We start from the raw sequence: 57,671 nt of genomic DNA, 5'->3' as shown, positions 1-57,671 counted from the left end.
GTGGATCGGCTTTAAGCACTTGCTCTAGGCTGGCATTATTTTGCATGGCTTTTAGCATTACGTCTTTCGCGCTTTGAACAAGTTTACCATACGCTATGAGTCCTGAACGGTTACTTACCTTACCGTGCCCTGGTATTACTTTAGTGTTGTCGTCAATTTGTTTAACTACATCGTCTACTGCCGCTAAAATACCATTAACGCTACCGCCGCTATCTACATCAACAAACGGTAAGCTACCAAAATTAAAGTAAATGTCGCCCATGTGTACTATGTTGTCATTACTAAAAAAGATAACTGAATCGCCATCGGTATGTGCATGCTCATAATGCACCACATGGGCGTGTTCGTTATTAAAATGCAGTTTTAAATCGTGACCAAAACTAATGCGCGATAAAAAGTCTGACCCTTCTCCATGCTGCTCTTCTAAACGTTTATGTACATTGTCGTGTGCTATAACGTGCGCACCCGCTTTAGCAAAATTTTCGTTGCCGCCGGTGTGATCGCCATGATGATGCGTATTAATAACAAACTCTGCGCTGCCTGGTTTTAAATCGCTAATCGTTTTTTTAATATCATCTGATAACTTGGCAAACTGATCATCAATAATATAAATGCCATCATCGCCTACACTTGCTGCAATATTACCGCCTTGCCCAAATAGTACGTATACATGGTCACTTAATTTTTGTGCTGTTACTGGGCCTTCATCGGCTTGCGCTGTAGTGCTTAGTAATAAACCTGTTATTAATGCGGGTAGTATTTTTTTCATTTTAGTTCTCTGTTGTTTTATTAGTGATTATATAGAACGTGTTTAGGTATACTTTAGTTCATCGCGTAGGCTCTATTACTATTTGATGTATTAATTCTTGAGGTAATAAAGGCGTATGTTTGCCCTCTACATAGTCACTAAAACCCGCTCTATAAAATTCAGATAACGGATGCCCCGATTGCCCTCCCGGAATAGCTAAAATTGCACGTTTTAAATGACCTGGTTGAGCAATAAAGCGCTGCGATGCGCCAAAACTACGCCCTTGTACAGCGGGCATGTAACTATCGCCAAAACCTTGTGCTGTAGGCATATTTAAAAACTTAGCAAGTAAGGGGATTTGCTTTGCAAACGGATGCTCTATTACTAGCTCGTTTACCTTGCCCCACTGCCAACTTTGTACGTTATTACCAAATTGCTCGGTAAGCTTAGTAACAGTTTGGCTAAATGCACCGAGTAATTGCGCATCCCAACTTTTAAATTGTGGGTTTAACCATGTGTCGGGTTTGTTGTTAATAAGCTGCCAAACTGCGGGCTCTAAATCTCGTTTTACGTATTTAAGTGTGCCTTGCTGTTTATTTAATTGGCTTTCAATATTACTAAATAAAATATTAATGACTTCATCGCGGTAGCGCTTAACTAAGGTATACCCTATGGAGGTTGAACATGCACATTGCTGCCAATTTTCGAGCGCGGTTATATATTGCTGATTTTTGGTTTGATCGGTTTTTAACTGCTTTAATAGCAAAGCATGCCAAGGCATTAAAAAGCGAGCTTGGTTATCAAGCTGTAGTGCGTAAAAGTCGCTCTCTGCAAATGTTTGTTTTTCAAATAATCTATCGCGTATTTGGCTTGAGCGCGCGCCCAGTGCATAGCCACCATTACCAAAACGGGTATTATCTTCAGCCGACACCACGCGAGAATTACCAGTCCATAATCGCCCGCTTTGTGGGTTTTTAACAAACGGGCGTTGTAACTCGCTTTGCTGCCAAAGCGCTGAGTAGTCATCGGCATTTACACCAAGTTCGCTAGGCGTTTTACGCGCTGGTATACCGCCCATATGCTTCCACGCTGCGCTGCCTTGGCTGTCGACCACCATTAGATTTTGCACCGGTATTCCCACATCGCTTGCGACAGCAAGTGCATCATCTACTGTTTTGGCTTGCTCTAATTTTAATAACTGCATATTAACGGCATAAGGCTGGTGTGCCGCCCAGCTAAGTGCATAAGGTTTTTCGTTAATGTATTTTACAGGTCCGTATTCGCTGAGTATTAATGAGTAGTTTTCGACCTCCCCATCGGGTAATGCAATAGGTTCATCAACTTGCCATGTTTTACTGTTATCGTTTAATGCAATCCAATCGGCGGTATCTAAATAACCGTTAGTAAACCCCCATGCAATATTATTGTTAGTACCCACCACAATTGCGGGCGCTCCGGGCAGCGATACACCGGTTACCTGAGCAGGCTCTCCATTTTTTATATAATTTAACTGCGCTCTGTACCAAATTACAGGCACTGCCATCGATAAGTGCATATCATCCGACACCATACCCGCACCTGTTTTAGTAAGCGCCCCCGTAACTGCCCAGTTATTACTGCCGCGCTCTTGGTTAGCGTCAATGCTTTTAACTGTCTGTTTTATTTGAGTTGGAAAAGTAGGTATGCCGTCACTATATGGCGCTAATTTAGTGCCATCAAGTGCGGCTTGGTATTTGCTCGGTTGCGTTAAAAAATCAACCATTTGCTTACCATACGCTTGCTCAATTTGAATAAGTGCTTGGTCACGCTTAAATGTGGCACTTTGCAAATCAAGGTACATGCTAAATATAACTAATAGGCTGTCTTCACTTTGCCATGGATTTTGTGCTGCACCCGTTAGTAAATATTCAAAGCTTGAATACCCTACTTGCGCTAAGCCTTCGTTTACACCTTGAGCGTAACTTTTAAGTAATTGCTTATCTGCATCAGGCAGCGTTCGTAAAATAATTTGGCTGCGTTTGCGTAATTGATGAAAACGCATTTTTTTGTCGAGCCCCAGCGCTGCTTTACCAAATAATTCACTTAGCTCGCCTGCGGCATTACGCCTTAATAAATCCATTTGAAAAAATCGGTCTTGCCCATGCGCATAACCTAAACCATAGGCGGCGTCGTTTCGGCTATTTGCGTTTATTACTGCTTGCCCTAGTGCATCGCGCGAAATTTTTACAGGCTCTACTACTGCGTTACTACGTCCGTTTCCATCAAGGGCGGGTAAACTTAAAGTAAGTACACCATAAACAACGGCGGTACTTGCCAGTCCTAAAATCACAATTAATAACAACAAGCGTTTGATTACTTTAAACATCAACCTTTCCTTTGCACGTTTTTGACCAAGCGTTAAGGGCATATAATAACCATAGTTTTATTAAATAATAATGTTCTTGCTCGCAAAGGGTGAAATAAACATCAAAATCCACGATAATGTCGGCTCCACACATCGTGCAGAACTAGTTGAGTAAAATATGACTGAAAAAACATTTATCAAAGGTAAAGACCGCGACCTAGAATCGTCAATCTCTACCATGCAAAACAAGCTTAAAGCCCTAAACATTAATGTTGAAGAAGCGCTTTGGCTTAACCCTGTAGCTAACTGTTATTCGGTTCATATAAAAGACAGTGATTGCGGTGTTATGTTTACCAATGGTAAAGGCGCAACCGACAAAGCCTCTATTGCCTCAGCGCTAGGTGAATACTTTGAGCGTTTAAGCTGTAACTACTTTTTTGCAGACTTTTATTTAGGTGAAGAATTTGCCAATGGCGAGTTTACTCATTACCCAACCGAAAAATGGTTTAAAGTTGAAGGCGATGAAGTACCACAAGGTATTATGGATGAAAGCTTATGGGATTACTTTGACCCAGAGCGCGAACTTACCGCATCACACCTTTTTGATTTTAACTCAGGCAATATTGACCGTGGCATTTGTACCCTGCCGTACACGCGTCAACGCGATAACCAAGACGTATACATTCCAGTAAATGTAATTGGTAATATTTTTGTATCTAACGGTATGAGCGCAGGTAACACAAAATTTGAAGCTCGCGTACAAGGTTTATCAGAAGTATTTGAACGCGCTATTAAAAACCGCATCATCGCCGAAGGTATTTGTTTACCAATCGTGCCTGAAGATGTTGTTAAGCAATACCCTAAAATTCACGAAGCGTGTGAAGAACTTCGCAGCCATGGCTTTCATTTACGTATTGCCGATGCATCACTTGGTGGCAAATACCCTGTAATGAGCGTAACGCTTATTAACCCAACAGATGGTTCAGTATTTGCCTCTTTTGGTGCTCACCCATCATTTGAAGTTGCACTTGAACGTACCGTGACTGAGTTACTACAAGGCCGTCGTCTTGATCAGCTAGATGTATTCCAACCTGCAACATTTGATAACGATGAAGTAGCAACACCAGAGAACATTGAACTGCACTTTATTGATTCAAGTGGTTTGATTTCACATGATTTTTTCCGTGCAAAACCTGACTTTGAATTTGTACACTGGGACTTTAGCGGCACAACAGAGCAAGAATATAATTTCTGTACTGACCTAATTCACAGCATGGATCATGATATCTACATCATGGATTACACGCACCTAAACGTATATGCATGTCGTATTTTAGTACCGGGCATGTCAGACATTTACCCTGTTGATGAACTAATTTGGCGTAATAACAATGAAGGCGCTAAATTCCGCGAAACATTCCTATCGCTTGATCAATACGATGCCGAGCAATGGATGGAGATTTACGACAGCTTAGAAGAAGCCGGTCACAGCGATATTATTCGCGCCGCAGAATTTATTGGTTTAGCAACTGATGCCGACACGCCATGGCACACACTACGTATAGGTGAGCTTAAAGCGCACCTTTGCTTAGCTGCAGGCAGTGAAGAGGCAATCGATTGGGTAGATTGGATACTTCATACAGGCCAAGTAAATGAAGATGCAATGCGTCATTTTCGCTGCTTAAAAGCTATTTTAGAAATAAAATACGATGACGAGCGCCAATACGCTGATTACCAGGATGCGTTAGGCTTAATGTTTGGCGCTAATAACGTAACACTCGCTATTGAAATTGCCGAAGGTGAAAAACAATTTAACGGTTTAACTTTCCCTGGTTTATCGCTTGAAGGCTTTAAAAAGCATGCGGCACTACTTGATGGTTACCGCAAGCTACATGTAGCAAAGCAAAATCATTGGGCGCGTGAAGTTAGCGATAGCTAAACTACTAATTATAAAAATAAAACGGCGCATTTGTTAATGCGCCGTTTTCATTTATGTCATAAATTAGCTATAGTTAATTTGCCTAAATTAACGCCACGATGTAGCTAATGCCACCGTCTACTAATAACAAAACAAATGTTCATAACTTTAAGCTGACCTTTTGGTTATCGCTTACGCTAACTGTACTAGTTGGTGTTGTTCTTGATCGTATTAACTATAATCGTGTAAAAGATGCACATAGGTTACAGATACTCTCTGAAGTAAGTACCTATCGTGCTCAATTAGAATCTATTTTAGTTTCTAATATCCAACTAGTTCGAGGCTTAGGGGTTGCCGTCGCAGCACAGCCTAATTTACAGCAAAAACAATTTGAACAAATTGCTCAACCGCTATTTAAAACCTCAAATGAGCTTCGTAATATTGGTGGCGCTCCCGATATGGTAATTCGCATGACTTACCCCTTAAAAGGTAATGAAAAAGCACTCGGTTTAAACTTCTTAGAAGAAAAAAACCAACGCGCTGATGCAATTAGAGCCCGCGATACAAATACCATAGTTATGGCTGGTCCATTAAAATTAATTCAAGGTGACATTGCACTTATTGCCCGAGTTCCTGTTTACGTACCTCCAGAGAATCGCTTTTGGGGATTACTCTCAGTTGTTCTTAATATTGATAAAGTCTACAAAAATTCGGGTATTTATGAGCTCGAAAAAGAGTATAACGTCGCTTTACAAGGCAGACATGGGCTAGGCAAAAAAGGGGAGTTTTTTTATGGTGATCAAAATATAACAGATCAAGACCCCCTTGAGTTTACATTAAGCTTTCAAGGTGGGAATTGGCAACTTTATGTTGCACCTAAAATAGGTTGGAGCCCTCCAAACTCAGCTGTATGGCCACTTCGGTTATCGATTATTATTATTTGCGGGTTATTAATTTGGGCCTTTTTATTCTTTTTAAAAATGCTTAATCGCCAGCAACAAAATGAAAAAATGCTTGAAGCAATGAGTGACTTAGCTCAAATTGGGGCTTGGTCATTTAATTTAGAAAACAAGCAAGTTTATTGGTCAGACATGACCAAAAAAATATTTAAATACTCACTTGATACACAACCTGAATGGCCAAGTGATTTAGGCTATTTTAAAGAAGGTGAAAGCCGAAAAAAAATAGCCGGGTTAATTGAACGTGCTATAAAGTTTGGTGAAAGTTACGAAGTTGAACTTGAAGTTATTAACGCTGAAAATAAAACTATATGGGTACTCGCGCACGGCGAAGTTGAGCGAAAGAATGGCCGTAGCATTCGTATCTTTGGATCATTGCAAAATATTGATACCCGTAAAAAAATTGAATTAGAAAGCAATAAAGTTGCACTGCATAATGAAATACTCGCGTCGCTAACCGTTAATAAACTCATATTAAACGGACAACTAAGCCAATCTAAAGACATAATCACACAATCGATTTGCCAAGCATTTGACGTTAAACGTGCCAGCATTTGGTTTTTTAATGAAGATAAGAGTCAACTAAATCCGTTTGCAGTTCACAGCAATCAATTATCAAGCGACACCTTAGACCCTATTTGGCTAAGAAGAAATACTAAAGACTTTTTTAATACCATTGATCACCAAGCTGTATTTAATGCTCCAGATGCACTAAATCACCCAGTTTTGATGCCTCTAAAAGAACACTATTTAAACCCTTTAGAAATTCAAGCCATGTTATGCGTGGTTATCCCAGCCGGTAGTGGAGCTTTGGGTGTTGTATGCGCAGAGCAATGTCAGTCACCTAGAAATTGGTCTCGTAACGAAGAGAGCTTTTTAATTGCCGTCGCAGCACTTATTGGCAGTTTGCATTCAAGCCAAAAACGTATTGAAACCGAGCAACAACTCGTTACCGCTAAAGAAGCAGCAGAGCAAGCTGTTGAAGCTAAAAGTGAATTTTTGGCTAGTATGAGCCACGAAATTCGTACCCCAATGAACGGTGTTTTAGGTATGCTTAATATAATTAAGCAAACTCAATTAGATCTTCAGCAAAAGCACCATATTGAACTTGCTCAATCATCAGCTCAATCTTTGCTTAATATAATTAATGACATATTAGACTTTTCTAAAATTGAAGCAGGTAAACTCGATATTGAAAACGTGCAATTTAATTTACCTCGGTTATTAGGTGAAGTGGTTGAATCCTTTGCTTTAAAGGTAGAACAAAACAATACAAAACTTATTCTAGATGCCACTCAAATTACAGTTAGCGAAATAATTAGTGATCCTAACCGCTTGCGCCAAATTTTAAATAACTTAATTGGCAACGCGGTTAAATTTACTATTGATGGCGAAGTGCTTATTACCGCCAGAGTAGACTACACAACGGATGGCTCGTTCCTACAATGTTCGATTATTGATACGGGCATTGGTATTGACCCTAAAAAACAAGTATCGTTATTTGACTCATTCACACAAGCCGATGCTTCAACAACACGCCAATTTGGTGGTACAGGGCTTGGACTTGCCATAGTAAAACAACTGTGTGAACTGATGAACGGTGAAGTAAGCGTAAACAGCATGCAAGGTGAAGGAAGTACATTTTCTTTCACAATACAAATACAGCCTCGCTTAAGTAAAGAACAAGATTTACCGAGTCATTTAATTAAAAACAAACATATTTTAATTATTGATGAGTGCTCATTAAATGCAAATACAGCCAGCAAACAACTCAAGGTATGGGGTGCAAAGGTTAATTGCATACAAGACTATCTTGAGGTTGATGATTATTTAAATAATGTAACCACCCATCCTGAAGCCATTTTAGTTGATTACTACTTTTTTGAAAAAGCGCCGCAAACGGACATAACCGCGCTTAAAAACTTTATAAATATGCACAGTTGCAAGTTAGTTATTATGGCGCCAATGAGTTATTCACCTGAGGAGTCTAAAGTAGGTATGGAAGTCGACTGTATGATTTTCAAACCACTGACCCCTTCTGACTTGTTTGACTCACTCACGAACGATAAATACATTGAGCAACAGCTGCAACAAGCACAGCTGCAAAACAAGCTAACTAAAGCACCGGTACTTGATTCATCAGAGCCACAACTACTGCTCGTTGAAGATAATAAAATAAACCAAGTAGTTGCCTCGGCGTTATTAAAACAAGCTGGTGTGACTTTTGATATTGCTGAAAATGGGCTTGAGGCAATTGTAAAACTTAATGCAAAACAAGGTAAGCCATATAAGCTTATTTTAATGGATTGCCAAATGCCTGAAATGGACGGCTACCAAGCCACTAAAGCCATTAGAGAAGGTGATGCGGGCAAAGGTAATGAAAACATTACTATTATTGCACTTACAGCCAATGCCATGCAGGGTGATAAAGAAAAATGCCTAGCTGCAGGCATGAACGACTATTTAAGTAAGCCACTCGATTTAGCCGCCCTAAAACCTAAACTTCAACAATGGCTTGGCACTCAATAAAGGTGTAAGCTAATAAAATACGCTTACTAATTTGAGATTATTTATGCAGTTATCAGCAAATCAACAACGTATTCTTGGTTGCTTATTAGAAAAACAAAGCACAACCCCAGAGCACTATCCGCTATCGTTAAATGGGTTAGTGAATGCCTGTAACCAAAAGTCTAATCGCGATCCTGTGTTAAACCTTACAGATGAAGACGTGAAAAATGCACTCGATGAACTAATAGAAATGCGTTTGGTTACCATAGATGAAGGCCTTTCTGGTCGCGTAAATAAATACGACCACCGCTTTTGCAACACTGAGTTTAGTAATCTGCAATTTTCTGCTCAGCAACGTGCCATTGTTTGTTTATTACTTTTACGTGGCGCCCAAACCCCAGGTGAATTAAGAACCCGCAGTGCTAGGCTTGCTGATTTTAATAACGTAAATGAAGTAGAAACAGCACTCAATAAACTGATTGAAAGCGATTACGCCCGTAAATTAGAACGAGAAGCAGGTAAACGCGACAGCCGATACATTCATTTATTTGGCGAACAACAAAATAATCCCGCCGATGCCTTTGTTGCTCTACCAAGCGAAGTAATTAAAGATAAAGAGCTGAGTGATTTATTGGCAGAAGTAGAAGAATTAAAAGCAGAGCTTCTCAAAATAAAAGCTCATTTAAAACTTTAATTAATTAAGACTAAATCACATAATAAGTTTATTGCGTATCACATATTAAATTTTATAAGGAGCTGGCAATGCGCGCCGAAATTATGGCTGAAATGAAAGTACAGCCAACGATTGATGTAAATGCTGAGATAACTCGTCGGGTTGCTTTTATTAAAGCACGTTTAGTAGCAGCTCATTCGCGATCCCTAATACTGGGTATTAGCGGTGGTGTTGACTCATCAACTTGCGGCCGCTTATGTCAACTTGCCGTAAACGAGCTAAATAAAGAACACGATACTGACAAATACCAATTTATTGCTGTGCGCCTACCTTATGGCGTACAAGCTGATGAAGACGAAGCACAAATGGCCGTTGATTTTATTCAACCAAGTAAACGTATGACCGTTAACGTACAACCTGCCGCTGATGCACTGCATGAGCAAGCAATAGCTGCGGTAGTTGGCTGCGGTGAGGCTCTGCCTGAGCAAGCTCAAATAGACTTTATTAAAGGTAATGTTAAAGCGCGACAACGTATGGTTGCTCAATACGAAATTGCAGGTTTTTGCCAAGGTTTAGTAGTAGGTACCGATCATAGTGCTGAAAATATTACTGGTTTTTATACTAAATTTGGTGACGGCGCGTGCGATTTAGCTCCGCTATTTGGTTTATCAAAACGTCAAGTTCGTGCTCTTGCTACTGCACTAGGTGCCCCAGCTTTGTTAGTAGAAAAAGCACCTACAGCTGATTTAGAAAGTGACCGCCCAGGCTTAACAGATGAAGAAGCACTTGGTTTGAGCTATGAGCAGATTGATGACTTTTTAGAAGGTAAATCTGTGTCTGGCGATGTTGAACAAAAGCTTGTAAGCATTTACACGCGTACACAACATAAGCGCCAACCCATTCCGACAATTTACGATTAATGTTTTAGTAAATAAAATAAAGCAATTAACGCCTTTGAGGATTAATTGCTTTTTTGATCGACAGATCAAGAGACTGCGTATATTTTACTAAATTAACACGCTAATATTTATTAATGACCCGCCAAAGAGAACACTGCCCTATATGACATCGCCCATTTTAATTACCGGCGCAGGCCAACGCATTGGTTTAGCACTTGCTCAGCACTATATAGCTCAAGGGCAGGCTGTTGTTATTACGTATCGTACTCGCCACGACGCTGTTGATGCATTAGAGCAACAAGGCGCTATGTGTATTTATGCCGACTTTAGTACCGACGACGGTATAAGTGCATTTATAAATACGCTTAAAGAGCACACAACATCGCTGCGCGCTATTGTTCACAATGCATCAAGCTGGGACTGCGAAGCTAACAATCCTGACTTTGCAGTACTGTTTGATAACATGATGCGTATACATGCTAAAACACCGTATTTAATTAATTTAATGTGCGCTGAGCTGCTTTTAAACTATCAACAAAGTGTCAATGCACCTGCTGATATAATTCATCTTACCGATTATGTAGTTGAAACAGGTAGCCCTAAACACTTAGCTTATGCAGCAAGTAAAGCGGCACTCGATAACTTAACTAAATCGTTCAGCGCTAAATATGCACCAAACATAAAGGTAAACTCGGTTGCTCCATCACTCATTATTTTTAATGAGCATGATGATGAGCAATATCGAGCTAAAACCCTTAAAAAATCATTAATGGGCATTGAACCCGGATGCCAAGAAATTATCAATAGCATTGATTTACTATTACAGAGCCACTACATCACAGGGCGCTCCTTGCCTGTTGATGGCGGACGCCATTTAAAGTAGAACACACTAGACTGAGAAACTTATGCATGACGAATTAAAAGAAAGTTACCAAAAAATAATTACTGCTGTAGGTGAAGATGCTAACCGCGAAGGTTTACTTGATACGCCAAAACGTGCCGCAAAAGCAATGGAATATTTAACGCAAGGGTATCGCCAAACGCTTGATGAGATAACCAACAAAGCGGTATTTACGTCTGATGCTGACGATATGGTTTTAGTGCAAGACATAGAGCTTTACTCTATGTGTGAGCACCATTTGCTGCCATTTATTGGTCGCTGCCACATTGCTTACATTCCAAATGGTAAAGTATTGGGTTTATCTAAATTTGCACGTATTGTTGATATGTTTTCACGCCGCTTTCAAATTCAAGAACAGTTAACGCATCAAATCGCTAAAGCGGTTGAGGAAGTTACTGGCGCTAAAGGTGTGGGTGTTATTGTTGAAGCAAAACACATGTGTATGATGATGCGTGGTGTAGAAAAACAAAATTCAAGCATGCGTACATCAGTAATGTTAGGTAATTTTAGAAGCGATCCTAAAACACGTAACGAATTTTTGCAGCTTATTAAGGGTTAACCTATGGCTAATGCAATTATTAACGTTACTAATTTGCGCTTGCGTACGTTTATTGGCTTTAACCCCGATGAGCGTGAAAAAAAGCAAGATGTAGTGATCAATCTAGAGATACATTACCCTGCTGACGATGCCTGTAAAACGGATGAAGTAGACCAAGCACTTAACTACAAAGTGATCACTAAAGAAGTAATTAGCTTAGTAGAGCAAGGGCACTTTTTATTGCTCGAAAAATTAGTGGCTGAAATTCTTGCCGTTTGTCATTCACACCCGAGTGTTCATTACGCTAAAGCACGTGTTGATAAACCGCATGCACTGCGTTTTGCCGACTCGGTGTCGTTAACGCTTGATTGGGCTAAATAAGGTCTTAAAAACTTATTTAAAAAAGCTTTTCGAATCCTACGGCAAGGGCGATAACCGCTAAATAGCGCCCGCCTTTGCCTAGTGTTACTAACAGTAAAAAGGTACTAAATCGCACTTTAAATATGCCTCCAATCACCGTTAATGGGTCCCCCACAACCGGTAACCAAGCAAATAACAAACTATACACTCCATATTTATTAAATTGCTTTTGTGCGTTATCAAGCCCTTTTTGCGATACAGGGAACCATTTTTTATCTTTAAAACGCAGTACTTGTGTACCCAACCAGTAATTAACACAGCTTCCTAACACATTTCCAAGCGTTGCTACGCACCACATAAGCCATAAATTAACTTTACCTTGTGCAATCATTCCCACCATTATCACCTCAGAAGAGCTGGGCAGTAATGTGGCAGATATAAATGCGCTAATGAATAACGTGAGGTAAAGCATAATGCCCTTATGGCTAAACGTAAAAACCCAGCCTATAGCTGGGTTTATAATATCAATTTTATTAAAAACATGATCATTCTAGCGTATTAAATAACTCACTAACGACGTTAAAAATTATTTATATAGAACAACTATGTATCATAATTTTAGCCTTGTTATTGAGCTGTTTTCTTATTGCTATAATAGATCACTAATTTAATGCAATTGGTATAAAAATAACTGTGTGTTTATTTTATCAAATTTAAACTAAACGGGTAATTAAACTCTTTACCTTCGTTAGCTTTAATACTCGCCATTACAACCATTACAAACCCAAAAATTGCCACTAAAGGCAGTAATATTAAACCTATCACTGCAAATATTAGTACAAAACAAACAAGGTAAGTAATTGCCATCGTTATTTGAAAATTAAGGGCTTTTTTGCCATGTACGTCAACAATTGGCATTTCATCTTTTTTAATTAACCACACAATTAATGGCCCAATTATTGAGCCAAACGGCACAACAAACCCAGCAAGCGCACTTAAATGGCATAACATAGCCCACGTACGGTCATCTTTATTAGCTGGTTCAACCTGTTGATTTTCTTCCATAACACACTCCTTTTTGTTTTGTGTATGTTGCCTCTTAACTAAACAAATGTCTACTAATCAACCAACGTATTTACCTTTAAAAATCACAGCGTGAAATCTTGTGATAAAAAAGTGATAAGTTTGTGAGAGTTTCTGGAGACGATTATTCAATACTTAGCTCGAATCATCACTTACAGGAAATAATAATGAAAACTTCTACATTAACAATCGCAATTCTTTTAGCGGCAGCTAGCCAATCGACTATGGCCGCAGAGTTAGACTTAAAGGTTACTAACCTAACCAAGGGTATTCACTTTACTCCACTATTAATTACAGCACACAACAGCGAAGACACATTATTTGAAGTAGCAACGCAAGCCTCTACAGCATTACAAACAATGGCTGAGGGCGGAAATATTGCAGAGCTAGTTGCACAAGCAACTGCTGCAGGCAGTGATATGGCTGCAAATCCAGCTGAGGGCTTACTTGCACCAGCAGCATCTACAACGGCAACACTGACAACTACTGACGGTAACGAGTACCTATCTTTAACTGCAATGATGCTACCAACTAATGATGGCTTTGTAGGCTTAAACAGTTGGAAAATCCCAACAGAAGCGGGTACTTACACAATTAATTTAAATGCTTACGATGCAGGCACTGAACAAAACAATGAGCTTGTAGTTGAAGGGTCTGGCGCACCAGGTACTCCAGGCATTCCAGCAGCTCCAGGTGGCGACGCTGGCACTGGCGGTACAGGCATATTAAGTAGTGATACAAATACAAGCATCCATATTCACCCAGGTAGCTTAGGCGATGACGATTTAGAAGCCGGTAATAGCGATTTAAGCAATACAGTACACAGATGGTTAAACCCAGTAGCTCAATTAACCGTTACAGTTAAGTAGGAGCATGATTATGTCATCTACTAACAACCTCAAAAAAAGTCTACTAGTGCTTGCACTTGCAACCACACTTGCAGCGTGTAGCGATAATGATAACGACCCAGTGGTTGAAGAGCCGGTCGTTGTTGAACCTATTGTTGTAGAACCTGTAATCAATGAGTTTACTATTACTTTTAGTAACTTAACTGCAGGACAGCCTTTGTCACCACTCTCTGTCATTGCTTTTGAAGATGAAGCACCTTGGACATTCGGCACAACCGCTTCTGTTGGTTTAGAAATGCTTGCAGAAAGCGGCGCAAATGAAGAATACCTAAGTTACGAAAGTGCACTTGCTGCTGTTTCAGCTGAAGGAGGCATTGGCCCTGGTGAAACCACCACAGTAATCATTACTGTTGAAGAGCAAGAAACGCTTAATTTGTCATTTGCTGCCATGCTTGGGAATACAAATGATGCTTTTACCGGTCTTAGTTCTTTAGATGTATCAACATTAGAAGTTGGCGGTTCGTTATCACGCACTACAACTGCTTATGATGCTGGTACGGAAGCAAATACAGAAACAGCTGAAACTGTGCCAGGTCCTGCCGCTAGCGGTGAAGGGTTTAACGAAATACGTGACGATACAGCCGATATAATAACAATGCATCCAGGCATTGTTTCAAATCAAGATGGATTATCAACATCAGTACTTGGTGTTGAGCATAAGTTTGATAATCCGGTATCGAAAATAGTAATTATGCGCACGCAGTAACGTTCCAGCTTGTAATGGGGAAGTAAGGGAGCACGGATGCCCCCCTTTTTACGAGGTAATACATGCGTCACGAAAAAATATTAGTAGTAGAAGATGACAGAGAAATAGGTAAGTTAATTACCACACAGCTAACGTCGCTTAACTTACATGTTGATCATGTTGTAAGCGCAGAACTAGCCTTAAAAAAAATAGCTAAGCATCCCTACGGACTTATTTTACTCGATATAAACTTACCCCAAATGGATGGTTTAAGCTTATGCCGAAAAATAAAAGAGCATTACCCTACTACCTCCGTTATTTTACTCACCGCGCTTAGTAGCGATATGGACAGAGTTATTGGCCTTGAAATGGGCGCCGACGATTATATTTGTAAACCTTTTTTTGCACGCGAATTACAAGCCAGAGTAAAAACCCAATTACGCCACAGAGCACAGCTACTCGCTAGCCAAAATAACGACAACTCCTCCGTTGATAGCGAACAAACACTCAATGTAGGCTCACTCAATATAGAATTTAGTTCGCACCAAGTGTACTTAGGTAAACAAGCACTTAACCTTACCGCCACCGAATTTGATTTACTCGTTTACTTTGCACGCCACCCTAACCATGTATTTAGTCGCCAACAGTTACTCGATAAAGTATGGGGTTATCAACACAGTGGTTACGAGCACACGGTTAATTCACATATAAACCGCTTACGCGCCAAACTAGAAGAACACCAACAAGCGCCTATTATCGAAACCGTTTGGGGTGTTGGTTACAAACTAAACCCTAGCCAACTAAATTAAGACACCTATTATGAAATTATCTTTGTATCAAAAATTAGCGATATCGCTAGTGGTGATTTTTTGTTTTATTTGCGCACTTGTTTATGGCTGGAGCAAGCAATTAGAACTGACTTCAAAGCACCATGCAGAACAAAATCTGCACTTAGCGTTAGCTGAGCATTTAGTACAAGATAACCCATTAATAAAAGAAGGTGTTTACGACTATAAAGCGCTTGAAAACCTATTTCATACCTTAATGTTATTAGGCCCGGCGTTTGAATTTTATTTTGTAGACGAAACCGGAAAAATTCTTACTTACTCAGCAAAGCCGGGTAAAGTTAAACGCACGCATATTAGTTTAACACCTTTAAAAAGGCTGATTAACGACCCAAGCGCTGCACCTATTTATGGTGATAATCCTCGTAATAAAGAGCAACAAAAAATATTTTCAGCCGCGCCAGTATTTAATCACGATCAGTTACAAGGTTATTTATATGTAATTATTGGTGGCGAGGCTTACGACACCTCACTAAGCACTGTAAAAAATAATGATAAGTTATGGCTAGCCGCTTTATGGCTTGGCTCTGCACTCGCATTTTTATTTATTGCGATGCTTATTTTGCTACGCTTTTTTACCAACCCAATTCAGCGCTTAGCACGCGATGTTAGTAATATTGAAGCCGCAAACTACAGCCTTACCGACACAAAGCTAAGTAACTACTCAACGCAAAAAAGTAACGAAGTGCATAGTTTAGGGCGAAGTATTCAAGCCATGTTAACGCGTATTAACGAGCAGTTTAAAGCGCTTGAGCAAGGCGATAAACAACGCAAAGAGTTGCTAACTCATCTCTCGCACGACCTACGTACACCACTTGCCTCCTTGCAGGGGTTTTTAGAAGTATTAAATCAGTCGGGTGAACAGTTAAGCAAACAAGAACAACAAGAATACTTACAAGTCTCGCTTAATAATTGCGGGCAATTAAAGCTACTCATAGAGCAAATATTTGAGCTTGCTCACTTAGAAAACGGCGAAATAAGTATAAATAAAGAAACCTTTAATTTAGGTGAACTCATTTACGATTGCATGGCTAAATTTAGTTTAACCGTAGATAAAAAAGGTATTAGTTTGTCGGTAGAGCCCGCAATTTGTGACTTTCCCGTTGTTGCCGATATAGCTAAATTAGAGCGCGTGTTAAGCAACTTAATTGATAACGCAATTAGGCATACCCCTCGCGGTGGCAGCATTGCCGTACATGTAAAACGCAGTGACAATAATCAACTATTTGTGCATGTATCCGATACAGGTGTAGGTATAAAAGAAGATGAGCTGAATGCTATTTTTGACCCACACTACCAAGCAAGTAACTCCAATAAAGAAGGGCGTCAACAAGGTGGGTTAGGGCTGGCTATTTGCAGAGGATTATTAAAGCTGATGGATAGCGAAATTTACGTACAAAGTGAAATTGGTAAAGGCACTATGTTTAGCTTTAACTTGCCACAAAAAAAGGTGCTTTCTTAAAAGCACCTTACATTTTTGTTTATTTTAAATATACAAATTAACTACTTTTTAATACCCGCTAAATCAAGCATAAATGCATAGTTTAGCGCGGTATCTTCTAAGCGTTTAAAGCGACCCGATGCGCCGCCATGCCCTGCTTCCATATCTATTTTAAACAATAACTTATTGTCATCAGTTTTATAGTCACGCAGCTTAGCAACCCATTTTGCAGGTTCAAAGTATTGAACTTGTGAGTCGTGCAGGCCCGTCGTTACTAGCATATTAGGATACGCTTGCTTAGATACTTGATCGTATGGTGAGTAAGACAACATATAATCGTAGTATTGCTTTTCGTTCGGGTTACCCCATTCGCCGTATTCATTTGTTGTAAGTGGAATACTCGCATCAAGCATCGTTGTTACTACGTCAACAAATGGTACCGCTGCAACCATCCCTTTATAAAGCTCAGGTGCTTGGTTTGCTACTGCGCCCATTAATAAGCCACCAGCACTGCCACCTAACGCAAATATCTCATCTTTTGCGCCATATTTTTGAGACACCAATGCCTTAGTTACATCAACAAAATCGTTAAACGTGTTCTTTTTAGTTAGTAACTTACCGTCTTCGTACCAAGGGCGGCCTAACATTTGCGAGCCACGTACATGGGCAATAGCAAATACAAAACCACGGTCTAACAAGCTCAAACGTGAGCTTGAGAACGTTGGATCCATTGTCGCGCCATAAGAGCCATAACCATATTGAAGTAATGGGTTAGTGCCATCTTTTTTAAACGCATCTTTACGGTAAACTAAGCTTACCGGTACTTTTATGCCATCGCGTGCTGTTACAAAAATACGCTCTGAAGCGTAATTGTCAGCATCAAAATCACCTAACACAACCTGTTGCTTAAGAAGTGTTTTATCTCCGGTCGCTAAATCTACATCGTACGATGAGCTTGGCGTAGTCATGCTTGTGTAGTAAACACGTAACGTGCTGCTATCTATATCGTTATTGCCATAAGTACCAATTGTATAAGCGCTATCGTTAAAGCTCAGTGGTAACTCTTTGCCTGTTTTTAAATTACGCGCAATCAACTTTGATTGGCCCATTTCACGTTCTTGGTAAACTAAGTAGTCATTAAATAAATCAATGCCTTCGAGTTTAATATCATCGCGCGCTGGGATCACACTTTGCCAATTAGCTTTGTCGCCTGCTTTATCAATATCAACTTTCATCAGCTGAAAATTTACAGCATCTAAGTTAGTGACAATGTAGTAAGTATTCCCTAGTTTAGAAATTTCATATTCAAGCCCTGCTTCGCGCTCAATTAAACGCTTAGGCATTGCTTTAGCATCATCAGCACTTAATACCGATACACCTGATGCAGCCGTGCTGCTGTGCCAAATATAAATCTCTGACTCGTCTTTACTCTTACTCATACCCATGTAATAGCTGGTATCAGTTTCTTCGTAAATTAGCTCATCATCAGCTTGCGGTGTACCTAACGTATGACGGTAAACTTGGTAACCTAACAAGGTTTGTAAATCTTTTTTAATGTAGTAAACCGTTTTATTATCGCTTGCCCACACAATGCCACCGTTGGTGCCTTCAAGTGTGTCTTCGAGTAATTTACCGGTAGTTAAATCTTTTATTTTTACGCTATAAATACGACGACTAACAGTATCTTCGCCATAAGCCATTAAATTGCCATTCGGGCTTACATCTAAACCACTTACTGCATAATAATCATGGCCTTTAGCAAGCTCATTTACATCTAAAATAACTTGCTGATCGGTACCTGCAAAATCGCTGCTGCGTAAGTAAGTAGTGTACTCGTTATCGCCACGTGTTTGTGTTGAGTAAAAATAATCACCGTTTTTAACTGGGACTGAATCATCGTCTTTTTGAATGCGCCCTTTTAGCTCTTCAAACAACTCACTTTGCAACGTTTTAGTGTGTGCAAGCATGGCATCAGTGTATGTATTTTCAGCTTCTAAATAATTAATTACCGCTGGCGCTTTACGCTCATCATCACGTAGCCAATAGTAATCATCTATACGTGTGTCACCATGAATAGTCATTTCGTGCGGCACTTTTTTAGCAACCGGTGCAATAGCTTGTGCAACTTGAGTTGTTTTAACTTGCGTATTATTTTTTTGAGTTTCTTCAGGGGCTTGATTACAGCCACTTAAAATAGCGAGCGATAGTGCAGCAAGTGCAAATGGGGTACGTTTCATCAGTCAAAGTCCTTGTTGTTTTTTATTTTTTATTTTTTATTAAGTAGTTAAATATACCTATAAATGGCCTTTATTGTGATTTAGTTTGTGAAGCTATGTAAAAAGGGAGCCGAAGCTCCCTTTATATAACTAATTAGTTATAAAATTACTTTTGTTTACGACGACGCATAAATGCAAACGGCGCTACTAACAATGTAAGCCAAGCTAGTGAACCAGACGAACCATTGCTTTCAGGCTCTGTTGGTGTCACTGGCTGAGGATCTGCAATTGTATCGTTAACCACTATTGATACTGTTGTTTCTTCAGCGCTTGTACCTGATGCTTCACGCACTGTATATGTAAAGCTATCTTCACCTGAGAACTGTGCATTTGGCGTGTAGTCGATAGTGCCATCTTCATTGATAGTTGTTGAACCATTTGCAGGTGCAGTTACAACCTCAATAGTTGATGTCACAAGGCTACCATTTACTTTAACACCTTTATGCGCAGAGAATTCCGCATTTTCTGTATTTGATGAGGTAACTGCATCAAATACAAAGCGAGATTCAGCCATATCGTTAGCTAACACATTAATATTAACAGTTTGCTCTTCATCAACTTCCACTGAGTCTGCAGTCGTGTAATGGCTACGATCCTTTGCAAAAGCTTGATATTCAATTGCAACACTACCACCTTCAACTCGGTTAACTAAATACCCTTTACCCAAAGCTGTGCCTGTTGTAAGCGTATCTAACGTTATACCTACTTTACCATCAGCAGACTCAACACCTGCCGAGTAAGGCGCAGGTAATACAGGCACATCGATATAGTTAAATCGAATTTCATCGCTGCCTTCTTTAATAATTACTTGGAACGTATATTCTTCACCTGTTCCTGCGTAAATTTGAGCGTCATGCCATTCAACAACATAGTAAGTATCATCGCCTCCAGTCAATACACCAATGTATAACTCACCACCACCGGTAGATCCACCTGCCAGATCAAAATCAGCCCACAAAGGAGCGATAACACCATTTGGCGCAGTTAGATTTGGCATTATTTGCGGACTCCAACCATCCGAAGTGCTCACCGAGTCACCTACCGCAATAAAACCATTATCAGAGACAGTAAATGCAGAGTATTCTTTACCATCAAATATAAAGTCTGCATTAACTGAAACACTAAACTCATCACATTCATTACTACATGCGAATGCCTCAACCCCTAAATCTGGTAATGACAGAGTTCCTAAGAAGTCTTCATCATCAATTGTAAAGCCATTACGTGCTACTTGGCCTTTCCAGTTAATCTCTTTGCGATCTTCACTTAACGTAATTGTTCCTGCGCCGTTTGTTTCTGTTGCAACAGGAGTTGAACCTTTAAGTAGCTCTGCATTTTCATCAAGCTGAATATTAATTTCAAACTCATCACTGTAAACAGTATTTTCAAAGTTAACGTCAACTTTAGCTGGAGTTGAGCTATTTAATGAGTCTGCATCTACAGATACGTTTAACACGCTTGCATTTGTTGTTTCATCATCATGAATAGCGAATGGTAAATGTGCTACTTGGCCTGTTTCGGTGTTGGTCCATACAACATGACCAAAGTTCCAGCCTTTAACATCATTAAACGTTGAATCAATATCAAGGTTAAACTCAGCTACATCAGTACTTGTTTCTGTACCTTCTGCATCTGCTGAAGTAGAACCATGTGCGCCAAGCATAACGGTGCTAGGAGAAACGGTAATTTCAGCACCTTGCATATCGGTTACTACTTTTGCAGTCCACTCGCCAGCAACATCAGTCATATTTTGAACTGTGTTAGAAAAACTACAAACGCTTAAACAGCTAGGGTCAGCGTAAGAGCCATGGCCAAATGTAAGTGCAGCATCTAATGCGCTTGGCATATCTAGTCGGCCAGCACCTACATCAAATGCATCTGCTTTCGTTATAAGATCTTCTTTGTGTAAGCCATCCATTTTTGATGAGCTCATTAAAGCTGTTTTAATTTGAATTGCATTCCATTCAGGGTGTGCCTGTTTCATAAGCGCAGCAGCACCAGCTACATGTGGGCTTGCCATACTCGTACCAGTAATCGCGTTAAATGTAATACCATTACCTTCGTCAGGAGAATATGCTGATAAAATATCTGTACCAGGAGCTGCAATATCAGGTTTTAAGAAGCTAGGCTCGCCGTTAGGACCACGAGAGCTTGAGGAGTTCACTGCATCTGTAAACTTCTCTTGAATTGTACGCTTAACACTTGGATCTAATAATGCAATGACAGACTCTTCAGCCTCAGTTAATAACTCTACTAAACCTAAACCATCTTCTTGGCTAATTGATGATGCTGGAATAGTCGCATCATCCATAGACATGCCCATTGCACCGCCTGCAACATTGTTGTGGATAATTACCGCTGTTGCACCTGCTTTCTCAGCATTTGCAGCTTTGGCTGAAAATGCACAGCTACCACGAGAGATTAATGCTACAGAGTCAGCAAATGATACGCCTTCAGCAAACTCTTCACACCCTTCAAAGTTATCCGGAGCAATCACTTGCGCAGAAATAATAGGTAATGAAGTAGGGTCTGTTAATAAACCATTACTACCTTCAATACTCATGAAGGTTTCACCGGCAACCTCAATCGACTGTGAGAAAAAACGGCCCGTTTGCGTATTCGCAACCGTTAAACCAGATTCAATACAACCTGGGCAACCAATAGTTTGTGCACCGTTACCATCGTTACCCGCAGCAGTTACAACTACCACACCCGCTTCTTCAGCGGCAGTAAACAAATCACTGTATGCACTAGTCGATGGGTTACCACCGGCACCGCCGCCCCAAGAGTTATTGATAACATCAGCACCATCTTTAATCGCAGCTTCTAAAGCAGACATCAACGCAACAGTTGTACCGCTACCATTTCCATCAGCCGTATGCCACAGCGCTTTATAAGCCATTAGCTGTGCAGCAGGAGCTACACCTGAGATAGATACGTTGTTATCTTTGTACGTAATTTCAATAGGATTACCAACTGCAGTACCCGCTACATGAGTACCGTGCCCGTCATAGCCTAAAGGAGATCCAATATATTCATCTGGGTGCAGACCACTAGGTGTTGGGCCAAAAGCACGCGCCACTATTAATTTGTTATTACAAAAATCAGCTTCGCCGCCGTCTACACGACAGAAGTCTGGGTTTTCAGCAATGTAAGCAGCTTCTTCTTCACTAAACTCTGCTGCTGCAAAACCAACATCTGAAAACATAGGGTTTTCTGGACGAATACCAGAGTCAATAATAGCAACTTTAATGCCCTTACCTGCTTCAGATTGGCCGCCTAAAGACTGCCATGCTTCTACACCTTTGATCACATCGATAGATGCATCCATTAAGGTGTGGTACTCGGTATCTAAAAACACTTTTTTAACGCCTGAAAGCTGCGCCAGCATTTCTTGTTGACCTTGCTCGCCTTCGATTACGATACCGTTAAATAATGTGCTAAATGAATGTGATACAGAGCCACCAGTCACTGATGCTGCATTTTGTGCTACGCTTTTTTGTTTTGCTTTTAAGTAGCTGCTATATTTTAAAGCGGGTGCTGAAGATAGCTTAACTTTACTATCGCCGGTTACAGCTGCTGACGTTGCTTCAAGCCCTACAATACCACCTTTGTAAGTTGCTAGCGGCTCGTCTTCAAGTTGAACAATATAACGCGCTTTATTAGAAATTGTTTTATTTTGAGAGTACGTTTTAACGCTTGAAGTTTCAGGTGCATACCCTTTAGAAAAATCAGGTGCTGCAGCTACACCGTATGACATCATAGCTAAACCAATAGCAGTCGATATAGCTGTTTTTCTCATTATTATCTTTGACATTATTTCCCCTGAGGTGAGTTTTATATTATTGTACTTATTACCAATCGTAATTGGCCTATAATTAGAATATAAAACTTTACACCCATCCTGAGCAACACCTTGATTACAAACAAATTACAATCTGTGTATAAAAAGGTCACATAAAAAATAAGTTACTGATTTTTAAAGGATATATTTTATTTTTACTTTGTAAATGAGTGTAAACACATTTAACCCTTTTGAGAAAAATATGAATAGCGAAGTAATTAACATTTTAACTATGGCAAAAGTAATTCAAACGGCCGTTGCCCCCGTATTTTTAATCACAGGTATAGCAGCAACTTTAGGTGTTTTATCTAATCGCTTAGCACGAATTACCGACAGAGCGCGCTTATTGGAGCGAAGATTAAAAGTAAATACAGATGACGATTTTAATAAGTCGCTAGCAACAGAATTGCGCGCTTTATTAAAAAGATCGCGTTTTATACATATTGCTTTTAGTTTAAGTGTATTAAGTGCCTTACTTGTATGTGCTGTGGTTATGTTTTTATTCTTGTCGCACATTCAATCGATTAACTTAAGCGTGACCATTGCTTGTTGTTTTGTAGCTGCCATGGCGTTACTCATTTGTGCATTTATTTCGTTATTAGGTGAAGTGTTTTTAGCAACCCGCAGCATGCGACGAGGCATGATATTTGCCGATATAGGCATTAATGATTAACTTTTCATTAAATCTATCGTATTCGCTTGAATAAAAATGACGTTACATACAAGATATTAAATTAGGAATAATACTCAACAGGGGCAAACTATGAAATTTAAAAAAATATTAGCAGGTATAGCATTAGCTACATGTGCACTTAGCGTATCGGCAAATTCTGCATTTAAAGAACCAAGTGATGCAATTGAATACCGCCAAGCAGCGTTTTCAATGATCTCAGTGCAAATTGGTGACATGGGCGCAATGCTAAAAGGTAAAGTACCTTTTGATGCAGAACAATTTAAAATGCGTGCTAACAACGCTGCTGCACTTTCAAAAATGCCATGGGAAGCGTTTTACGAAGGAACAGATAAAGGCGACACAGCTGCACTTGCTGCTGTCTGGGCCGAAAATGCAACCTTTGTTGAAAAAGCGAATGCTTTTGCAGAAAATGCAGATAAGCTAGCGTTAGCTGCTCAATCGGGCGATAAAGCCATAATTGGTAAAGCTTTTGGCGCATGGGCTAAAGGCTGTAAAGATTGCCATAAGCAATTTAAAGATTAATTATTGCTGTAGCTAACCTAGCAACAATAAATAGATAATAAAAAGCACTGAGCGTTAATAACCGTCAGTGCTTTTTTTATGCTTTATATTTATACCAATTCGCTTAATTAAGTGATCTATTTTGAGGCTGGAAAAACGTGTTGATAGCTAGGCAAAAAATTCGCTATTTAGTTGTTCTCGGCAATTGCTCCTGCATTGCTCTACCTTCTGCATCCATGCAGTCGTAAATGAGAATTTTTTAACGCAGGTAGCGACACGTTTAGCCCCGTAAAATGATTAAGTATTACTGCGAATTGGTATTATTACGAGACCTTAACAGCTCGGCCTTTAAATGGGCGCTTAAACACCGCACCAATATCACCTAAAATAATATATAGGCATGGCACTAATATAAGCGTTATTAACGTTGCAAACATAACAGCAAAGCCAAGTGCTACTGCCATAGGTATTACAAACTTAGCCTGCAAGCTTGTTTCAAACATAATGGGTAATACACCAGCAAAGGTTGTTATCGACGTTAATAGTATTGCTCTAAAGCGAGCACAACCGGCCTCTATTACTGCATTTTTAACGCTAACACCTTCGCGGCGAACTTGGTTAACGTAATCGGTCATTACAAGTGAGTCATTTATAACAACACCTGCGGCGGCAATTAAGCCAAAGCCCGACATTAAGCTCATGTCTAAATCAAACCAGTAATGACCCCAAATAGCCCCGGTTAAACTAAACGGAATAACCGACATTACAATAAGCGGCTGCGAATAACTTTTAAGTGGTACAGCCAGTAATATGTATACTAAAATCATTCCGCCAATAAAAAACATTATTTGCTCATTAGCTTGAGCTTGCTGCTCTTCTATTGCACCGCCAAGTTCTGATTTAACACTTGGGAATTCTTCTATTAGCTGTGGCAGTAAGTTTTCTTTTACTTGCTTAACTACTTCACCTGGCTCAATTTGCTCTTCATCAATATTGCCATAAACATACACGGTACGATAACCGCCTTCGCGACGTATATAGCTAATACCTGGCGTTTCTGTTAGCTCTACTACATCGCCAAGTAACACTTCTCGACCTTGCGGGGTGGTAACAACGGTGTGTTTAAGCGATGAAAATGCTTCGCGAGTTAGTTTAGGGTAACGTACCATTACACGTACTTCTTCGCCGTTTCGGATTACGCGCTGCGCTTCGCCACCATAAAAACTGGCACCCACTTGGTTTGCAATATCTGCCAAATCTAAGCCTAAATCGTATGCAACTGGTTTAAGGCTCATTTGCACTTCTTTGCTTGCAGGGTCGATGGTTGAACTAATATCAAACAACCCTTTTTGCTGTTGAAGTAATTGAATAAAACGACGACCTGCTTCATTTAAGGTATCTATGTCTGAGCCATACAATAAATAGCCAAACTCGCCGCCGCCATTACCACCGCCGCCACCAACATCGTCTTGAATAGTTAACGACTTAATGCCAGCAATAGTCGGCATTGCTTCACGCCAGCGACGTGAAAGTTCAAATGCATTGTATGGACGTGAATCTTCGTCAACCAATGGCGCAAGTAATTGCGACTCAGTTCTGCCTTGGTTAAATACCAATACATCACGAATAATTTTTTGACCAAACTCACGTTCAGTCTCTTCATCCACTCTAAGTACCATAGCTTCTATTTCGCGAATAGCTGCAATGGTTTGTAAGTCAGAAACGTTGTCGTTCATTTCTACTTGTATTTGCGGAAAGTCGTGCGGTACTTTAGGAGTAGGTACGGTGCGCACTTTGTTCGAGGTAATAAGCGAAATACTTATTATAAACATAGCAATAAAGGCAAACAAAACGGTCCAGCGCCAATCTACACATTTAGCAATAAAGCGTTTATACGGGCCATTTACGAAACCAAAAAAGCGCGTATTGAAGCGATCGCGCCAGCCACCTTTTTTAATTGGCGAAAAGTGTGTATGCGCAATATGTGCAGGTAAAATTAGTTTTGATTCCACGAGACTAAACGCCAAGCACAGCATAACCACAACGGCTATACCATAAAAGAAGGCACTTTCTGGCCCGCTCGACATTGTGAATGGGGCAAATACAGCAATTGTTGTTAATACCCCGAAGGTCGCAGGTGTTGCAACGCGGTTTGCTCCGCGCACGACGTTTTCAACGCCACCACCGCTTTTTTCAACTTCGGTATAGGCGGCTTCCCCTATCACTATGGCATCATCCACCACTATGCCGAGCACCATAATAAACGCAAATAACGAAATAATATTAATACTAATGCCAAATAACGGCATCATCATCATGGCCCCTAAAAAACACACCGGTAAGCCAATCATTACCCAAAGCGCGAGTTTAAAGCGCAAGAACAACGACAACATAATTGCTACTAAAATTGCACCTTGAAACAAGTTAGCCTTCATCATATCAAGGCGAGCATTTAGGTAGTAAGTCATGTCCATTAGTGGCTCTAACCTAATACCTGGCGGTAGCTGCTTATTTTTTTGATCAATAAATGCCTTAACCGAATCGGCCACAGGAATTATATTTTGCTCTTGCGTTGCTTTAACCGACATATAAACGGCATTTTCACCGTTAAACTTAAAGTAGCGCTCGCCTTCGGTAAATTGATCTTTAATAACGGCAATATCTTGCAGTAAAACTTTAGCGCCATACTCACCAATTTTTACCGGAATTTGTCTAAATTCATCACCTGAGTAAAACTGGTTTTCTACTCGAACAGAAATAACACCTGCATCTGTTTTTAACTGCCCAGCCGAGAAGTTAGCTGAGTAACGACGCACCGCATTCATAACATCACTAAGGGTTAAATTATATTGGCGAAGCGTATCGGGTTCTATTTCAATTGCTATTTCATCAAGAGGAACATCGTTTACAACCAAAGATACGTTAGATAGCTGTAATAGCTCATCTTCAATCTGATTAGCAATCGGCTTAAGCTCCGTAAGCGGCAAATCAGCAACCAGTGTCATGCCTATTACATCTTGTCTAAACTCAACCTGACTTATGGTGACCGGTTCCATACCCGCTGGAAAAGTCGCAATGCCATCTATACGTAACTTTACTTTATCAAGTACGTCGGTAAGTTCTGCATCGGTGTTTATTTCTAGGCTTGCTGTACCGCCATTTCTAAATGCCCGATACACGCCTTTTTTAATTTCTGTTATATCTTTAAGTGACTCTTCAACTTTTATAAGAATACTTTCTTCTATTTCCTGAGGAGAGGCTCCTGGGTAATTAGCCTCAATATTAATGTAGTTAATCTCTATATTAGGAAACATTTGGCGCTGAATCGTAAAGTAGCTTATAGCCCCCATAACCATGATAAAAAACATCATTAAATTAGCGGCTACTGAATTATTAGCAAAATAGGCAATTAACCCTGTTTGTTTTTGTTGTATTGATTCGCTCATAACTATTACACCCTACAGCTGTTGCGTGTTTGAAGTGCTCGTTTCTGAGCTTTCTGGTTTTGCAGCTACACCTGCAATTTTAACCTGCATTCCTTTTTGCGGGTATTCAGGTAGAGTAATAACGAGTTTGTCATCGGCATTTAAACCGCTGCTAATGTAAAAATACTCACCTTCTTCACGAATAACAGTTACTTTGCGTGGCTCTAGCTCTTGGTTCTCGTTCACTACCCACACAGTTTGGTTATTTACTAAAGCTTGCGGTAAACGGTAAATGTTATTAAGCATTGCTCCTGCAAAATTTACCTGTACATAACTGCCAAACTTAATAGCAGGCTGTTTTGTTTTTAAGCCGTATGGGTCTTCAATTCGCACCACTAAACTACTCATACGCGTAGCGTTATCAACAATCCCTAGGTCGCGGTCAATTACACCTTCACGGGTAAAGCTGTTTAGCCCTTTTTGAATAATCGTTGCCGTAATACCTTTAATACGCTCTGGTAAAAAAACGCTGTCAAATCCTGCGATAGGAATAATAACTTCAGCAGTTTCAATATTATTGAGCTCAGCAACTTGCGAACCCATAGTGACAAACTGGCCAACACCTACGTTACGGCTAATCACTAATGCATCGTAAGGAGCGGTTACTTCACAATTATCTAAGTCACGCTGTGCACGTTTTAATGCTGCTTGCGCCGATTTAACAGATGCCTGCGCGCTGAGCACTTGAGGTTTACGTAGGAATAAGTCGGTACGCGCTTTATCAGGAAAACGCTTTGCTTCATCTGCGGCTACTTGGGCTTGGGCTTGTTCTTCAATTAAGCCAGCTTGTGCGCGAGCAATTTCGGCCTCAGCAACTAGTACTGCAGCTTCATAGTTATCTTTTTCGATAGTAAATAACGTCTCACCGCGAGCAACGATGCCACCGGCTACAAAATTAGGATGCCAACTTAACACTTCACCCGACACCTGCGCCGAGAGCTGTGTATTTTCAAGTGGCTTTACTTCACCATAGCTATTAATAATAACTTGATGATCGTTAGCAGCCACAGGCTCAACTTGCACTGTTGGACGAGTATCAATAACTTCTTTTTTTTCTGGTTCTTGTGCAATGGCATTTATTCCCATAAAGCCAACAATACCAACAGCTAGCGCTACAAATGGAAAAACCCATCTAAGTGAATTTGTTTGCATATCCTATTATCCCCAAAATTCTATTAGCATCATAATACCAGAGCCTTATGAAACATTAAGGTGACATTTGTAAGCAACTGTTGCAAAAACTTATAAGCCAATACTTTTTGAGGGTTATAAAAAGTAAGTATCCCTGTAATTCATCTCATTCGTTATATTTTGTTACAAACTTTTACTTATAAATATCAACCAGATAGGATTTAATCATCATATTTCATCGCGAAGATGTGCGAAATAAAATTAATTTACGTACAGTCCAATTAAATTAACAAATATTAAAAGTCTCAAAATGAAATTAACGACCATCACCCTTGCACTAAGCTTAGCGTTTGGCGGCCATGCATTTGCAGCCGATAAAAAAGACGAAAAAGAGCCAAAAACACTTAGCGAGATGATTAAAGGACAAACCGAATTTGCCGGTATATTTAGCCTTTATCAAGATGAAAAAACCGGTGACCATTTAATGGTGATTAACGAATCTCAACTTAATACACCATTTGTATATTTTGCGCATACTGTCGATGGCGTTACAGATGCGGGTCATTATCGTGGATCGTACCGCGAAACTAAGTTAATTGAATTTAGAAAATACTTTGACCGTATCGATATTATTAGCAAAACTCCTCGTTACAAGTTTGATGAGAACAGTGCGATTTCAAAGGCAAGCGATGCCAATATTAGTGAAGCGGTACTTGCGAGTATTAAAATAGAAAAAGAAGAAGACGGAAAAATAGCATTCAATGTAAATAAGCTATTTTTAAGCGAAGCGCTTCATAAAGTATCGCCTACACCAAACCCTGCCGATAAAAATGCTAAAAAACGCTTTAAAGTCGGTAAGTTAGACGATAAAAAATCACGCATTATTAAACAGCGTCCATATCCTAATAACTTAGATGTGGTTGTTGATTATGTATTTACTAACCCAAGCCCAACTGTACGCGGCTCAAATGCAGTAAGCGACCCGCGTAGTGTATCGGTAAAAGTACAACACTCGTTTGTTGCACTCCCAGACAATAACTACGTGCCACGTATGGATGATGCGCGCATTGGTTATTTCACAAATCAATTTGATCAAATGACGTCGACCGACTGGGCTCCTTATGAAGATGTTATAAAGCGCTGGGATCTACAAAAGAAAGACCCGAGTGCAGCACTTTCAGAGCCAGTAAAACCAATTACTTGGTGGATAGAAAACACCACACCAATTGAGTGGCGCGATACTATTCGTGATGCTGTTTTAACGTGGAATACTTCTTTTGAAAAAGCCGGTTTTAAAAATGCGTTAGAAGTAAAAGTACAACCAGACGATGCAGATTGGGATGCGGGCGATATTAATTACAACGTGCTACGTTGGACTTCGTCGCCTAAACCTCCATTTGGCGGATACGGACCTGCACTTGCTAACCCATTAACTGGCGAAATACTGGGCTCAGACATTATGCTTGAGTTTGTATTTATGAAAAACCGCTGGATTTACGACACACTTTTCACGCAAGGAACAATGAGCCACGGTGAAGCAACAAATACCGGCGAGTTAAATTGCTCATTAGGGCATGAAATTCAACAAAACCTAATGCTTGCCAAAGGCCTCGCAAGCGGCGACAAAATTGAAGATAAAGAAATGCTTCGTCAAGGTTTAACCCAATTAGTACTTCACGAAGTTGGCCATACTTTAGGCCTTAACCACAATATGAAATCATCTATTTTGTGGGATGAAAAAGAAGTACACGATAAAAATAAAACCCAAGGCATAGTAACCGGTTCTGTAATGGATTATGCACCCGCTAACATTGCCCCAATAGGTGTGCAGCAAGGTGATATTTTTCAAACGAAACCAGGTCCTTATGATGACTGGGCAATTAATTATGGCTACAGCGTAGCACTTACCGATGAAGCCGCTGAGCAAGCTCGACTTGACAAGATTCTTGCTCGTTCAAGTGAACATGCCCTTGCCTTTGGTAACGATGCAGACGATATGCGCGCACCAGGTCGTCATATTGATCCACGTGTAATGATTGGCGATTTGTCGTCAAATCCTGCGGCCTATGGCGCAGATCGTATGGCACTTATTAATAAACTATTTACTGAACTAAAAGATAAAGCAACGGTTAAAGGCGAGTCTTACCAACAGCTTGTTACCTCTGCTAATAGCTTATTTGGCCAGTACCGAGCTCAAGCAGGTGTTGTCTCTCGTCAAATTGGTGGTGTGTATGTTGAGCGTGCAGTAGTAGGTGACGTAAACGCAGATAAACCATTTACACCGGTATCACTTGAGCGTCAAACACAAGCGATGGATATATTAGCCAAGTTTGTATTTGCACCAGACGTACTACAAAACATGCAGCCTCTATACAGCTACTTACAACTGCAACGCCGTGGCTTTAATCACTTTGGTAAAAATGAAGACCCTAAAGCACACCAAATGATTTTAGGTATGCAAAAGTCTGTACTTGCACAGCTATTACACCCAGCGGTATTACTACGTATTTCTGACACCGCCTTGTACGGTAATGAATATAGCCTAACTCAGTTTATGGAAAATTTAACTGCTAACATTTTTGTGAAAAGCAAAGACGCAAACTCTATTAGCCACAACTTACAAATTGAGTACGTTAACCAGCTAATTGCAATTGCAGGACTTGGCAAAGCGAGCAAATACGATAACTTAGCTAAAACAGCCGCGCTATATCAGCTAACTCAAATAGCCGATACCAGTGTTGCTTGGGGATCTGATACAGCAACTAAAGCGCATAAAAAATATATTGATCGCTTAATTGAAAAAGCGCTAGAAGCATAAAAATTAAGTCGTACTTTTAATATTTAACCTAATTAATAAAAGTACGGCCTTTTCCATAACACCACGTTACTGGTATTTATTGTAAATAAAACTAAGGGCAGTTTACTCTTTGTTTTCTACATGGATGCAGTTAAGAGTCATAAGCTTTGCTCAGCGTTTGCTTTACCCATCTCAGGAAAAGCGTACAGGCGATGACTTTATCGCTAAATATGCTATCAGTTTTAACTCGACTTCACCGAAACGCTGATCACTGACCTCAAATCAATTTAACCTGAGTTCTGGTTATTTACTGAACTTAGATCCACAACCGTTATTCAAAACCGAACACCGACGTGTTCGATATCGAACATCTATTTATTTTAAAGCACTATAAAAAAATCAACACTCTGAAATATAAGAGAATTTAAATTTGGCATCAAACTTTCATTAACAACTACATCAATCAAAATGATGAGTAGATAATGAATATTAATATTGACCAAAAAACAAAACCGAACAAATTAAAAATGATGCTGACTATTGCAACACTTTTAGCTGTCATATGTATCGGTTATTTCACAATAAAACCCACCATACCCAAGCTCAGTGCTAGCACACTCAATACAGTTACTGTGCAACAAGGTGATATTGATATTATGACGCCAGTGTATGGTCAATATGCATCACGCTATGAACGCCTGATCAGCGCGCCAGCAGCAGGCCAAGTGGGTGAAATTTATCTACGGGCAGGTGCTGATGTAAAAGCAAGTACTGTTATCGCAAGGTTAGTTAATCCTGATTTGCAGCAACAACTGTTCGAATCACAAGCAAAACTTGAACGGATGAACTCTGAATTTGCAGCATTTAAGTTTCAAAAACAAAATGAACAACTCACTTTTCAAGCCGAACTCGCTGATATTGATAGTCAGATACAAGGCGCTAAACTAGATGTAGATGTTAACCAGCGCCTATCAGACCAGGGCATAGCTGCAAAAATAGATTTAGAACGCGCTATTCTTAAATATAACCAGCTCAAAAAGCGCCTAGAGTTTGCAAAGTATCGTTTTGAAAAGCAAAAAGAAATGCACAAGCTAGAACTTGAGCAACAGAAAATTTTATTAACTCAACAACAAAAACAGGTCGCTTTAGTCAACAACAAAGTTGCGGCATTAACTATCACAGCAGGAATAACAGGCACGCTACAGCGTTTAGATATTGAGCTTGGAGAGCGGGTAAACCAAGGACAACCAATGGCGCGCATTGGTTCAAAAACACAGTTGATGGCAAAACTAAATATCCCACAACGTATTGCTGAGCGTATACAACTTGGCGCGGCAGTTGAGTTAAAGCACCCAGCAGGCAAGCTAAAAGGTCATGTTAAACAATTAGCGTCGGTGGTTGAAAACGGCTTTATCGTCGCCGAAGTGCACCTAAGCGAGCCTCTACCTGCAAACTTACGCCCAGCACAACCTGTCAATGCATTCGTATTTGTCGAACGCAAAGAAAATGCACTTTATGTGAGCCAACAGCCCGGATTAAAACCACTAGGCGCGCAACTACTTTATAAACACATTCCTAACCAAGCACTATTACAACAACAGCAAATAACCTTTGGTGAACTAACAGGCACCAACTTACTCATCACCAACGGCGCCATTGCGGGTGAAAAAATTATCACAAATGATTTAAGCCAGTGGCATACTTACAACCACTTGGCCCTAGATACAACTAACCTTTAAGGAAAAATCCCCATGACTACACTAGTAACAATTAATAATATCAATAAAGTGTACAGCAAAGGCCAAGTGAAAACGCATGCCCTACAAGATGTATCTTTAACTATAAATAAAGGCGAGTTTATCGCGATTTCAGGGGCATCGGGTTGCGGTAAATCGACCTTGCTCAGTATTTTAGGCCTATTAGACACCCCAACGAATGGCAATTATCAATTAGCTAATATCGATACTCATAGTCTTAAAGTTGATCAACGTTCTAGCGTACGCAACAAGCACATTGGCTATGTATTTCAGTCCTTCAACTTAATTGATAATCTCACGGTATTTGAAAACGTCGCATTACCCCTTGAGCATCGCGGTGTCTCAAGTAGTGAAATAAAAACCGCCGTTGAAAAACAGCTAGCTGCAGTAAACATGAGCGCACGATTAGACCATAAACCAAGCCAACTCTCTGGCGGGCAACAGCAACGCGTTGCGATTGCTCGCGCATTAGTTGGCAACCCTGATTTACTGCTAGTAGATGAACCAACAGGTAACTTAGATAGCCAAAATGGCGATGCCGTTATGCAACTATTGCTTGATTTAAACAAACAAGGCGCCACCGTTGTTATGGTGACGCATGATGAACGCTACAGCCAGATGGCTCAGCGTCAAATCCGCTTATTTGATGGCAAAGTACTAGTTGAACATCAAGAGGCAATAGTATGAGTTTTTATCTTCGCGCATTGCGCCATGGTGTCTTACGACTATTTACATTGCCACGTTTATCACTGCCAATTTTACTTACATTAAGCTTAACATTGGCCGCAGTGCTTGCTGTTGTCGCCATGAGTAGTCATCTTATTTTTAAAGCTTTACCTGATATAAAAAACGAAGATAACTTGTATACGATTAATCGTACTATGGCGGTTTCAGAAGATATGCGTGTTTCAATGTTTACCGCTAAGCGCTTGGCACTATTAGCTGAGCAGTACAAAGGGTATGGTCAGTTTGCTGCATACCAAGCGGACGAAAGTACAGTTAAGGTACATGAAACGAGCTACCCAGTATCACGCTTTGATGCTAGTAATAATTTTATGTCTATGGTCACAGGAAGCCTGCTATTAGGAGAGCAACCAAGCAAAGTAAATACTCAAAATACTGTGTGGATCTCTGAAAGTTTATGGCAAAGCGCATTTCAAAAAAGTATAAACGCAATTGGCCAAACATTAAAAATAGACGACCAAGCTTTGCAAATTCGCGGAGTGGTCAGCGACTTCTCATCATTTAATTCAGACAACGATCAAAAATATGCCCAGCAAATTTGGCGCTATTATGATTTAGCAGAGCAAGCTGCAATGCCAACAAAAATGTCCATTGATGGCAGCCTACAACCCCTGTTTCGCCAAACAGAACGTGCATTTACTGTCGATGACATGGAGAGCTTTTGGCAGCAGTATTATCTTGACCAAGGCGAACAACTTGGCCCTATGAAGCAAATGTTTGAGAGCATGAACCCTGAAAGTTCAGCAACTTTATATCGCGATAATTTAATGGAAGATCAGCAAATCATGCTGTTGTTTTTATTAGCCACTGTGGTCATCTTACTCGTTATGGCAAGCCTCAACTTACTAAACCTATTTATTGCCCATTATCAACAACGCGAGCAAGAATTTGCCACACAGTTATGTATGGGTGCATCACGCAACAAGCTATTAGTAATGAGCTTTTTAGAAAACCTGAGCACCTTTTTACTTGCCGCAGTATTAGGTTTGTTAGGTGCCGCTTGGCTTATTAGGCTATTACCTATCATCAGTGGCGGTAATATAGCGATGCTTGAACTAGTGCAAATTGATGCGATAACTATTGCTGTAGCGGTTGCAATTGTGCTGATGATCAATTTATTTTTTGCGTTTTTATCAACCCGTCAGTTTGATCAAACACAATTAATTAGTAACCTTAATAACGGTAATAAAGGTGTCAATGCAGGTAAAGTGACCCGCCTTAGCCAAGTGTTATTTATTGCACAATTAAGTTCAGCAGCAGTTATTTTAACGGGCACCGCTATGCTAGCAAATACCGCCTACGATAAGCTAAATATCAACTTAGGTTTTGAGCCTGGTAATACGTTAATAGCCACTGTACGCCTACAAAGTAACGAAGAACCGATTTTAGACAACGCAGAAATGCAGGAAAGATTAGCGCAAGTAGCACAAGACCCCGAAGCCGCAGAGCAAAAAACAAAACAACGTTATCAAGGTGCATTGGAAATAAAAAATCAACTTGAACAAGCAATACTTCAAGTCCAGCCTAATATTACCCCGCTACAAAGTGAAGGAGAACCATTTAGCTTTAGTACCGTCATAAATATGACTGAGGATGAGCAAACACAAGAGCGCTTTACCTATATGACAATTAACATTGCACCTGACTATATACAGACCTATAAACTCAATTTGCTAGCAGGGCAAAATATGAGTCAAACGCAATATCAAAATTTAGAGCCTGTCACATTAATCAACGAAACCTTTGCAAAGCAATTGTCCACAGATGGCACGATTGAATCAGTAATTGGCAAGGAAGTATCTAATCGGCAAGTTATTGGCGTAATCGCAGACAATTACACCATGATGGCTAAAGATCAGGGCTATCCGACTATGTTTTACAGTTATTCGCACGATGATGCTAATTTGGGGATTAATATTGCTATGCAACTGCCGCCTGGGCAACGCTTTGATAAACAAGCCATTATGCAAGCGATTCAATATGCTCACCCACAAGTAATTGAAGTAAATGCGCGTACATTAGACGAACGCTGGAAAGAACAAACTATGCCGCAGCGCATACAGTTTTATTTTATCAGTGCGTTATCTTTATTAACTTTGCTACTTGCAGCTGTTGGTAGTAATGGTATGGCAATGAGCTTTACTGAATTAAAACGCTTTGAACTTGCGATACGCATGGCAACTGGCGCAAGCCGTATTAGCCTAATGATGCGTATATTAAAAAGCTTTAATGGCTTACTACTGAGTGCACTCGCGATTGCAATTACCCTAGCTTGTGGTCTTTATTTAGTGCTACAAAAAGCAATCCCTATGTTGCCTGCATTTTCATGGCAAGCACTAACAATTTTCACTAGTTTATTGATTGCTATCGTCTTTATTGCCATTGTTTTGGTAGTATGGCGTATTATTAATGCTGACCCTATGCGCGCGCTTAGAGAGCAATAAACTTTTAAGGAGCTGGCAGCTAATGCTGCCATTACAACCAGTATGAGCCAACCCACTATTTTAGTTGTTGATGACGATGACGACATTCGCTTTGCCCTATCACTACTTTTAGAGCAGGCAGGCTATCGTGTGGTTGAGGCTGACGGACCAACGCAGTGCATGCAATTGCTAAGCCGGCTAACCCCTGCATTGGTATTGCTGGATATGAACTTCACCCGTGATACCACTTCAGGCAAAGAAGGCTTAGCATTGCTTGAACAAATCACCCCATTAAATATTCCCGTTATATTAATGACTGCATGGGCAAATATTGAACTTGCCGTTACCGGATTACAAAGTGGTGCTAAAAACTTTATCGAAAAACCATGGCGAAAAGAAAAACTACTCGCCCAAATAGCGAATCATATTGAGCCTATTTCACCTCAGACTGAACAAAGTGATTGGGTAGCATGCTCAAGCGTGATGCAATCTCTCGATAAGCTCATTACACAACTTGCACCAACCGACGCAAACTTATTAATTTTAGGTGAAAACGGCACCGGTAAATCGCAACTAGCGAAACGTATCCACCAATTAAGTGCGCGCAATAACGCACCACTTGTGAGCCTAAATATGGGGGCGATTGCAGAATCTTTATTTGAAAGTGAGCTATTCGGCCATCATAAAGGCGCGTTTACCGATGCTAAACAAGACCGAACAGGCGCGTTCAGTCGTGCTAAAAGTGGTACTTTATTTATGGATGAAATAGGCACATTACCCTTTCATTTACAGCCTAAATTATTACAAGTACTCGAAACAGGTGAATTTACACCGCTTGGTGCAAATGCAAGTGAACTCGTTAATGTACGCTTAATTGCAGCCACGAATCAAAACTTGAGCGCTGCCATCTCTGACGGGCAGTTTCGTCAAGATTTATATTACCGCCTAAATACCTTTGTAATTAAACTCCCAGCTCTGCGTGAGCGAAAAGAAGATATATTGCCACTTGTCGCACACTTTATTAACCTGTTTGCTGGCAAGTATAACAAGCCGACTTGTACATTATCTCAAAGCGCTGAAAAACTGTTATGCAATCATAACTGGCCGGGTAATATTCGCGAACTAAGCCATGTGATAGAACGCGCAATGCTAATTAGCACCGGCAGCGTCATCGAGCTACCTAATATCATGCTCGATAGTCAAGTAAACCAAGGTCAATCAATTCCAAAACTCACACTAGAAGAGCTTGAAAAACAAAGAATCACTGATGTACTACAACAACACAATCAACAAATAACAGCGGCGGCAAAAAGCTTAGGTATTTCACGTAATGCGCTGTATCGACGGATGGAAAAGTACCAACTAGAGGGATTTGATGAGTAATACCAAAGTGCGCTATAAAACCAAAATAATTAGCATATTAGTTACTGTATTTTGCGCAATTATTGGCCCGAGTACAGGGTGGGTTTATCAATTAAGCCAAGATATATTACTAACGACAACAGTCGCTATTTTTTTAAGTTACCTACTTATTATTTCTCTTTATAAGCTATTTAATAGTTACTTCTTACCTATTACTCAATTACAAGCCTATATTGATGCCAAACAACAGGGACAAAGTAATCTCAGTTTAGATTACAACGATCCCAACTCGCCATGGACAGCGCTAGGTATACAAATTGAAACGTTATTTACAAAATCAACACCTGCATCAACGCAGTTAATCGATGGATTATTTCAACATTGGCCTCACCCTATCGCTTTATTTAACGATCAAGGGAAGCTTACTCTCTTTAATCACCCTATGTATAAGCAACTAAAAACACCTCTTCTGCGTGGCATGACCATAGCTGAATGCGGCTTTACAGTGAATAATAAACAATGTAGTCATGCTAAGTTAAACCAAGATTGGCAAGTGCAACGCATTGTACTTAGTGATGCAAAGCAAATACTTATTAGCGCCAGCTATATTGGTCATCAATTACAAGATGCAAAGCGTCAGTCTCAAGCTGATTTAATTCGTATCTTATCTCATGAGTTAAATAACTCACTCACGCCTATGGCTTCCATGACAGATACATTACTAACCACAGAAACACTAAATGAAAAACAAACAAGGCAAGTATTAACAAGAATCAAATCGCGTAGTGAGTCTTTACTACGATTTATAAAGTCCTACTCAGAATTAAGCCGATTACCAGCAGCAAAACCGCAATATTTTGATTTAAAAAACTTAGCAGATCTTAATGCCGCAGAGCAAAATATTCAGTTTAGTTTTGCTGGCGAATCACAATGCTTTGCTGATAAGTTACTTATTGAACAGCTGTTAATTAACCTATTTAAAAATACATTCGAAGCCAATAAAGACCAACCACACGTAACACTTAACAGCTTTGCACAAGCGAATACCCATATATTGCAGCTAACCGACAATGGTCCCGGATTTGCTAATCTGGAGTATGCAATACAGCCTTTGTATACAACTAAAAAAACCGGTTTCGGGCTTGGTTTAGCACTATGTAATGATATTGTCCAAAAACACAACGGCCAGCTTCTTTTAGCAAATACTGATAATGGCGCACAAATAACCATTAAACTACCGCAAGGCGGCACTTTAAAATAACGCATTTACAAATAAATTATACCTTGCAAATAGCGCACAGCATGACCTGTTAAAGTAACGGTTGTATCACCCACTTCACATAGCAAATGCCCGCCTCTGCTTGAAGCCTGATAAGCACTTAACGACGTTTTACCCAATTGCTGCGCCCAAAAAGGTGCTAACCCTGTATGAATAGAACCCGTTACATAATCTTCGTCGCCACCGCTTGCAGGCCAAAAATAACGAGATATAAAATCATATTCAACACTTGGAGCAGTGGCCACTACATCAAGTGGGTAAAGCGTTTTTAAAAGTTCAGAGTTAGTTTTTAATTCAAGTATTTGATCGGCATTTTCATAAATAGCAAAATAGGCTTGGCGATTTTTAAGCACTTTACTGGGTTGTATAGATAAGCCATCAAGCAATTGCTGCGGCGCATTTTGTACCTCAACCGGTGCTTGTTTAGGAAAAGTCATTGCAAAGCTGCCATCGTCGTTTTTATTAACAATTAGCTCACCCACCGCATCAGCAATAAAGCGAATTTGCGATACATTATGCGCTTCACATAAAACATAGGCTGCGGCTAAAGTTGCATGCCCACAAAAATCGATTTCCATTAAGGGCGAAAACCAGCGAATAACAAAACTTCCATCGTCTTGCTGGCAGGTAAAAGTCGTTTCGGATACGTTATTCTCAGCGCCAATCTTTAGCATTAAATCGTCACTTAACCACGATTCTAGTGGGATCACTGCCGCATAGTTACCTTTAAATAACTCATTCGTAAACGCATCAATTTGATGAATAGTTAATTGCATTGTTTAAACTTTGTAATAATTAATAGCTTAAAACTGCCATACCTTAACTAAATTAGCACTTTTATTTTGGCTTTAAGCCATTACAGGCCGCATTCTATAATATTGCATACAACCAAATTGCACAGCATTGGTAAGCAGCAGCATAATAAACATAAGTAAGTGCGCCGTGCTTGGAGCTGCTGTTGTAAGCTCAACAACTAAACCACAAATACCCGCTATAAACTGCAAGCTAAAGTAACGTGCGCTTAAATTACTTACATTACCCGTGCGCAGTGTTTTATAAGTTTGTGGCATAACACGTACCGAGCTCATCACCAGCCCAACATACGTTAAAGCGCTTAATACCGTTGCAGTATCTAGGTTCGAATTCAAAAGCAATGAGAAAGGCAGTAACGAAAAGCCCAACATGGTAATCAACTGCACACGTTCTCGTTTAGCTGCGTTATAACGTGCGAAAAAATACAAAATAAGTCCACTTAACGCACCAGTTACGATAAATGGTAACGCAATATAAAAGCGTTCAAAATAAATATTGTAGGTTATAAAGTAAAGGCTTTGTGCTAACCCAAACGTCATCATCAATAGTGATAGACCTGAGACACTACGATTTTTTCGAATTTTGTTTAGTAATGGTAAAAAACTAAAAACCAAAATAAATGAAGACAATATAGGCAAATAATGCGCCAAAGCAACCTCGCTCGTTACATAAGTGTTAATTAATCATGGAAATAAAAACATTTAATAAACATATGTTTTAAAAGGCTTTTACTATGAGCGCGGCATTGTAGAGCCGCGTAAATTTAACTCAACTAAATAAGACATTCTTATTTTAGGTACTGGCAAGTTGGGTATACAAAAACCGTAGAATTAAGTTCACAGTTTGCCTGTTTAATAGATAGCACTCACACGATCTATTAAATAAAAATGATAGTTGTTATCATACGCAAGTCATTAGCTGCAATATATAAAACTATCTATGAGAAAAACTCTTTTTAAAATTCACAGTTGGATCGCCCTTATAGCTATCATTCCGTTGATTGTTATTAGTATTACAGGGAGCGTATTAGTTTTTAAAAGTGAAATAGATGGCTTACTTATGCCAAACAGCCATTTTGTTGTAAAAGCACTGCCAGAGCGCATGCCAATCGACAAATTAATTACAAAAACAGAGCATGCTTACCCTGAATATGTAGTAGGTAGTTGGGAAATATTTAACGATGATACTGCTGATCGGGTTTACTTAGTAAAACGCGGCACAGAGCAATGGTATAAGTTTCATTTAAACCAATACACGGGTGATATTTTGTCTGAGCCTGTAGGCACCAGCCATTATTTTACTGATTGGTTTTTAGAACTGCATTACACCTTTTTACTGAACGACTTTAAAAACCTGCCAGGGCAAACTGGCACCGTACTGGGATTCTTTTTTGCGTTGTTTTTATTGGTATTAGGTATTACTGGGCTTATTATTTATCGTAAATTTTGGCAGCGTCTATTTAGTGTGCGCTGGCGTGCAACACTACAAATAGTACTTAGCGACATTCATAAAATGACTGGGGTTATAGGATCTCCCATCATTATTATTTTAGCTATTACAGGTGGCTACTTTAACTGGGCGGTGTGGTATCACGAAGTTATTGAACACGCTGAGGAAGAGCACTTTGTACTCACCAAAAACTTGCACAGTAGCGATATTTCTTTTCAACGCATACTTGATGACAGTAAAAAGCAAATACCCACTTTTAATGGTACGTTTTTAGTTATGCCGCTAGAGCCTGACGAAAATATTACCTTATTTGGCGAAGTAGATACCGCCAACCCACTAGCTAGTGAATATGCTAATACTGTTAGCTATAACAAATTAACAGGTGAACATATAGCTAACTGGGATATTCGCGAAGTAGGTGTTGGCTGGCAAGTAATTGATAGTTTTAGAAAGCTTCACTTTGGCTACTTTGCAGGGCTAATAAGTAAAATACTGTGGTGCGTAATTGGTTTGAGTCCGGTGTGGCTGGCAGGTACTGGTTTTTACTTATGGTTTACTCGCCGTAGACGTAAAAAACAATCACAAAAAAACCGTTTTAATAAACGCAGCACAGCAAGTGCTTGATTAAAAACCCATCACATTGTAATGTAAAATTTAACAATGGAGTGGGTTTATGATGTTTTTTAAAATAGCAGTCTGTATTACTTTTTTATTTTTAGTTGGATGTAAAACAACTAATGTTCAACAAGTAGAACAACAAGTGCAGCTTGAACAACTATTTAACCATTCCTTGTTCAACAAGCTCGACACTCCTTCTGAAAGCAGTATTTTTGGGCTGCCAGATGATGAAAAAGAAAAGTTTATCGCTTACGCAAATGAAAAATTAGTTGATACACGAGCTGATCGCATTATTTTTAATTATTTACAAAACCAGCTAACTAACTTTAAGTATCATGGCGATACACTTACTTCAAAGCAAACTATTGAGCTATCTCAAGGTAATTGCATTAGCTTAGCAGTGCTTACACAAAGCTATGCCCAACTTTTAAACCTTGAAACAAGCTTTCAAGAAATGACTAGCGCACCGGTATACGCAAAAGAAAATAATATTATATATGTTGCCAACCATTTCAGAACAAAAGTTTATGCCCCAGAGCAGGAAAAAGACGATAATCTTATTGTGTTTATTCGCCCAGGAACCTTAATAGATTACTTTCCAACGAGAGGCAGCACTTACTCAGGCAGTGCTACCTATAACGATTTACTCTCTAAGTTTTATAGTAATTTAGCTGCAACAGCATTAGCAGACAAACAGCTTGATATTGCTTACTCACTTATTTTACAAGCAAACAAGTACACCCCTAATGACCCTGAATTATTTAATATAGCGGGTATTTTACATCGCCGTGCTGGCGATGTGAAAAATGCAGAATTAATTTATGAAACCGCTTTTAATAATCAAGTATTGAGTATTAACTTACTTAGTAATTATCAACTTTTAGCAAAACAGCTGGGGAAAAATGAACTAGCAAAAAAATTAGCAAAGCAGTTAGTTAATAAAGAAAAAGATCCTTATGAGCTACTCGTAGTCGCTAAAAACGATTTGCAGTCAGGGCTGATAGGCAAAGCTAAAAATCACCTTGAACAAGCAATTGCAAAAGCTCCCTATATTGCAGAGTTATATTTAGAGCTAGCTAAAATTCACTACCAACAAGGGAACTCTCGACAAACCAAAAACCTACTGGAAAAGGCAATTAAGTTTGAACGAGATGATCAAAAGCACGATGTATATCAGGCTAAGTTACTGTCTTTACAGATGGACAAATAACTTAGCCAAACCGTGGTTAACTTTAAACGTTAAAGTGAATAATAAAAGCTTAACCACGCTCGCATTTCATCTTCAAAACTATCGCCTTCTACTCGCGACAGTCCCATATTAAACGTTAAATCGTTTACGCCTGCAGGCCCCATTCCAAAACTAAAATCACCTTGGTATTTTAAGCCGTAGCTTTGTGCATATACGGTATCGTCGAGTTGATGTTGCTGATAATAAAGCCACGGCATGCCTTCTTTAAAGCTAAAGCCGCCACCGTAACCTTGATAGCGCTTTGCAGTTGCGCTGTAAAAAGGTAACTCCGATGAAAGTACATATTCACTATTTTGCTGCTGATTAATAAGATTTGAGCTAAAGCCACCTAATGCAAGGCTGCTGTCATCACGTTGTTTTTGATCAAAGTTTGCATAAAGAGGAATACCAAACGCTTTACCTAAAATTTTGGCGGCTAAATCGTAACCTTGCCAACTATTGCTCTTACTACTGCCATCGTACCAACTGGCATAAATACTTTGCCCTATTGCAAAGTCTTGACGATCATATTGCCAATTTTGAGCAACGCCTAAACGCGTCCAATTTTTATGGCTTTGCTTATAATCAGTGTAATTGTAGGCAAGCTCTGGCGTTAAACTTAACTGCCCAAATTTAACGGGGTAACTTATTGCGGCAAAACCACCACGGGCATCCATGTCTGCACTTAGACTTTGCTGATACTGGCGCGATGTATTCAAATCATAGTCAAACAGTGCAAGTTTCAGTTTTACATCAAGCGCATTATATTTTGCCTGTACATAACCACCGTGCAGTGCCCCATCGTGTAAATCAGTGCTATAACCCGCTTGTAAGTCGAGCTGCTTTAATAAGTCGCTACTTTTAATGCTTAAATCTAACAAACTGGTAGAAGCCGAATAATACTGAGAGCCAATCGCAAAGGTAGCGTGCTGGTCGAGCACGTTGTAATTTGTTTGCTCTGTAGTTTCGTGCGTATATATTTTAGCTTTTGGAAGTGTATGTTCGTTTACTATTAGCAGCGGTGCTTTTTTGTTAGCTGCAAACTCAGTAACTACAGTGCTTTTTATAGCTTTTGGCAGTGTTTTTACATTTGGTCCATCTGCGGTTATCGAAAAATAGAGTAACGAGCCATCAGCCATTTCAATTGGGTGGGCAACTGCCTCTTGCCCTTGGGTTAACCTGGTGAGTATTTTACTCTCTATGTTGTAGTTATAAATATCGGTGGCGCTATTTAAACCTGCAACAAAGTAAAGTGACTCGCCATTATGGCTAAAGCTTGGCTGACTTAAATATTGATACCCATTTGGCATAGGTACTGATAGCTGTTGTTCGTCGTTTATACCTTGTATATACAACTGCCAATTTTCATTTAATGATGTTGATAAATAAGCTAATTTAGTTTCGTCAGGACTGAGTATTGGGTAATCGTAGGTTGTCTTAAGGCTTTTTGTAAATAATGGCGTGATGGTTTGCGTATTTAGATCAACCTTTACTAATTCAGAGTAACCATCTCTTATTTGCTCGCCATACAAGGTTTCACCGTTTTTGGTTACGTTAAAGCGGCGAATACCAGCAAGTTCGGTAAGTTGTGTAATATTTCCAGTGTCAGTGTTATAGCTAAATATATCAGACACTTTGTTATAAATACCCGACTCTTCATTGCTGTACGCATTAAAATATAACGTTGTGCTATTTACCCATTGAGGGTTTGCAATACCAGCTCGGTTTATTTGATTAAGCAATTTTTTTTGTTCGCGCTTAAACACACTTGGCGCTGTATCGGGAATATCTTGTGCATCGTTTTCGAGTAGCTCTTTTTGCGCTTTAGTAAACTCTTCTTGCGCTTTAATGTTGTCATCAGTGCTATAAATTATAAGCTGGGTATTACTCTCTTTATCTCGCTCAACAATCGCAATTTTACTACTATCTTTTGAAAGTGCTGGGTTACTTGCATATAAGTTAAGCTCAAGCCAAAGTTCACTTTTAAGTAACGACTCCCCTTGCTCTTTTTGCATTGCTTTATAGGTGTATTCAGCTATAAATCGTCGATATAGCTTAGCTGCACTTTGCCCAAACACACCGCTAAATGCCTCATCGAAGTTACGCGTTTTTACGCCTTGCATTCGCGTCCATACACTATCGAGCGTTTGTTCTGAATAGTTTTTCTCTAACCAATTTAAAAAGCGGCTACCCATTAAATAAGCCATTGAGCCGCCCATAAAGCCCTGCTCGCCATTTAATTGCCCATAGGTTGGCAGTGCGCCCTGTTGAGCAAATTCTCGCAGTATTGACTCTGAGTAGTTATCAAACAAACGTCCACGCCCCGTCATTTTAGACTCAATCAATGTGGCATAACCTTCGGCTACCCAGCGTGGTGTATCACTGTAGGTTAAGTCGTATAAATCCCATATACCACGCATTTTTTGCTGCCAGTCATTGCGTGCAGGCTGTGCTAAGTGCACTAAGTGAATATATTCATGCAACACAAGTAACTGCTGCCAGCCAGTACTGTTTGATATAACCGTATCCGATTGCGGTGGGGTTGTAAAAAGTGCCATTACAGGGTTATTTGAGGTAGGTAGCGCAAAGCCGTTTGCTGCATTTAGGGGATCAAACACCACTACATCAACTGTTTTATCAAGTGCTCTGTTTTGCTGCTCAAGCACTTTGGTACGTACTATTTCAAGCTCTGTTGCAGTTGATTTAGCAAAATCAGCATGCTCAACACTGTAGTGAATGTTGAAATGTTCAGTATGAATAGTTTGCCAATCGGCTGCAAAGCTTGGTGCTGCTAGTAATAAAGCTGATGCGATAAGTGTTTTTTTCATGAGCGTCCCTAAAATAATTCCTTAATACCATCTAGGGTATTATTAAATGTCTTTCATGGGCAGTAAGAAAGTGTAATAAAGCATGTGCAAATGTGTATTTACACATGCTTTATTAGGGGAGTTTACATCCAGCTGCGAGTATCTGACTCAATCTGTTTAATTGTAAAATCGATAATAAAGTCAGCATCTTGCTGCTTTATGTAGGGCATAAATGCAAATCCTGAAGCAAGTTGTATATATAGGCTTTTCAAGCCTGATTTGCGCATTAAGTACGTACTTATACTGCGTGCACTTTGCGCTTTATAAAGTTCAAAAACACGGTAATGAACGCCAATCATGCCTTTGCGTACAACCATGTAAAATCGACCATTATCCTCATGCATGTAATAACCATAACGCTGATACGATAAGGTTACCAAACCAGAAAAAACCACCAAAACGCCAAGGCTAATCAAAGTATTAATATCGGCAATAAAACAAAAACCAAACACCAATGCACTAGGTAACAATGCATAAAAGCCTAAGTTTTTATACAAAAGCGCTCGCTCTGCGCGCTTAAAAGCGAGTTTTTTACTATTAAACCATGGGTAAATCCATTGGCATACACTATCAACTTGTTCGCTATTTAATACAGGTAACACTAAGGTTTGTTTATTTTGTTTAGCCGCAACACCTGCAACTAGACCACCGCTACTTGCTTGCAAACACTCCACAGTAAATCGCTTTAGCAATCGGCCCATTAAGTTTTGCTTTATAACAATAGATTGCACTTTATCCATGCTCATAGAAAGCTGATGGCGCTCTAACAAGCCAGCAATACGTTTAAACTTTTGACCTTTAAAATAAAGCTCAAAATTATAAAAACGAATAAGCGACATAGTCATAGATAACATTACGGCCACCAAAATTAATAAAACAATTAAAGTGATCATCGCAAAGGTAGCAGCACTTGCCAGCATGCCAAGCTCTTGCTCATAAAAGCCTTCTACTTTAGCAATAATTTGCTTCTCTAAAAAATCAACAATCAAGTTTATAAATGGCGCAAAAGCAGCGATTGCTAAAATAGCCATATTCGACATCAAACCAAATTTGGCGATTTCTTTATTGCTAATGCTTAGGCTGTTTTCAGTAGTGTCTGCTTCGCTTTGTTCAGTGCTTTGTATTTCTTCTTGTTGCTGCGCTTTAAAAGCAAAGATCTGTTTACGCATTTGCTGCGCGTAGTCTTTAGTGACACCAGGTAAAACAACTTCTTGTGACACACTGCCTGCAGCATCAAAAATACAATTAACTAAGCTTACGGGAGTAAAATAAAATGGCTCGGCAATATTAACGTTTTGTACACGGCCAAATTTAAGCGTAAGTCGCTCTTTTTTAAATACGCCTTTATTAAGCAATATTTCGTTATCGCTACTAATACAAAACTTAAAATTTAAATAATATAAAAATGAGTAAACAAGCAACGAAATCAGCGCAATACCACCTGCAACCTGTGCCCAAAACAACTTATTTTCTACTTGAGTAACAAACACTACAAACATAGGCAGCAAGTTTAAAAGGCCATCTTTTACAAAACGCACACTAAAATGCACAACAAAATATAAAAGCGCCCAAGACGATACTTTTTGCCAATCATTTGAGCTAGTTTGCTCCTCAATAATACTATTACTCATCGACTAAAACCGCCTGAGGAGCCGTATCGTCTTGACGGTAGTTTTGTACAAATTGGCGCATATTTTTACAATCATCATGGGTTAACCCACTAATTTGCAAATCGGCACTTACGCCGCCTGCGCTAAATAATTTGATGCTCGCAAGGCTAAGCTTTCGCTCTATTGGCCCCTGATGTATTTCCATATGTTGTACTCGCGCTAAAGGCAATACCGTTACTTGTTGCCAAATAACGCCTTTTTTAAAAGCAATATCGTGGTTTCGTACCGCAAAACCTTGCAGCCTTATGCTAACCATGTTGTACAACATGGAAACAGCTACTAAAACGGGCATACCAATTAGTAAGTAAGTTTGCGCACTCTCAGCAAAAGCTTCGTTAAAATAACAAACCGCAATAAGTACCCCAATTAACGGAATATAAAATGTAAGCCAGTTAAGCTGAGTATGTAATAAGGCCTTGTCAGCTAAAGGCTTAAAATTAATGGCGCTATGCGCTGGTAAATCCATTATTTGTTGATTGTTAAACACAATTGCATCCTATCGGGATTATTAATTAGCCCAGCTAATGGTGGTTACTAATGTGTGATTTTGCTTTGGCTCAAGCGTTACTTTATCTGTCAGTACATTAGCAGCCTCTAGGCAGAGCATTGTTTTATATTCATCATCAGCAAAATTAGATAATCGTTTTGATTTTTCTATCCATGGGTTCCACAGTACACACGAGTTTGAATTTTCACGGCTCACATTAATAACACCTTCTGGCGTATTAATTGTTTGTACTGCACTTGCTTGTGTATAAATCATGTCGGTTTCGCGCTCAAAACTTACAACGTCATTTTGCACAAATGGCCCTTCACTAAACTCAATATATTGCGCGCCTTGCAAACCATCAACATGGGTATTTGTAATGTCTGATGTAGGAAAATAGGTATGCAGCGCTTGAGTAAAGCTAAATGGCGTATTTCCTAAGTTAGTCGTAGTTAAGCGAACCTGTAACTTATCACTTAATATAAACTCCACTTTTAATGCTGACTGATGCGGCCAATACGTTGTATTAACTAGCTTCATAGGTAACTTTAAACTAACCGTAATTTGCTCATCAGATTCGTGTACTTCATCGGCTTGCCACACGCTTGTGCGCGCAAAACCATGAGCAGGCCACCCATCGTTAGCGTGTGTACCAAACCACGGCCAACAAACAGGAATACCACCTCGAATACTTGCCCCTTCTTGATAGGTTTCGTCTTGTGATACCCAAATAAGCGGCTCATTATTTTTAGGGGTAAATTGGGTAATTTGCCCACCTTGCAAGAATATTTTTGCATCGCACTTCGCACTAGCTACTTTAATAAACTCAAGACCGGTTTCGCTTTGTTCAATGCTAACTGATGGCGATAATTTCATATCCTTCCCTATAATACTGATACTAAAGATTTTTAATGTTTACATATAAACAATAATGCATGCTTAAAGTATACGCTATTGATATTAAATATTGATTGCTGAATTTGTTCATTGCCGATTAATATATATACAGTAAACTCACAAACAATTACTTTGTACTAACAGCTGTAAATGAATAATACTAAAGTCTATACAATAAGACTTGCCAATTATTCACAACATACGTACTGTGCGCAACTTAATGCACACAAGATGCTAAGAAAATTTACTAAAATTTAAACAATATAATTTTACATTAGTTACTGCTCTAACTATTAAAAACCAATAAAAGCGGCCTAAAGTGCAATATATTGTTTGAATTCAATTTATTTGATGTGTAACATTTCGCGATTACGGCAATCTACCGCCCCATCGATGAGATAAGCAAATGCAAAAATATGACGAGTTATTGGTTTCTTTACGTAAAGTAATCCGCGCGATTGACTTACATTCTAAGCAGCTAAATAAAACTTCAGGTTTAACTGGGCCACAACTGCTTATAATGCAAGAAGTTAAAAAAACTGATGGAATAACGGCGAGCCGTATTGCTCAAAATGTAAATTTAAGCCCGGCAACAGTCACCAATATTCTCGACAGAATAGAAAGCAGAAACTTAGTAACACGCGTACGCAGTCAAATGGATAAACGCAGAGTGAGCTTATACCTCACCGAGAAAGGAAAAGAGTTACTTGATAAAGCACCTCAGCCATTGCAAGAACACTTTATTGAAAAGTTTTCTGCGCTTGCTGAGTGGGAACAGAGCCTTTTACTCTCGTCAATGCAGCGTGTAGCAGCAATGATGGATGCAGATAAATTAGATGCATCGCCCCTTCTAGAAGTGGGTGCACTTACTCAAGCTCCTAAAGAATAAACAATAAAAAAAATACATAGTTTTTGTACTTACTCTAAACGTAAGGCGTTTTTCGACGCCTTGAATTTTTTATTTTTTAATCAAAATCTGAGCGGCAATTATGACTAAACTATCAAAATTAACACTAGCACTAGTATTAGGTGGTGTTACAAGTACTTCTTATGCGTCTGATGATCTAGACACATTACAAAGCCAACTTAAACAGCTTAAACAGCAAATGCAGTTGCTTGAAAATAAGTTAGTTGAAGAAAAAACAAAACAGCAACAAATTAACAAGCAACACGAACAACAAGTTGCAAACATCAGTAAAAAATCTGATCAAAAAATGGTTGAAGTTGCCGCAGCCGAACCAGAGAAGAAAGATGAAGGCATTAAGGTAGGTGGAGCAATACGCTTTAACTACAGCACCAATACATACGATGAAGATACTCAAGATCGCGGTGGCGATTTTGATTTTGATATTTTTCGTTTAAATGTGTCTGGCGAAATTAACGATATTTCACTAAACGGTGAAATACGTTTTTACGATTATATGACCGTTGTTAAATACGCTTACTTAGGTTACGAGTTTACAGATGGCTGGGAAGGACAAGCAGGTATTGCACCCGTGCCTTTTGGTAATGGCCCATACAACTCACACAGCTACTTTTTCAGTACTAACTATTACGTAGGCCTAGAGGACGACTTTGACTTAGGTGTAGTAGTAAAACGTAAACTTAAAGATAACTGGAAACTAGACCTAGGCTTTTTCAAAAATGACGAACGTGGCGGAGTAGAAAGCTCAACAGATATTAACCATCGTTACTCTTACGACATTATTGGTAGCCGCTCAGCAGACGAAGACACATACGATGCACCAGGCTCTCGCATAGGCGAATACAATACCTTTGCAGGGCGTGCAACATATCAAATTGAGCACAGCAAAAACGTAACTACCGATGTGGGTGTATCACTATTAAGTGGTGGCTTACATGATGGTAATGATCGTGCAGGTAACTACGGCGCGTGGGCATTTCATGTTGATAGCACAATTAACAACTGGAATATCCAATTTCAACACGGTGAATACGACTACGACCTAGACGACAGCAGCGACCGCTTTGTTGTTGGTGCATATAATTATTACGATACCGTATCTAGCGAAGCAACTATGACCAACTTTAACGTTGCTTATAATTACTCGCTTGATTGGGGCCCAGTTACCGACATTCAATTTTACAACGATTACGGCATTATTTATGACAAGTCTGACGATAGCGCAGATACATGGATGAACGTAACGGGTATGAGTGTTGCTGCAGGTGGCTTCTTTAGTTACTTCGACTTTATTCAAGCACGCAACCAGCCATTTATTGGCGGAACAATTATTGGTGAGGGCGATACAGAACGTCGCTTCAACATAAACATCGGTTACTACTTCTAAACTGCTAACCGCATTTATTTTTTAAAAGGGCAAACTTAGTTTGCCCTTTTTTATTGATTTTAAGCTTCGAATTAATAGTTATTTAGCCTACAATTACAGATACCTGAGCACGCCTAAAAAGAGCCTAAGTGAATATAAAAACAGCCTTTATTTGTTATAAAAACTTATGGTTTAAAGCGCTTGGTTTGTTACTTGTTGCGCTTGGCATCATAGGTATTGTGCTGCCCGTTATGCCTACCACTATATTTTTTATTTTGGCGCTTACCTGCTTTACTCGCTCATCCCCCGCGCTCGAAAAGTGGCTGTTAAGCCACCCGCGTTACGGTGTAACTCTGCAGCAATGGCAAGCCCACAAAGTAGTGCCCGTTAAAGCCAAATGCTACGCTGCTATTGGCATGCTAATAGGATTTATATTTTTACTTTATTCAGCCGCCCCTATTTGGGTTATTTACCTTGTTGCAGCAATAGAAATATCGGTAATGATTTACCTCATATTAAGACCTTCCAGCCCTCCTAAGCATTAAATATTCATTTTTTACCTGCATACCACCTTTATTTCAAAGTTTTTATGTAAAGATAAGCAAGTAAATTTGTAATAGCTAATGCAAATCATTATCATGTTGTAAATTTAATTTATTAACTGTTTTTATGTCGTTTATTAATAAGCGGGCTTTGTATAGTACAAGCCGTGCTCTACATATTTATATTTCTACAGCTTTGTTTTTTTTGCTTATTTTATTTTGCGTTAGCGGCATTGTGCTTAATCACGTCGATTGGCTTAAAAACGATAAAAATAACGGTCAAGTAACCGCAACGATTCCTGCAGAGCTAGTTACTAAAGCAAATGCACAGCTAAATACGTTGCCTACGCTATATCCTGAAATAGAAGCTTACTTAGCTAAGCAGTATTCACTTACAAAAGTAAAAAGTATTGAGTGGGAAAAAGAAGATGCACTTGTCATGCTCGACTACCCACTACCAGCGGGATTTGCCTACGCAGAGCTTGATTTTACAACTGGCGAGCTAAACCTTGATTACCAAACAGGTGGCTTTTTAAGCCTTATTGGCGACTTACATAAAGGTCGTTACACCGGTGAGGTATGGAGCTGGGTAATTGATATATCGGCCGTATTAATGATTTTATTTGCCATTACCGGCATGATTATTTTATTTCAAAATAGAAAAAAACGCTTAGCAGGAATATGGATAACCTTACTAGGAGTCGCTACTCCACTGGTTATTTATTTATGTTGGGTTCCACAAATAAAAGGAGTGTCTTAATGGTTAAATTTAAATTATTTATAAGCGCCACGTTACTACTTGTAGCTGCGTTTTTTCAAACAACGGCGCATGCGCAAACACCACAGCTAGAAGTTGAATTAACGCTTCCCGACTTAGAAGTACAACCATATCACCGCCCATACGTTGCAGTTTGGCTTGAAACACCAGAGCGCAAACACGTTACAACGCTTGCACTTTGGGTGCAAAAAGCAGAGTGGTTTAAAGATCTACGCCAATGGTGGCGTAAAGCAGGTAAAAGCGATGCCAACTTTGACGGCATTAGCGGCGCAACCAAGCGCGCCGGTACTTACACCATAAATTGGCAAGGTAATGATTTAGACGGTAACCCAGTAAAACCAGGCAAATACTTACTAAATATTGAAGTTGTACGCGAAGAAGGCGGCAGAGATTACACCCGTGTTGAGCTTGATTTAACTAAATCAGGCAAGCTAACAATTGATGGTAAAAACGAGTTTTCAGAAAGCTTCGTCACTGTAAGCACTAAGTAGCTGCTACTTAATCATTTAAATTTAAGGAAATACAATGAAAATTAATTTATTAAAAACGGCATTAATCGGCGCATTGAGCTTATCTGCTTTAGTGTCAACTTCAGCAAATGCACACGGACGTTGGTTACTCCCTTCGCACACATCTTTATCAGGCGACAAAGCGCATTACGTAATGATTGACGCAAGTATTTCTAACGAAATATTTGCACCCGATAAAGCCTTTAAGCCAAAAGAGAAAGGCGCTGAATACGACGACAATTTATTAATGGCGCTTGCACCTAATGGTGAGCCAGTATCTGAAACGATTCGTGCTTATTACCTAAAGCGTAAAAGCTCAGCAGCAATCAGCCTTAGTGAAGAAGGCACTTACCACATTGCAATGACACAAACGCCTCGCTACATGACCTTTTACAAAGACGCACAAGGCAAACGTAAACGTGTATTTGGTAAAAAGTCAGAAGCAAAACTACCAAGCGATGCAGCTCAAATTAAAACAACCAAGATGATTTCTACAGTCGATACCTTTGTTAGTCGTAACGGCACATCAAAACCAGCATTACTTGGTAAGGGATTAGAACTAAGCGGTCCTACGCATCCAAATGACTTATTTGTGGGTGAGAGCGCTAAATTTCAGCTTTTACAAGACGGTAAACCTGCGGGCTCTGGTATTGAAGTAAGTATTTTAAAAGGCGACACACGCTACCGTAATGAACGTGGCGAAGTAAAAGTAACCACCGACAAAGACGGCTTTTTCACAGCAACATGGCAAGAGCCTGGCTTATACCTAATTGAAACATCATCAGATGTTGATGTTAATGAAGAAGGCGTAGACTCAGGTCGTTATGCATTATTTACAACGCTTGAAGTTGCCCCTGAATAATTTAAATCACGTAATTTAGCACTTTATAAAGGCCAAGCGAATGCTTGGCCTTTTTACGTCATACTAACTTTTATCTAAAATTCCCTTGAATTCGCAACCATTCGACACAAGATTGCAACTGCAACGATCCAAACGTCTCTATCGTGCGTAAACACTGACCTTATGTGTTAACAACTTAGAATATCTTAGATAGTTTTTATCTTTGCACTAGGGTAGCCGCTTCTATATGATGCGCTCCTTTTCGAATCATCAATAAGGGCTTGTTTATCTTTCGAGGTTGAATTTGCAGAAGTATGTTTGGCTTTTAGGCAAGACAGAGCCTATGTAGTGTGGTTATTCCCCATAAATAGGCGATAACGCAGCATAAATGCAAAACATGCGCTGCCTTTAGGTTCGTCCTATGGGCGATTTACTCTTTGTTGCTCGGTTTTTACTTAGCCCACTAGGTTACAAATCTCGCGCCGCGATTAAATCGCCCCTAGCTAGAACAAATTTCAACCCTGAAAGGTCAACAAGCCCTAACAGTTCTTGGGGAACAATTAATGACTTTTAAGCGTTTATCTGCAAATAAACTCGCACTTAGCTTGGCCGTTACCACTGCACTTAGCACACCTTACTCTATGGCCGTTGCCGCAGAGCAAGATAATCAAGCAGAAAAAAATATCGAAGTAATTTCGGTTACTGGTACTCGCCGAAGCCTACGTAGTATTGCCGAAAGTACGGTACCTGTAGATATTATTACCAGCGGTGATATGCAAAGTACCGGTCAGCTAGAAATAAGCCAAATACTAGCAAACCAAGTACCTAGCTTTAACTACCCAAGCGCGACTATGGGTGATGGTACTGACCATGCAAAACCTGCTGTTTTACGTGGTTTAGCACCCGATCACACATTAGTGCTTATTAATGGTAAGCGCCGCCATGCCGGTGCGCTATTAAACTTAGCAGGTGTTGTTGGCCGAGGCTCTACAGCTGTTGATTTAAACATGATTCCAACTTCAGCCATTAAACGTGTTGAAGTACTACGTGACGGCGCAGCCGCACAGTACGGCTCTGACGCAATTGCTGGCGTAATTAACATTGTACTTAAAGATGCCTCAGAAGGCGGTAGCGTAAGCGTAACGTACGGTAAATACGACACACAAATGGCTGGCGTATCTCAGCTAGAAAGCACCTACGCAGATGCAAACGGTAACCTTGCATTTAATACCGGCGGCGATAGAGAAGTAAACGACGGCGCAACACGCACTGTTAGTGCAAACTCTGGTTTTGCGTTATCTGATAACGGCTTTGTAAACGTATCTATTGAGTACCGCGATAACGACTCAACTCAACGCTCTGGCTTTGACCCGCGCCCACAATACGCCAAACTTGATGACGGCAGCCTAGACCCACGCGAGTTTACTATCGACCGTTACAACCACCGCTTTGGTAAAGCCGACCTTGAAGACTACGCTTTGTTTTACAACATGGGTTACGATTTAGATAATGGCTTAAACCTTTACTCGTTTGGTAGTTACTCAAAACGCGAAGGTAATTCAGGTGGTTTTTACCGCCGTGCAAAAGACAGCCGTAACGTTTTAGAAGTGTACCCAGACGGCTTTTTACCGCAAATTGAAACTGACGTACAAGACTACTCGTTTGCACTAGGCTTACAAGGTGAAACTAACGACTGGACTTGGGATGTAAGTACCAACTACGGCCGTAACGACTTTGGTTTTGGCGTTGTAAATAGCATTAATACATCGTTAGGTGCCGACAGCCCAACTGAATTTGACAACGGCGCACTGGTTTACGATCAGTTTTTAGTAAACGCTACAGCAAATACCACGCTTGATTTTGGCTTGCCAGATGACGTGTTTTTTACCGTAGGTACTGAATACCGCCACGAAAGCTATAAAATAGAACAAGGCGAAGAAGCGTCTTACATCACTGCTCTTGATAGCGACGGCAATCCAATTGCAGCCGGTGGCGCGCAAGTACTCGCTGGCTTTGGACCAGAAAGCGTAACGGACGAAAGTCGCCATAACGTAGCAGTATTTGTTGAGTTTGATACCTACTTAACAGAAAACTGGAACGTCGTTTTAGCCGGCCGGTATGAAGATTACAGCGACTTTGGTGACACATTTACCTCTAAGCTTGCTTCGCGTTACAGCATTAACGAGAACCTATCGCTACGTGGTGCAATTAGCACAGGTTTCCGTGCGCCATCGCTTGCACAAAGCTCGTACCGCCAAATCTCTACCGTACTTGAAAACAACCAACCACTTGAGGTTGGTTTATTCCCTACCGATTCTGCAGCAGCACAAGCACTAGGTGCTCAGCCGTTAGATGCTGAAGAGTCAGTAAACGTAACAGCAGGCTTTATTTACACGCAAGGCAGCTTTAGCTTAACGGTTGATGCATATCGCATTGATATTGATGACCGTATTGTTTTGTCTGAAAACCTAGAAGGCGATGCCGTAGTAGAAATACTACAAAATGCCGGTGAATTAAACACGCAACTCGTACGCTACTTTACTAACGCTATCGACTCACGTACGCAAGGTGTAGATATAGTTGCAACTTACAACTTAGATTTAGACAACTTAGGTGATTTACGTTTAAACGTAGCCGCTAACTTTAACGACACCGAAGTAACACACGTAAACGACAACCCAAGCGAGCTTAACTCACTAGGTGACGACTACGTAGTGTTTGCGCGTCGTGAAGTAGGTCGTTTTGAAGAAGGCACACCAGATAGCAAATGGAACCTATCGGCAGTGTGGAACTTTAACGAATGGCAAACAACCCTTCGTGCCACGCGCTACGGTGAAGTCGCTGATATTTCAACCACAGCTGATCGCGATGAATACCTAGACCCTAAATGGATCACCGACCTAGAAGTAGCCTACCGCCCAGACGAATACTGGAAATTTGCCGTTGGTGCAAACAACTTGTTCGATCAGTACCCACAAGCAACCGTGGATAACATAGGTTACTCTGACTTTGGCCAAATATTCCCGTACACGCCATATGCGCCGTACGGATTAGACGGGCGCTTTTTATACGGTAATATTACTTACAGCTTTTAATTAACTGTAAAGCCGTAACTTAAAAAGGATGCCATGTGCATCCTTTTTTAATTACTTCTTATTTTAATTACTTCTTAGTGTATTTAACCACTTATTAGTATTTCAACTTTCATAAACACATCCTACCTCAATAAAAACAACAACTTATAATTGGTCTCGTTTTTGCTCTATATTGGTTATACAAATACAAACAATAAATACCAAAGGACTAAGCATGAGCTCATCAACTGTATCTAGCATTACAAAACCACTTTCGCTTATTGGCGGCATTTTATTACTAAGCGGCTGTGTATTTCATATATCGCCAAGCGTTGCGTCAGTAAAACAAACTAAACAGCTTTCACTGCCAAGCAATAATCTAGAATACTTAAGTATGTTAAGCGGTGCAGGTAGTCTTGAAATAAAAGGCTCAAAAACGGCCACCAGCATTAGTGTTAATGCCACTATTTACACAGCCGACATTGAAGACGAATACGAGCTAAC

43 protein-coding genes (2 of these 43 cut by a window edge) are annotated in these 57,671 nt (G+C 39.8%); 29 read left to right on the top strand and 14 right to left on the bottom strand.

Annotation, left to right across the window (positions count from 1 at the left end; all coding sequences use genetic code 11):
* Positions 1-769: the 5' portion of an MBL fold metallo-hydrolase gene (locus tag PX700_RS13050; RefSeq protein WP_479520922.1), read on the bottom strand. It extends 80 nt beyond the left edge of the window; 769 of the gene's 849 nt are visible here — the first part of the coding sequence; its start codon is at positions 767-769; its stop codon lies beyond the left edge, outside the window.
* 58 nt (positions 770-827) lie between these two features.
* Positions 828-3,113: a penicillin acylase family protein gene (locus PX700_RS13045; protein WP_479520921.1), complete on the bottom strand. Its 2,286-nt coding sequence runs from the start codon at positions 3,111-3,113 to the stop codon at positions 828-830.
* Between the two features lie 157 nt (positions 3,114-3,270).
* Here PX700_RS13045 and ycaO point away from each other — a divergent pair, with 157 nt between their 5' ends.
* The 7 genes from ycaO (at position 3,271) to folX (ending at position 11,869) form a co-directional block, all read left to right on the top strand.
* The gene (gene ycaO, locus PX700_RS13040) at positions 3,271-5,031 is read left to right on the top strand and encodes a 30S ribosomal protein S12 methylthiotransferase accessory factor YcaO (RefSeq protein WP_024598808.1); all 1,761 of its coding nucleotides are present in this window, start codon (positions 3,271-3,273) and stop codon (positions 5,029-5,031) included.
* Between the two features lie 107 nt (positions 5,032-5,138).
* Positions 5,139-8,498: an ATP-binding protein gene (locus tag PX700_RS13035; protein ID WP_479520920.1), complete on the top strand. Its 3,360-nt coding sequence runs from the start codon at positions 5,139-5,141 to the stop codon at positions 8,496-8,498.
* 43 nt (positions 8,499-8,541) lie between these two features.
* The gene (locus PX700_RS13030; RefSeq protein ID WP_479520919.1) at positions 8,542-9,171 is read left to right on the top strand and encodes a YceH family protein; all 630 of its coding nucleotides are present in this window, start codon (positions 8,542-8,544) and stop codon (positions 9,169-9,171) included.
* A gap of 68 nt (positions 9,172-9,239) precedes the next feature.
* Positions 9,240-10,070 carry an ammonia-dependent NAD(+) synthetase gene (gene nadE, locus PX700_RS13025; protein ID WP_415638022.1) on the top strand — a complete coding sequence of 277 codons (831 nt, stop codon included), beginning with the start codon at positions 9,240-9,242 and terminating at the stop codon, positions 10,068-10,070.
* Positions 10,071-10,212: 142 nt separating this feature from the next.
* On the top strand, positions 10,213-10,932 hold the full coding sequence (gene folM / locus PX700_RS13020; protein WP_415638023.1) for a dihydromonapterin reductase: 720 nt from the start codon (positions 10,213-10,215) through the stop codon (positions 10,930-10,932).
* A 22-nt stretch (positions 10,933-10,954) separates the two neighbouring features.
* On the top strand, positions 10,955-11,509 hold the full coding sequence (gene folE / locus PX700_RS13015) for a GTP cyclohydrolase I FolE (protein ID WP_024598803.1): 555 nt from the start codon (positions 10,955-10,957) through the stop codon (positions 11,507-11,509).
* A gap of 3 nt (positions 11,510-11,512) precedes the next feature.
* Complete coding sequence (gene folX / locus PX700_RS13010) at positions 11,513-11,869, top strand: dihydroneopterin triphosphate 2'-epimerase (protein WP_007377309.1); 357 nt, start codon at positions 11,513-11,515, stop codon at positions 11,867-11,869.
* A gap of 16 nt (positions 11,870-11,885) precedes the next feature.
* On the opposite strand, the gene PX700_RS13005 is transcribed toward folX, so the two are convergent.
* Together PX700_RS13005 and PX700_RS13000 are read right to left on the bottom strand one after the other, a co-directional pair.
* Complete coding sequence (locus tag PX700_RS13005) at positions 11,886-12,320, bottom strand: YqaA family protein (protein WP_479520918.1); 435 nt, start codon at positions 12,318-12,320, stop codon at positions 11,886-11,888.
* 227 nt (positions 12,321-12,547) lie between these two features.
* On the bottom strand, positions 12,548-12,913 hold the full coding sequence (locus PX700_RS13000; protein WP_479520917.1) for a DUF4870 domain-containing protein: 366 nt from the start codon (positions 12,911-12,913) through the stop codon (positions 12,548-12,550).
* A 185-nt stretch (positions 12,914-13,098) separates the two neighbouring features.
* Here PX700_RS13000 and PX700_RS12995 point away from each other — a divergent pair, with 185 nt between their 5' ends.
* The 4 genes from PX700_RS12995 to PX700_RS12980 all read left to right on the top strand — a co-directional run bounded on the left by PX700_RS12995 (position 13,099) and on the right by PX700_RS12980 (position 16,831).
* Positions 13,099-13,800, top strand: coding sequence for a spondin domain-containing protein (locus PX700_RS12995; protein WP_166377899.1), 702 nt, complete (start codon positions 13,099-13,101; stop codon positions 13,798-13,800).
* Positions 13,801-13,810: 10 nt separating this feature from the next.
* Entirely contained in the window at positions 13,811-14,545 is a 735-nt protein-coding gene (locus tag PX700_RS12990) for a spondin domain-containing protein (protein WP_479520916.1), read from the top strand.
* A gap of 62 nt (positions 14,546-14,607) precedes the next feature.
* The gene (locus PX700_RS12985; protein ID WP_479520915.1) at positions 14,608-15,333 is read left to right on the top strand and encodes a response regulator transcription factor; all 726 of its coding nucleotides are present in this window, start codon (positions 14,608-14,610) and stop codon (positions 15,331-15,333) included.
* 10 nt (positions 15,334-15,343) lie between these two features.
* The gene (locus PX700_RS12980) at positions 15,344-16,831 is read left to right on the top strand and encodes a sensor histidine kinase (protein ID WP_479520914.1); all 1,488 of its coding nucleotides are present in this window, start codon (positions 15,344-15,346) and stop codon (positions 16,829-16,831) included.
* A gap of 41 nt (positions 16,832-16,872) precedes the next feature.
* Here PX700_RS12980 and PX700_RS12975 read toward each other — a convergent pair whose 3' ends face one another.
* Positions 16,873-19,047: a S9 family peptidase gene (locus PX700_RS12975; protein WP_479520913.1), complete on the bottom strand. Its 2,175-nt coding sequence runs from the start codon at positions 19,045-19,047 to the stop codon at positions 16,873-16,875.
* A 145-nt stretch (positions 19,048-19,192) separates the two neighbouring features.
* A complete protein-coding gene (locus PX700_RS12970) occupies positions 19,193-22,903 on the bottom strand; it encodes a S8 family serine peptidase (RefSeq protein WP_479520912.1) in 3,711 nt (1,236 codons plus the stop codon).
* A 229-nt stretch (positions 22,904-23,132) separates the two neighbouring features.
* Here PX700_RS12970 and PX700_RS12965 point away from each other — a divergent pair, with 229 nt between their 5' ends.
* Together PX700_RS12965 and PX700_RS12960 are read left to right on the top strand one after the other, a co-directional pair.
* A complete protein-coding gene (locus PX700_RS12965) occupies positions 23,133-23,603 on the top strand; it encodes a DUF2721 domain-containing protein (RefSeq protein WP_165729344.1) in 471 nt (156 codons plus the stop codon).
* Positions 23,604-23,693: 90 nt separating this feature from the next.
* On the top strand, positions 23,694-24,146 hold the full coding sequence (locus PX700_RS12960; RefSeq protein ID WP_479520911.1) for a c-type cytochrome: 453 nt from the start codon (positions 23,694-23,696) through the stop codon (positions 24,144-24,146).
* 302 nt (positions 24,147-24,448) lie between these two features.
* On the opposite strand, the gene PX700_RS12955 is transcribed toward PX700_RS12960, so the two are convergent.
* Both PX700_RS12955 and PX700_RS12950 read right to left on the bottom strand, forming a co-directional pair.
* Complete coding sequence (locus tag PX700_RS12955; protein ID WP_479520910.1) at positions 24,449-27,571, bottom strand: efflux RND transporter permease subunit; 3,123 nt, start codon at positions 27,569-27,571, stop codon at positions 24,449-24,451.
* A 12-nt stretch (positions 27,572-27,583) separates the two neighbouring features.
* Positions 27,584-28,762, bottom strand: a complete 1,179-nt coding sequence (locus tag PX700_RS12950; RefSeq protein ID WP_479520909.1) for an efflux RND transporter periplasmic adaptor subunit — start codon at positions 28,760-28,762, stop codon at positions 27,584-27,586.
* A 289-nt stretch (positions 28,763-29,051) separates the two neighbouring features.
* Between PX700_RS12950 and PX700_RS12945 the strand changes: the two genes are divergently transcribed.
* The 6 genes from PX700_RS12945 to PX700_RS12920 all read left to right on the top strand — a co-directional run bounded on the left by PX700_RS12945 (position 29,052) and on the right by PX700_RS12920 (position 39,085).
* Complete coding sequence (locus PX700_RS12945; protein WP_479520908.1) at positions 29,052-31,559, top strand: zinc-dependent metalloprotease; 2,508 nt, start codon at positions 29,052-29,054, stop codon at positions 31,557-31,559.
* Between the two features lie 461 nt (positions 31,560-32,020).
* Positions 32,021-33,277, top strand: coding sequence for an HlyD family secretion protein (locus PX700_RS12940; RefSeq protein WP_415638034.1), 1,257 nt, complete (start codon positions 32,021-32,023; stop codon positions 33,275-33,277).
* A gap of 12 nt (positions 33,278-33,289) precedes the next feature.
* Positions 33,290-33,982: an ABC transporter ATP-binding protein gene (locus PX700_RS12935; protein WP_415638035.1), complete on the top strand. Its 693-nt coding sequence runs from the start codon at positions 33,290-33,292 to the stop codon at positions 33,980-33,982.
* A complete protein-coding gene (locus PX700_RS12930; RefSeq protein ID WP_479520907.1) occupies positions 33,979-36,483 on the top strand; it encodes an ABC transporter permease in 2,505 nt (834 codons plus the stop codon). Before PX700_RS12935 ends, PX700_RS12930 begins: the two co-directional genes overlap by 4 nt.
* A gap of 42 nt (positions 36,484-36,525) precedes the next feature.
* The gene (locus tag PX700_RS12925) at positions 36,526-37,845 is read left to right on the top strand and encodes a sigma-54-dependent transcriptional regulator (RefSeq protein WP_479520906.1); all 1,320 of its coding nucleotides are present in this window, start codon (positions 36,526-36,528) and stop codon (positions 37,843-37,845) included.
* Positions 37,838-39,085, top strand: a complete 1,248-nt coding sequence (locus tag PX700_RS12920; protein WP_415638038.1) for a sensor histidine kinase — start codon at positions 37,838-37,840, stop codon at positions 39,083-39,085. Before PX700_RS12925 ends, PX700_RS12920 begins: the two co-directional genes overlap by 8 nt.
* Positions 39,086-39,090: 5 nt before the next feature.
* Here PX700_RS12920 and PX700_RS12915 read toward each other — a convergent pair whose 3' ends face one another.
* Together PX700_RS12915 and PX700_RS12910 are read right to left on the bottom strand one after the other, a co-directional pair.
* A complete protein-coding gene (locus tag PX700_RS12915; RefSeq protein WP_415638039.1) occupies positions 39,091-39,879 on the bottom strand; it encodes a PhzF family phenazine biosynthesis protein in 789 nt (262 codons plus the stop codon).
* A 72-nt stretch (positions 39,880-39,951) separates the two neighbouring features.
* The gene (locus PX700_RS12910) at positions 39,952-40,566 is read right to left on the bottom strand and encodes a SemiSWEET family transporter (RefSeq protein ID WP_415638040.1); all 615 of its coding nucleotides are present in this window, start codon (positions 40,564-40,566) and stop codon (positions 39,952-39,954) included.
* Between the two features lie 289 nt (positions 40,567-40,855).
* On the opposite strand from PX700_RS12910, the gene PX700_RS12905 reads away from it, so the two are divergent.
* Both PX700_RS12905 and PX700_RS12900 read left to right on the top strand, forming a co-directional pair.
* Positions 40,856-41,989 (top strand): PepSY-associated TM helix domain-containing protein, encoded by a 1,134-nt coding sequence (locus tag PX700_RS12905; RefSeq protein ID WP_479520905.1) that lies wholly within the window; start codon positions 40,856-40,858, stop codon positions 41,987-41,989.
* A 49-nt stretch (positions 41,990-42,038) separates the two neighbouring features.
* Positions 42,039-43,193 carry a tetratricopeptide repeat protein gene (locus PX700_RS12900; protein ID WP_479520904.1) on the top strand — a complete coding sequence of 385 codons (1,155 nt, stop codon included), beginning with the start codon at positions 42,039-42,041 and terminating at the stop codon, positions 43,191-43,193.
* Between the two features lie 29 nt (positions 43,194-43,222).
* Here PX700_RS12900 and PX700_RS12895 read toward each other — a convergent pair whose 3' ends face one another.
* From PX700_RS12895 to PX700_RS12880, 4 genes are all read right to left on the bottom strand, one after another.
* Positions 43,223-46,039 (bottom strand): TolB family protein, encoded by a 2,817-nt coding sequence (locus PX700_RS12895; protein WP_479520903.1) that lies wholly within the window; start codon positions 46,037-46,039, stop codon positions 43,223-43,225.
* Between the two features lie 122 nt (positions 46,040-46,161).
* Positions 46,162-47,709, bottom strand: coding sequence for a PH domain-containing protein (locus PX700_RS12890; RefSeq protein ID WP_197181092.1), 1,548 nt, complete (start codon positions 47,707-47,709; stop codon positions 46,162-46,164).
* Positions 47,702-48,235 (bottom strand): PH domain-containing protein, encoded by a 534-nt coding sequence (locus PX700_RS12885; protein ID WP_197239373.1) that lies wholly within the window; start codon positions 48,233-48,235, stop codon positions 47,702-47,704. The genes PX700_RS12890 and PX700_RS12885 overlap by 8 nt, the downstream gene beginning before the upstream one ends.
* 21 nt (positions 48,236-48,256) lie before the next feature.
* Positions 48,257-49,111 (bottom strand): D-hexose-6-phosphate mutarotase, encoded by an 855-nt coding sequence (locus tag PX700_RS12880; protein ID WP_197181090.1) that lies wholly within the window; start codon positions 49,109-49,111, stop codon positions 48,257-48,259.
* A 427-nt stretch (positions 49,112-49,538) separates the two neighbouring features.
* Here PX700_RS12880 and PX700_RS12875 point away from each other — a divergent pair, with 427 nt between their 5' ends.
* The 8 genes from PX700_RS12875 to PX700_RS12840 form a co-directional block, all read left to right on the top strand.
* Positions 49,539-50,021: a MarR family winged helix-turn-helix transcriptional regulator gene (locus PX700_RS12875; RefSeq protein ID WP_010554531.1), complete on the top strand. Its 483-nt coding sequence runs from the start codon at positions 49,539-49,541 to the stop codon at positions 50,019-50,021.
* A gap of 100 nt (positions 50,022-50,121) precedes the next feature.
* A complete protein-coding gene (locus PX700_RS12870) occupies positions 50,122-51,444 on the top strand; it encodes a carbohydrate porin (protein WP_479520902.1) in 1,323 nt (440 codons plus the stop codon).
* Between the two features lie 128 nt (positions 51,445-51,572).
* The gene (locus PX700_RS12865) at positions 51,573-51,968 is read left to right on the top strand and encodes a YbaN family protein (protein WP_479520901.1); all 396 of its coding nucleotides are present in this window, start codon (positions 51,573-51,575) and stop codon (positions 51,966-51,968) included.
* Positions 51,969-52,092: 124 nt separating this feature from the next.
* On the top strand, positions 52,093-52,725 hold the full coding sequence (locus PX700_RS12860; protein WP_415638049.1) for a PepSY-associated TM helix domain-containing protein: 633 nt from the start codon (positions 52,093-52,095) through the stop codon (positions 52,723-52,725).
* On the top strand, positions 52,725-53,234 hold the full coding sequence (locus PX700_RS12855) for a DUF2271 domain-containing protein (RefSeq protein ID WP_479520900.1): 510 nt from the start codon (positions 52,725-52,727) through the stop codon (positions 53,232-53,234). The genes PX700_RS12860 and PX700_RS12855 overlap by 1 nt, the downstream gene beginning before the upstream one ends.
* A 34-nt stretch (positions 53,235-53,268) precedes the next feature.
* A complete protein-coding gene (locus tag PX700_RS12850; protein WP_479520899.1) occupies positions 53,269-54,114 on the top strand; it encodes a DUF4198 domain-containing protein in 846 nt (281 codons plus the stop codon).
* A gap of 542 nt (positions 54,115-54,656) precedes the next feature.
* On the top strand, positions 54,657-57,188 hold the full coding sequence (locus PX700_RS12845) for a TonB-dependent receptor plug domain-containing protein (protein WP_479520898.1): 2,532 nt from the start codon (positions 54,657-54,659) through the stop codon (positions 57,186-57,188).
* Positions 57,189-57,402: 214 nt separating this feature from the next.
* Positions 57,403-57,671: the 5' portion of a DUF4097 family beta strand repeat-containing protein gene (locus PX700_RS12840; protein ID WP_479520897.1), read on the top strand. It continues 625 nt past the right edge of the window; the window shows 269 of its 894 coding nt (coding positions 1-269); it begins with the start codon at positions 57,403-57,405; its stop codon lies beyond the right edge, outside the window.

The sequence above is a fragment of the Pseudoalteromonas sp. TP27 genome (genome assembly GCF_056470645.1).
The sequence above is the reverse complement of the archived record's forward strand: the minus strand, read 5'-3'. Positions and strand labels throughout refer to the sequence as shown.

Bases quoted from the DNA above. Each gene is read 5' to 3' on its own strand.
- folX (WP_007377309.1), top strand. From the start codon at position 11,513: ATGGCTAATGCAATTATTAACGTTACTAATTTGCGCTTGCGTACGTTT.
- PX700_RS12875 (WP_010554531.1), top strand. From the start codon at position 49,539: ATGCAAAAATATGACGAGTTATTGGTTTCTTTACGTAAAGTAATCCGC.
- PX700_RS13005 (WP_479520918.1), bottom strand. From the start codon at position 12,320: ATGCTTTACCTCACGTTATTCATTAGCGCATTTATATCTGCCACATTA.
- PX700_RS12955 (WP_479520910.1), bottom strand. From the start codon at position 27,571: ATGAGCGAATCAATACAACAAAAACAAACAGGGTTAATTGCCTATTTT.
- PX700_RS12990 (WP_479520916.1), top strand. From the start codon at position 13,811: ATGTCATCTACTAACAACCTCAAAAAAAGTCTACTAGTGCTTGCACTT.
- PX700_RS13030 (WP_479520919.1), top strand. From the start codon at position 8,542: ATGCAGTTATCAGCAAATCAACAACGTATTCTTGGTTGCTTATTAGAA.
- PX700_RS12930 (WP_479520907.1), top strand. From the start codon at position 33,979: ATGAGTTTTTATCTTCGCGCATTGCGCCATGGTGTCTTACGACTATTT.
- PX700_RS12945 (WP_479520908.1), top strand. From the start codon at position 29,052: ATGAAATTAACGACCATCACCCTTGCACTAAGCTTAGCGTTTGGCGGC.
- folE (WP_024598803.1), top strand. From the start codon at position 10,955: ATGCATGACGAATTAAAAGAAAGTTACCAAAAAATAATTACTGCTGTA.
- PX700_RS12915 (WP_415638039.1), bottom strand. From the start codon at position 39,879: ATGCAATTAACTATTCATCAAATTGATGCGTTTACGAATGAGTTATTT.
- PX700_RS12965 (WP_165729344.1), top strand. From the start codon at position 23,133: ATGAATAGCGAAGTAATTAACATTTTAACTATGGCAAAAGTAATTCAA.
- PX700_RS12970 (WP_479520912.1), bottom strand. From the start codon at position 22,903: ATGTCAAAGATAATAATGAGAAAAACAGCTATATCGACTGCTATTGGT.
- PX700_RS12880 (WP_197181090.1), bottom strand. From the start codon at position 49,111: ATGAAATTATCGCCATCAGTTAGCATTGAACAAAGCGAAACCGGTCTT.
- PX700_RS13000 (WP_479520917.1), bottom strand. From the start codon at position 12,913: ATGGAAGAAAATCAACAGGTTGAACCAGCTAATAAAGATGACCGTACG.
- folM (WP_415638023.1), top strand. From the start codon at position 10,213: ATGACATCGCCCATTTTAATTACCGGCGCAGGCCAACGCATTGGTTTA.
- ycaO (WP_024598808.1), top strand. From the start codon at position 3,271: ATGACTGAAAAAACATTTATCAAAGGTAAAGACCGCGACCTAGAATCG.
- PX700_RS12845 (WP_479520898.1), top strand. From the start codon at position 54,657: ATGACTTTTAAGCGTTTATCTGCAAATAAACTCGCACTTAGCTTGGCC.
- PX700_RS13045 (WP_479520921.1), bottom strand. From the start codon at position 3,113: ATGTTTAAAGTAATCAAACGCTTGTTGTTATTAATTGTGATTTTAGGA.
- PX700_RS12935 (WP_415638035.1), top strand. From the start codon at position 33,290: ATGACTACACTAGTAACAATTAATAATATCAATAAAGTGTACAGCAAA.
- PX700_RS12850 (WP_479520899.1), top strand. From the start codon at position 53,269: ATGAAAATTAATTTATTAAAAACGGCATTAATCGGCGCATTGAGCTTA.
- PX700_RS12900 (WP_479520904.1), top strand. From the start codon at position 42,039: ATGATGTTTTTTAAAATAGCAGTCTGTATTACTTTTTTATTTTTAGTT.
- PX700_RS12940 (WP_415638034.1), top strand. From the start codon at position 32,021: ATGAATATTAATATTGACCAAAAAACAAAACCGAACAAATTAAAAATG.
- PX700_RS12860 (WP_415638049.1), top strand. From the start codon at position 52,093: ATGTCGTTTATTAATAAGCGGGCTTTGTATAGTACAAGCCGTGCTCTA.
- PX700_RS12870 (WP_479520902.1), top strand. From the start codon at position 50,122: ATGACTAAACTATCAAAATTAACACTAGCACTAGTATTAGGTGGTGTT.
- PX700_RS12960 (WP_479520911.1), top strand. From the start codon at position 23,694: ATGAAATTTAAAAAAATATTAGCAGGTATAGCATTAGCTACATGTGCA.
- PX700_RS12890 (WP_197181092.1), bottom strand. From the start codon at position 47,709: ATGAGTAATAGTATTATTGAGGAGCAAACTAGCTCAAATGATTGGCAA.
- PX700_RS12855 (WP_479520900.1), top strand. From the start codon at position 52,725: ATGGTTAAATTTAAATTATTTATAAGCGCCACGTTACTACTTGTAGCT.
- PX700_RS12905 (WP_479520905.1), top strand. From the start codon at position 40,856: ATGAGAAAAACTCTTTTTAAAATTCACAGTTGGATCGCCCTTATAGCT.
- PX700_RS12920 (WP_415638038.1), top strand. From the start codon at position 37,838: ATGAGTAATACCAAAGTGCGCTATAAAACCAAAATAATTAGCATATTA.
- PX700_RS12925 (WP_479520906.1), top strand. From the start codon at position 36,526: ATGAGCCAACCCACTATTTTAGTTGTTGATGACGATGACGACATTCGC.
- PX700_RS12975 (WP_479520913.1), bottom strand. From the start codon at position 19,047: ATGAAACGTACCCCATTTGCACTTGCTGCACTATCGCTCGCTATTTTA.
- PX700_RS12980 (WP_479520914.1), top strand. From the start codon at position 15,344: ATGAAATTATCTTTGTATCAAAAATTAGCGATATCGCTAGTGGTGATT.
- PX700_RS12995 (WP_166377899.1), top strand. From the start codon at position 13,099: ATGAAAACTTCTACATTAACAATCGCAATTCTTTTAGCGGCAGCTAGC.
- nadE (WP_415638022.1), top strand. From the start codon at position 9,240: ATGCGCGCCGAAATTATGGCTGAAATGAAAGTACAGCCAACGATTGAT.
- PX700_RS12950 (WP_479520909.1), bottom strand. From the start codon at position 28,762: ATGCAAACAAATTCACTTAGATGGGTTTTTCCATTTGTAGCGCTAGCT.
- PX700_RS12895 (WP_479520903.1), bottom strand. From the start codon at position 46,039: ATGAAAAAAACACTTATCGCATCAGCTTTATTACTAGCAGCACCAAGC.
- PX700_RS12985 (WP_479520915.1), top strand. From the start codon at position 14,608: ATGCGTCACGAAAAAATATTAGTAGTAGAAGATGACAGAGAAATAGGT.
- PX700_RS13035 (WP_479520920.1), top strand. From the start codon at position 5,139: ATGCCACCGTCTACTAATAACAAAACAAATGTTCATAACTTTAAGCTG.